Here is a 56,401-nt window from a genome sequence, read left to right as displayed (position 1 = left end):
CGATGGTCCCCACGTTCACGTGCGGCTTGGTCCGCTCGAACTTCTGCTTCGCCATAGCCATCCCTCCAAGGTTTGGAGGATGCCCCTCGGGCGAGACGGCCAATCATCGGGCGGGCGCTGCACGAAAAAATGGCCTCCAGCATGCTGGAGGCCATGGTCCATCGGTTTGGATTGGAGCCCGCAGGCGGACTTGAACCGCCGACCTCCTCCTTACCATGGAGGCGCTCTACCGACTGAGCTATGCGGGCAGGGGCCGGCGTCGCCGGCCGGTTGGTTGCGGGGGCCGGATTCGAACCGGCAACCTCCGGGTTATGAGCCCGACGAGCTACCGTTGCTCCACCCCGCGTCGCGGTGGCACGGACGGTTGCCTGCTTGGTGGAGGGAGGAGGATTCGAACCTCCGAAGGCAACGCCAGCAGATTTACAGTCTGCCCCCTTTGGCCAGCTCGGGAATCCCTCCGCGTCGGCAACCGCCCGAGCCGCAAGGACGATTATAGCAGGGCCGCGACGGAGCGTCAAGGCCGGCTCCCCTGAGACGGTGAAGGGCCGGACCGACCGGTCCGGCCCTGGAGCCGGCGGCGGGACTCGAACCCGCAATTCCCTTTCGGGCCGTCTCCTTACAAGGGAGCCGCTCTACCAGTTGAGCTACGCCGGCCTGAACTCCATGTTGAATCTTAACGGCCTCTGGCCTCGCCGTCAACGGCTCCGGCCCGGCCCAGCCCTCACGAGCGGCTCTCCATCTCCCGCCGCTCCAAGTACCGCTCCAGCTTCCGCTTCACCCGCTGCAGGGCGTTGTCAATGGACTTGACGTGCCGGGAGAGATCGTCCGCGATCTCCTGGTACGACTTCCCTTCCAGGTAGGACATGAGCACCTGCCACTCCAGCGGGCTAAGGAAGCCGTTCATCTTGCTTTCAATGTCGTTGAACTCCTCCTGGCTGATGACCAGCTCCTCAGGATCGCTGATCCGGCTCCCGGCCAGGACGTCCATGAGGGTCCGGTCCGACTCCTCGTCGTACATCGGCTTGTTCAGCGAGACGTACGAGTTGAGCGGGATGTGCTTCTGCCGGGTCGCCGTCTTGATGGCGGTGATCATCTGACGGGTGATGCACAGCTCCGCAAAGGCCCGGAAGGAGGCCAACTTCTCGGCCCGGAAATCCCGGATCGCCTTGTAAAGGCCAATCATACCCTCTTGAATGATGTCCTCGCGATCGGCCCCGATGAGGAAGTAGGAACGGGCTTTGGCCCGCACGAAGTTGCGGTACTTGTCGATCAGGTACTCGAGGGCCGCTTCCTCACCCTCCCGCGCGAACTCGACGACTTCCTCGTCGTCCAGTCGCTCGAATAGCTCGTAGAGTTCTCGGCGAGACGCCTCTTTACGGGCGGGAAGGCTCAAAGCAAAATCGCCCCCATAGGAAGATTCATTCAAGTCCAGATGCGCCGCTCGGGAAATGGAGACGGATTCCCTGCGTTGTGGTGGCTTCTCCGGCCCCTTCCAGGGGCCGACCTGCCGTTACGGCCGGTTCTGGGGAACCGGCCGTGCTGGTCTTGGGGAGCCTCTCAACCGGACAAGTCGTCCACGCGGATTATACACTAGGCTCGCGAGAAGCGTCAAGAAAGGCCCTTTCGGCCCATCGGGCCCGTCCCATCCCGTCTCATCACGGCTGGGCGGGGGGCTGGAGGGGCCCGGGCGGCCGCACAATGCGGGGCTCGGGCAGGTAGCGATCCCTGGAGAGTTTCTCAGTTCGCACCACTTGGCCATCCGTCCCGAAGAAGAGCCGCTCTGTCTCCACCACGTACTCGGGGCGGCCGGGGACGACCACTTCCAGCTCGTGCACCGAGAGGCCCGGCGGCAGGTCCCTCACGTCGGTCCCATCCTCCCATTGGAACGGAGGCGGCACCTCTTGGATCAGGCGGGTCCGGACCTCCACCTGCTGGCGGTCGCCGGGGTGGCCCCAGAGGGTGACGATCAGCCGGTCGCCCTCCACCAGGCTCTGGATCAGGACGGGATGGCTCAAGGTATTGCGAAAGCGCAAGTCGATGAGGCGGTCGAGGACGGTGGCATCCCGCCCCAGGGGGAGGTAGGTCACGGGGATGGAGTGGTGGCGCCGCTCCACCACCTCCAGCCCAGCCAAGAGCGCGGCGTTGTAGGTGGTGGACGACAGCTGGCAAACCCCGCCGCCGATCCCGGCCACCAGCCGCCGGCTGACGATGATGGGCGCCGGCAGGAAGCCCCGGGCTTCAGTGCGCAGGCCGACCACGTCGTTAAAGGAGAAGATCTGGCCCGGCTCCACCAGGGTGCCGTCCAAGAGGGAGGCACTCAGCCGGATGTTGGTCGCCCGGTTGACGTCATCGGGATCGAAGCGGGTGGTGAAGGAGCTGAGGCGAGTCCAGGGCGCCAGGGCCTCCAATCGTTCCGCGGTCACCTCAGCCCGGGTGGCGACCACGGGCAGCTGAATCCGGAGGGGCCCGGGACCGGCCCCCAGGCGGCGGAAGGCCGTCTCGACCCGGCGGACCGCCTCGTCCAGGTCCAGCCGCCGGCCGGGCTGGTCGGGGATCACCCGGCCCTGGGCATCGAGCCTGGCGGGGACGGGATCCACCCGGACGGAGCCGGCCACCCGCTCCCGCAGCCAGCTGCGGATCCGCCACGCCTCCAGCGTGACCACGGGGAGGTCGGGGCTCTCAGGCCGGGGCGGCGCGGCGGCCAGGGCCCGGGTGGCCACCCAGTCCACCCGCAGGGCCACATCGGCCCCGGTGAGGCGCCACGTCTGGTCGCTCCCCTCCACCCAGAGGTGGACCTCTCGCCGGGCCAGGGCCTCGTCCAAGGCCTCCAGGCGCGGGGCGGACCAGGGCTCGGGCGCGGCGGTCAGGAACCCAGGGCTGTAGGAGAGCACGATGAGGGCCGCGACCCAGAGGATCGTCACCAGGCCGGCGACCTGGCGGCCAAGCCTTGCCATGGCCCCATCCCCGCCTTTCGCCCCTAGTCTATGCGCCGCCCCTGGCCGGTGGACTGGTGCCTTCCGCCTCCTCCGCCAGGATCCTGCGGCGGAGGACCTCGAAGAGGCAGAGGGCCCCCGCCACCGAGACGTTGAGGGAGCTGACGTGGCCCCGCATGGGAATCCGGATGAGCTCGTCGCACCGCTGGCGCACCAGGGGCCGCAAGCCCGCCCCTTCCGAGCCCACCACCACCACCAGCCGGGGCGGCAGCTCCACCTCCCAGAGGTTCCGGGCTCCAGCGGGATCAAGCCCCATCACCCAGAAGCCCGCCTCCTGGAGCTGGACCAGGGCCCGGGCTAGGTTGACCACCTCCACCCAGGGGAGGTAGCTGGTGGCGCCAGCGGCCACCCGCTCCACCGCCGGGGTCACGGTCGCGCTCCGCCGGGCGGGGACCACCACCCCGTCGGCGCCGGCGGCGTCGGCGCTCCGGATGAGGGCGCCCAGGTTGTGCGGATCCTGCACCTGGTCGCAGGCCAGGAGGAGGGCCTCCTCCCTGGGGGCGAGGGTCTGGAGGAGCTCCCCCAGGCTCCAGGGGGCGGGGGCGGGTCCTTCCGCGATGACGCCCTGGTGGCGGCCCGTCTGGCTGAGCCGGTTCAGATCGTCCGGCGCCACCCACTCGATGGGGACCTGGCGCGCTTCGGCCGCCTGCAGGAGCTCCTCCCAAGTGCGGCCCCGCCGGCCCTCGGCCACGAGAAGGCGGTCGATGGGCCGGCCCGAACGGAGCATCTCCAGCACCGCCTGGCGCCCCTCCACCCGGCTGAGGCGGGCTCGTTCCCGTCGGGGGTTTCGGCCCTTTACCGGCTTGCGTCGCTGAGGATCCACCGCGCGCCCTCCCGGGTATCCTCCACCTGAATGCCCAGGGCTTTCAGCCGGTCCCGGATCTGGTCGGCCAGATCAAAGCGCCGCTCGCTCCGGACCTGCTGGCGCACCTCCAGGATGAGGTCGACCAAGGGAACCAGGAGCTCCCCGTCGTCCGCCCGCGAGTGCAGCGGTTCGTCCAGCCGCAGGCCCAGGATGCCGCCCAGCCGGATGAGGAGCCGGTACGCCCGGTGGAGGGTGGGCTGGGGGCCCGGCTGGGGCGCGGGCTCCGCCTCCGTCAGGTACCGGTTCACCTCCCGGGCCAGCTCGAAGAGGCGGGCCAGGGCCATGGCGGTGTTGAAGTCGTCCTCCATCGCCTCATGGAAGGCGGCTTCCTTCTCCTGAAGGACCCGCTCCAGCGCCTGTTCAGCCGGCCCGGCGGCCGCCGCCTCAGAGGAGAGCTGGGGGGCGTCGGGGTGGAGGCGACGAGCCAGGTCGCCCACCGTCCGGTAGAGCCGCTCCAAACCCCGGGCTTGGGCCTCCAGCGCCTCCTCGGTGAAGTCAATGGGCGTCCGGTAATGCTTGGAGAGGAGCAGGGCCCGGACCACCGGCGCGCCCCAGCGGTCGGCCACGTCCCGGAAGAGCCAGAAGTTGCCCAGGGACTTGGACATCTTCTCGCCGTCCACGTTGATGTAGCCGTTGTGCACCCAGTAGGTGACCACCGGGTGCCCCACGGCGCCTTCGCTCTGGGCGATCTCGTTCTCGTGGTGGGGGAAGATCAAGTCAGCCCCGCCCGTGTGGATGTCGAAGCGCTCCCCCAGGTAGGCCATGGACATGGCGGAGCACTCCAGGTGCCAGCCAGGCCGCCCCCGGCCCCAGGGCGACTCCCACCAAGGCTCCCCCGGCTTGGCGGCCTTCCAGAGCACGAAGTCGGCCGGATGGCGCTTGTGGGCCGAGGCCTCCACCCGGGCGCCCGCCTCCAGCTGGCTCACCTCCTGGCGGGAGAGCTGGCCGTAGCGGGGAAACCGTTCGACGGAGAAGTAGACGTCGCCGCCGGCAGCGTAGGCCAGGCCGTTGTCGAAGAGGACCCGGATCAGGTCGATCATGGGGCCCACGTGGTCCCGGGCCCGGGGGAGGACCGTGGGCATCTCGCACCCCAGCCGGAGGAGGTCCTCCAGGTAGGCCCGGGTGTAGCGGTCCACCACCTCGTCCACCGAGACCCCCAGACTCTGGGCCCGCTGGATGATCTTATCATCAATATCGGTCACGTTCTGGACGTGGAGGACCTGGTAGCCCCGGTCCCGCAGGTACCGCTTGATCACGTCAGGCACCACGAAGGCCCGGGCGTTCCCCACATGAAAGTAGTCGTAGACCGTCGGCCCGCAGGAGTACATCTTCACCCGGCCCGGTTCAACGGTCTCCAGAGGCTCCTTCTTCCCGGTGAGCGTGTTGTAGATCTGGATGGGCACCGTCCTGACCTCCCTGTGCTCCGCTTCCATTCTGCATCCCTTTCTCCAGGGCGTCCAAGCGAGCCTCCAAGGCTGCGAGCCGAGCCTCCAGGGCCTGGAGGGCGCTGGCCACCGGATCCGGCAGGCGGGCGTGGTCCAGATCGATGCTGTCCACCCGCCGGCCGTCCTGGACCACCACCCGGCCGGGCACCCCCACCACCGTCGAGTTGGGGGGCACCTCCTGGAGGACCACCGCCCCCGCCCCGATCTTGGCCCCGTCCCCCACCTTGAAGGAGCCCAGCACCTTGGCCCCTGCGGCAATGACCACATTGTTGCCGATGGTCGGGTGCCGCTTCCCTTTCTCCTTGCCCGTCCCGCCCAGGACAACGCCCTGGTAGAGGGTGACATTCTCCCCGATCTCAGCGGTCTCGCCGATGACCACGCCCATGCCGTGATCGATGAAGAGGCCGGGGCCCAGCTTCGCCCCCGGGTGGATCTCAATGCCCGTCAGGAACCGGCCGATGTGGGAGACGACCCGGGCCAAAACGTAGCGCCGGCGGCGGTAGAGCCAGTGGGCGATTCGGTGGATCTGGATGGCGTGGAAGCCCGGATAGGCCAAGATGACCTCCCAGACGCTCTTGACGGCCGGGTCCCGCTCGAAGACCACCTGGATGTCCCGCTTGATCCGTTCAAACATGCCCTTCCCCCTCACAACCCCTGCACCTGGCCCCAAGAAAAAAGCCCGCCTCGCAGCCTGCCTGCAGAGACGGGTCTCCCCGCGGTTCCACTCTGCTTGGCCCGCCCCCAGAACGGGCCCCCTCGTTGCGGACGTCCAGCGTCCTCCGCAGTAACGGGCGGAACCGGCACGCCCTACTGGCCGCGGTGGGCGTTCGGACGGGCAGCTCCGGGAGGCACCGGCACCAGGCGGGCCAGGGCGCTCGCAGCCGGGACGCCCCTCTCTGGAGGCCGGACCTTGGGCCCTTCTCCCTTCATCGCCTTCGATGCATCCTCGCCCCGAGGCCGGCTCCCAGCGGGCCTCGAGGTGGATCCCTCAGAGGTGGATCCATTATAGGAACTGGGCCCAGCAAGCGTCAACCGGACCCTCAGGCCCGTGCCTCCCCGGATCCCAACTCCTCCAGGGCCCGGCGGCACCAGCGCCGGACATCCTCCCGGAGGGGGAGGGTGGCCAGGCGGTCGGGCCCATACCAGTCCAGGTGGTCCGACTCGTGATTGGGCCGGAGGGGACCCAGCCGCACCGGGCGCGCCAGGTAGACCAGGTCGATGTGCTCCCGGCCAGGGCCCGCGGGCTCCACCTGGATTCCGGCCGGGACCACCAGCTGACGGGGCTGCTCCAGGCCGGGAAGCCCCCGGGGCCCCACCAGCTCCACCTCCAGCCCCGTCTCCTCCCGGACCTCCCGGCGGGCCGCCTCATCGGGCAGCTCGTCGGGCTCGATGTGGCCTCCCGGGGGCAGCCACGTCTGGTGCTTCCGGTGCCAGAGGAGGAGCACCCGCCCCTGGTGGACAACGAAGACCGCCACCGTCCAGCGCCGCCGCAACCCCTCACCCTCCTTTGCCGCCTTGGAGCAAGGTCGTTGCTTCGCCGGCCGTTCGGTGATATCCTGGAAGTGCAATCGATCAGGACCTTCGGGGCAGGGTGAGCGCCTCTGGCGCAATTCCCGACCGGTGGTGATGCGGCCACACGCCGCGAGCCCACGAGCCCTGGCATCAGGGTTGACCCGGTGCGAATCCGGGGCCGACGGTAAAGTCCGGATGGGAGAAGGTCCCAGGCGACCGCGCGCGGCCGTCTTGTGCCCCGAGGGTGTTTTCGCCCCCGGGGTTTTTTGTTGGGGTGCGGCAAGGGGGACAGGTTGGGTGGAGACTCGGGAGGCCGCTCCGGATCCTTTCAGCGCCGACGACCACCGGTGGATGGGCCAGGCCCTGGCCTTGGCCCGCCAGGGGATCGGGCACAGCCAGCCCAACCCGGCGGTGGGCGCGGTGGTGGTGCGGGACGGCCAGGTGGTGGGGCAGGGGTTCCACCGCCGGGCCGGGGAGCCCCACGCCGAGGTCCTGGCCCTGAGGGAAGCGGGCGAGGGGGCCCGAGGCGCCACCCTCTACGTCACCCTGGAACCCTGCAGCCACCAGGGGCGGACGCCCCCCTGCACCGAGGCCATCCTGGCCGCCGGGATCCAGCGGGTGGTGGTGGCGGCCCGGGACCCCAACCCCCGGGTCGCCGGTGGAGGCATCGAGCGCCTGCGGCAGGCCGGCATCACCGTGGACGTGGGGCTCAGGGCGGCCGAGAGCGAGGCGATCAACCCCTGGTTTCCCACCTACATCCACCTCGGCCGGCCGTGGGTCCACCTGAAGCTGGCCAGCACCCTGGACGGCCGGCTGGCGGCGCGCACCGGCGACGCGCGCTGGATCACCTCGCCCGCAGCCCGCCAGGAGGTCCACTGGCTCCGTCACAGCTCCGGGGCGGTCATGGTCGGAGCCGGGACCGTCCGGATCGATGATCCGGCCCTCACCGTCCGGGATGTGGAGCCCCCCGGGGGCATCCACCAGCCCTGGCGGGTGGTGGTGAGCCGCCGCCTCCAGCTGCCTCTCCATGCCCAGCTGGTCACCTCCGCGGGGGCGATCCCCACCGTGGTCGCCACGGGTCCCGACGCCTCGCCGGCGACGGAGCGGGAGCTGCTGGCCAGGGGAGTCCAGGTCTGGCGGCTTCCGCCCGATCCTGCCAGCCCTGGGACCGGCCTGGATCTGCAGGCCCTCCTCCGCCGGTTGGGTGAGGCGGAGATCGCCTCGGTCCTGGTGGAGGGGGGGTCCCGGCTGGCCGCGGCCCTCCTGGAGCAAGGCCTGGTCGACTGGGTGAGCTGGTATGTGGCTCCCCGCATCCTCGGCGATCCGGGAGGGGTGCCCGCGGTGGCGGGCCACCCCAAGGACCGGCTGGCCGAGGGGTGGCGCCTGGAGCCCGGGCGCGTTCGGCGTGTGGGGAGCGATGTGGTCTTTGAAGGGGTTCCTGTCCGGGCGGCGGAGGCGTCGCCCGCGGCATCGTGAGGGAGGGGGAGACTGATGTTTACTGGCATCGTGGAGGAGATGGGCCAGGTCCAGGCCGTCGAGCGCCGGGAGGGGCTGACCCGTTTGGTCATCCAGGCCGAGAAGGTGATGGACGACCTGGAGATCGGCTCCAGCATCGCCGTCAACGGCACGTGCCTCACGGTGGTGGAGCGGGATGCGGCCACCTTCACCGTCGAGTGTGCGCCTGAAACCCTGGCTCGGACCAACCTGGGGGATTTGGCGCCGGGCCACCCCGTCAACTTGGAGCGGGCCCTGCAGATGAACGGCCGCCTGGACGGGCACATGGTGTTGGGCCACGTGGACGGCACGGCCCAGGTGGTGGAGGTGCTGCCCGAGGGGGAGAGCCACCGGATGTGGCTCCTGCCCGACCAGAGCCTGACCAAGTACATGCCCTACAAGGGCTCCGTCGCCCTGGACGGCGTCAGCATGACCATCGCGGCGCGGCGCCAGGTCGGCGACCAAATCCAGGTGGCCGTCATGATCATCCCCCACACATGGGAGGTGACCACCCTCGGCCGCCGGCAGCCGGGTGACCGGATCAACGTTGAGGTGGATGCGCTCGCCCGGTACATGGAGACCCTGCTCCAAGCCGGCGCGGTGCCGGGTCAGGAGGTGACCCCCTAATGGACCCCAAGACCGCTCTGGAACGGGTGGAGAAGGCCCTGGAGGCCCTTCGGGCGGGCCGGATGATCATCGTCGTGGACGATGAAGACCGGGAGAACGAAGGCGACCTGGTGATGGCCGCGGAGAAGGCGACACCGGAGGCCATCAACTTCATGACCCGGTACGGCCGGGGGTTGGTCTGCGTACCCATGACCGCGGAGCGGGCGGCCGAGCTCCAGCTGCCCTTGATGGTCGACCAGGGGGAGGAATCGATGGGGACCGCCTTCACCGTCTCCGTCGACGCCCGGGGGGTGCGCACCGGCATCTCCGCGGCGGAACGGGCCCGGACCGTCCAGCTCCTGGCCGACCCGGCCACCCGGCCGGAGGATCTCATCCGGCCCGGCCACATCTTCCCCTTGAAGGCGAAGGCGGGCGGGGTCCTGCGCCGGGCGGGGCACACCGAGGCGGCGGTGGACCTCATGCGCTTGGCCGGTCTCCAGCCCGTGGGGGTCATCTGCGAGATCATGAACCCCGACGGCACCATGGCCCGGCGTCCCGAGCTGGAGGTTTTCGCCCAGGAGCACGGGCTGGTCCTGCTCTCGGTCCGGGATGTGATCCGGTACCGGATGCACCATGAGCAGGTGGTCCGGCCGGTGGCCGAGACCCGCCTGCCCACCGAGCACGGCACCTTCCGCCTGGTGGGCTACGAGGCCATCGCTCCCGGGGAACACCACGTCGCCCTGGTCAAGGGTGAGGTGGACGACGGCGAGCCCGTCCTGGTCCGGGTCCACTCCGAGTGCCTCACGGGCGAGGTGTTCGGGAGCTTCCGGTGCGACTGCGGGCCCCAGCTGGAAGCGGCCCTCCAGCACATCGAGTGGGAGGGCCGGGGCGTCCTCATCTACATGCGCCAGGAAGGCCGGGGCATCGGCCTTCTCAACAAGATCCGGGCCTACGCCCTCCAGGATCAGGGGCTGGATACGGTGGAGGCCAACCACGCCCTGGGTTTCCCCGCCGATCTCCGGGAGTACGGCATCAGCGCCCAGATCCTCAAGGACCTGGGTGTCCGGTCGGTCCGCCTCATGACCAACAACCCCGACAAGGTCCGGAGCCTGGAAGGCTACGGGATTGAGGTGGTGGAGCGGGTGCCGCTGGAGATCGGGGCCAACCCCAGCAACCGTCGCTACCTGGAGACCAAACGGACCAAGATGGGCCATTGGCTGGAAGAGGCTCTCGCAGAAAGGGTGACCCAAGGATGAGGCCCGCACCCGTGGAAGCTTCCCTCGACGGACGTCAGCTCCGGATCGGCGTGATCGCCTCCCGGTTCAACAGCCTGGTGACCGACCGGCTCCTGGACGGAGCCCTGGCAGAGCTGAGCCGGCTGGGGGTACCGGCTGAAGGGATCCAGGTAGCCCGGGTGCCGGGCGCCTTTGAGCTGCCGGTCGCCGCCCTGGCCCTCGCCCGCTCGGGCCAGGTGGACGCGGTGGTCTGCCTGGGGGTGGTGATCCGGGGCGAGACCGCGCACTTCGAGTACGTGGCCCAGGAGGCCATTCGGGGCATCCAGGAAGTGGCCCTCACCACGGGGATTCCCTGCACCCTGGGCGTGCTGACCACCGAGAACCTGGAGCAGGCCCTGGACCGGGCCGGCGGCAAGGCGGGCAACAAGGGGGCCGAGGCGGCCCAGGCCGCGGTGGAGATGGCCAACCTCCTCCGCCGGTGGCAGGCACCCCCCGCCTGACGGCCCGGACCCGCCCCTGCTACCCCACCACCCGGGGAGCGCAGATGGCCACACAGAAGGCTGCGATCCCTTCGGCCCGCCCCAGGGCGCCCAGACCCTCGGGGCGGGTCGCTTTCACATTGACCTCCGCCTGGGCCCCCAAGACCTCCCTCAGCTTGGCGACCATGGCGGGCACGTAGGGGGCCAGGCGGGGTTCCTGGGCCAGGATGGTGGCATCCACCGCCACCACCTGAAGCCCCGCCTCGTCCACCGCCTCCACCACCCGCCGGAGGAGGCCCAGGCTGTAGGCCCCGGCAAAGGCCGGATCATCGTCAGGAAAGTGGCCCCCCAAGTCCCCCAGGCCGGCCGCGCCCAGGAGCGCGTCGGCGATGGCATGGGAGAGGGCGTCTCCATCCGAGTGGCCTACCAAGCCCCGCTCCCAGGGGATGGTCACCCCGCCCAGGATCAAGGGCCGCCCGGGCGCCAGCCGGTGGACATCAAAGCCAAAGCCGGCTCGGAGGCCCCAGGCCGGGGGCACGGCCGTCGCCAGCCCTTCCGGGCGCTGGAGCCAAGCCTCGGCCCGGACCAAGTCGTCGGGTGTGGTCACCTTCAGGTTCGCCGGGTGGCCGGGGACCACGCGGACGGGACGGCCTAGGCGCTCCACCAGCGCGGCGTCGTCCGTTCCCGACGCCCCGTCGGCCAGGGCCTGGCGGTGGGCCTGGAGGAGGAGATCTCGCCGGAAGGCCTGAGGCGTCTGAATGGTCCACAGGCCCTCCCGGTCCACCGTCTCCACCACCAGCCCTGTCCCATCGACCCGCTTGACCGTCTCATGGACCGGAAGGCCGCACGCGGCCGCCCCCTCCCGGAGGGCGGCGGCCAGCACCCGCTCCACCAGCTCCGGGGCCACCAGGGGACGGGCGCCGTCGTGGACCACCACCCACTCGACTGATTCAGGCAGGGCCTCCAGCAGGCGCCGAACCGACTCCTGGCGGCTCGCCCCGCCTTCCACCACATGCACCGGGTTCAGGCCCCAGGCGGCCAGGGTGGCCTCCAGGGCCGCCGTCTCCCCTGGCGGCGCCGCCACCCAGAGGGCCTCGACGGCCGGCGAGCGCTGCAGGGCCTCTAATGTCCATTGGAGGACGGGCCGGCCGGCCAGGGGGAGGAAAAGCTTTCTGGGCGCCGGGGCTTCCCCGCCCCGCGCGCGCAGCGCCCGCCGCATCCGCTCCCCGCGGCCTGCGGCGGGCACCAAGGCGACAACCCTCATCGGGGTCCCTCCTCTGGAGCTGGTGCCGCGGCTACAGGGCCTTCTCCAGCGGCTTGGGCCGGGCGAAGATCATCCGCCCCGCCGAGGTCTGGAGCACGCTGGTGACCAGGACCTCGATGGACTGGCCGATGTGCTTGCGGCCGCCATCGACAACGATCATGGTCCCGTCGTCCAAGTACCCCACACCCTGGCCCTGTTCCTTGCCGTCGCGGATGACGTGGACCACCATCTCCTCGCCCGGGAGGACCACCGGCTTGAGGGCATTGGCCAGATCGTTCACGTTCAGGACCGGAACCCCTTGGAGCTCGGCCACCTTGTTGAGGTTGAAATCATTGGTGACGATCTTGGCCTGCATGGTTTTGGCCAGGCGGATCAGTTTGGAGTCGACCTCGGTCAGGTCGGGGAAGTCCCGCTCCACCACCTCGACCATGGCCGGCGCGATCTCCTGCAGCCGCTGGAGCACATCCAGCCCCCGCCGTCCCCGATTCCGCTTGAGGACGTCGGAGCTGTCCGCGATGTGCTGGAGCTCCTCCAGCACGAACCGGGGCACCACCAGCGGGCCCTCGAGGAAGCCGGTGGCGCAGATGTCGGCGATCCGCCCATCGATGATGACGCTGGTGTCCAGGATCTTCCGAGTGCCCGAGCGGAACCGCCGGGCGCGGCCCCGCTCCGTCCCGGCGGGGAGGCGGAAGAACTGGACCAGCTCCTCCCGCTTCTTGACGCCCACCGTCCAACCGGTGTAGCCGAGGATGGCGGTGATGGCCAGGGGCAGGTAGGGCCCCACCAAGGGGATCTGATCGGGGAGGGGCAAGGTGATGAGGAGCGCAAGAATAAGACCAATGAGAAGACCCACCGCGCCCGCCAGGAGGTCAGCGGTGGGAATCCCTTGCACCGTTCCCGAAATCCAGCGGCTCCCCGCCTGGATCCCCCGGACGAGCCAGGGACCCAGGAGGTAGCCCACCATGCCGAGCAAGAGTGATCCGATGAGGAGGAGACGCCATGGTTCGCCGGTCAGGCCGAAGAGGGCCGGGTGGGCGATGATGGCGTTGGTCGCCTGATAACCGGCGATGAGGCCAGTGACCGCCAGAAGGATCCGGGCGACCCTTTCGACGGACACTCCCCCCACCCCCTTCCACGTCCTTGATCGATGGTAGGGTGCACAGTTCTTGGAATCCTATCCAGCCTGAACCCCGAGGCAGGAACAAGCAGCGCGACGTGGCCTGGGCGCTGCGGAAGGACGTTCACGCAAAAAGCTCGGCAAGACGGTGCTCGACCTGGTCGGGGGTGGTGTCCTGGGCCAGGACCAGCTCGCTCACCAAGATCTGCCGGGCCGTATCCAACATCTTCCGCTCACCGGTGGAGAGCCCCTTCTCCCGGTCGCGGATGGCGAGGTTGCGGACCACCTCGGCCACCTCGAAGATGTTTCCCGACTTGATCTTTTCCATGTTGGCACGAAAGCGACGATTCCAATTGCTCGACATCTCGGTCTCTTCGCCCTGGAGGATCTCGAAGACCTTCTTGATGCCCTCTTCGTCGATCACCTCACGCAAGCCAATCTCCTCGGCGTTGGCAATGGGGATCATCACCTTCATATCCCCGATGGGCAGGCGCATCACGTAGTACTTCTGTCGTTCCCCCAGGACCTCCCGTTCCTCGATGGCCTCAATGACCCCAGCACCGTGCATGGGGTAGACCACCTTGGCACCAATCTCAAAAGTCTGTCCCAACGAGCTCCCATCTCCTTATTGGCCCATCCCGAAGAAGGACCGTACAGTGATTATTCTACCCTTCCTGCGTCCCGCTGTCAATTTGGGCGGCCGCCCCTGGGCCGCGCCCGCCCAGCGCGCCCGGCCTCCGCCGCCAGGGGCTCGCTTGACACCCTCGCTGGCCCATCCCTATAATGGGGCCGTACCTCAGCCCCCCAAGGAGCGTGATCTCGTGGCCACCCCCCCGAGCAGCCAGGCCCCCGGCGACGCGCCGTCACGTTCCGTGGACCTCGCCCACTTCCAGCAGTCCGTCAACCGTCAGCTGATCCGCCACCGAAGCGTTCTGGACCTGGCCACCAAGCTGCAGGAGTCCCAGGCCCGCCTCCAACGGGCGGTGGCCAAGGCCATCACCCAGTGCGGCTGCATCGAGGTGCACGCGCGCAAGCAGACCTTCCCCACCGACGGAACCCTGGAGGATGCCTTGAAGGCTGTGGAATCCCACGTGACCGGAGCCTTGTGCGAGCAGTGCCGGGAAATCGTGGAGACCGAGATGGGCCAGCACCTCTTTTACCTGACGGCTTTGGCCCAGATTCTGGGACTCCAGGTTCAGGACGTCATCGACCAGGAACAACGGCACATGGACCTGCTCGGTCCCTACGGGCTCCGCTAGCCTTCTGAGCCCCTACCTCTTCTGCCCCTTCCCCGCCGCGGGCTGGCTCGTGCCGTCCAGCCCGGTCCTGCCAGCGGCCTCCAGGCTCCAACGCTCTTCAGGCTACAGGTGTCGGTCGAGAAGGACCTGCTCCCGGAGGCGGTTCAGGCCTTGCTTGATGGCCCGCGCCCGGACCTCGCCGATCCCTTCCACATCGTCCAGCTCTTCGATGGACGCGTTCAAGATGCTCGGCAGGGTTTGGAAGACGCTGACCAGGTTCTCGATGACGGGCATGGGGACCCGGGGGATCTTCCGGACCACCCGGTAACCCCGGGGGGTGACGGGCTGATCGAGGGAGGCGGCTCCGGAGGTGCCGTAGCCCAGGAGCCGGGCCATCAGGCTGTGGTCCAGCAGCTCATCGGCGTCCAGGTTCAGCATGGCCTCCCAGACCTTGGCCGCCTCTTCCGCATCCCCCGACTTCACCAAGTAGTCCCGCACAATCATGGGCCCTTCGTCTTTGGCATCCACCATCAGCTCTTCCAGCTGCATCTTGACCAGGCGACCTTCGGTCCCCAGCTCGGCCACGTACCGTTCGATCTCCCGGCCGATCCGGGCCACCATCTGGGCCCGCTGGATGCACGTGGTCACGTCGTAGAGGGTGGCCAAGTCCTCGAACTCCACCGCACTCAGGTTGTTGAGGGCTTGATCGAGAACGGAGCGGTACTTGTCGAGGGTGGCGAGGGCTTGGTTGGCCTTGGCCAGCAGGACGCCGATGTCCCGCACCACGTACTTGAGATCGCCTTTGTAGAGGGTGATGACGCTCCGGCGCTGGGAGATGGCGATCACCAAGGCACCGGTCTGGCGGGCGACCCGCTCCGCCGTCCGGTGCCGGGTCCCCGTCTCAAATGAGGGGATCATGGGGTCGGGGACCAGCTGGGTGTTGGCGTACAGGATGCGGCGGGCGTCACCGGAGAGGACGATGGCTCCGTCCATCTTGGCCAGCTCGTACAGGGCCGAAGGATGCAGGGGCGCATCAATGCGGAAGCCCCCGTTGACCAGGGAGAGGACCTCATCGCTGTCCGCCAGGACCAGCAAGGCACCCGTCCGCGCCCGCAGGATGTGTTCCAGCGCCTCGTGCAGTTCGGTGCCCGGAGCCACCATGCGGAGAACCTGGAGCAGCTGGTCGTCCCCCCGGGCCTTTCCATCGGCCGCCGCCAAGAGACTCCCCCCGTTCGTTCCCTCAGTGCGATTATAGCATCGGCCATTTCCGGCGACTAGTGGAGCCCAGGCCCTCCGGAAGCCCAGGCCATCGGGGCCCAGGATGCCCAAAAGGCGGAGCCCGGCGTTCTGGCGCCGGGCTCCCCTCGGTCACGGCTCGACGGGAGCGGCCACCTCCTTCTTCCTGAAGCGCATGCTCCCGTCGACCGCGTCCACCACGATCACATCGCCCTCATGGAAGGCACCCCGGAGCATCTCGTCGGAGAGGGGGTTCTCCACCAGCCGCTGGATGGCCCGCCGCAGCGGCCGGGCGCCGTAATCGGGCTCGAACCCCTCCTTGGTGATGAGCTCCTTGGCCGCCTCGGTGAACTCGATCTCGAAGCCCCGCTCCCGCAGCTGGGCCTTCACGTCCCGGAGCATGATCTCCACGATGGCGTTCAGCTGCTCCTGGTTAAGCGCGTGGAAGACGATCACCTCATCGATCCGGTTGAGGAACTCGGGCCGGAAGGTCCGCTTCAACTCGTCCATGACCGTCTTCCGCATCACCTCGTAGCTCTCCCGCTCATCCTTCTGAACGGTGAAGCCGATGCCGCTCCCCCGCTGGATCTCATGGGCGCCCACGTTGGACGTCATGATGAGCAGGGTGTTGCGGAAGTCGACGGTCCGGCCCTTGCTGTCCGTCAGACGGCCGTCTTCCAGCACCTGGAGCAGGATGTTGAAGACCTCGGGGTGGGCCTTCTCGATCTCATCGAGGAGGACCACCGAGTAGGGCCGCCGGCGCACCCGCTCGGTCAGCTGGCCGCCCTCCTCATAGCCCACATAGCCCGGCGGCGCGCCGATTAGCCGGGAGACGGTGTGCCGCTCCATGTACTCGGACATGTCGATGCGGATCATGGCGTCCTCGTCGCCGAAGAGGGCCTCGGCCAAGGCCCGAGCCAGCTCCGTCTTGCCCACACCCGTCGGCCCCAGGAAGATGAAGGAACCGATGGGCCGGCGGGGGTCCTTCAAGCCGGCAAAGGCCCGCCGGATCGCCCGGGAGACGGCGCCGATGGCCTCCTCCTGGCCGATGACCCGCTGGCGGAGGATCGCCTCCAGGTGGAGGAGCCGCTCCGTCTCCGCCTGCTGGAGCTTGTTGACGGGAATCCCCGTCCAAGCCGAGACCACCTCGGCGATGTCCTCCGCGTCCACCGTGGCCTCGGTGCGGGAGCGGTCGTTCTTCCACTGGGCCCGCTTCCGCTCCAGCTCCTCCCGCATCTTCTGCTCCTTGTCCCGGAGGCTGGCCGCCTTCTCGAACTCCTCGTTCTTGATGGCCGCCTCCTTCTCCACCCGGGTCTCCTCGATCTCTTCCTCCAGCTGCTTCAGCTCGGGCGGCTGGATCAGCCCCTGGAGGCGGACCTTGGACGCGGCCTCGTCGATCAGGTCGATGGCCTTGTCGGGCAGGAACCGGTCGCTCACGTACCGGTCCGAGAGCCTGGCCGCCGCCTGCAGGGCTTCGTCGGTGATCTTCACCCGGTGGTGCGCCTCGTACCGGTCCCGCAAGCCCTCGAGGATGGCGATGGTCTCCTCCACCGTGGGCTCCTCCACCATCACCGGTTGGAACCGGCGCTCCAGCGCCGGGTCCTTCTCCACGTGCTTCCGGTACTCATCCAAGGTGGTGGCGCCGATCGCCTGCAGTTCACCCCGGGCCAGGGCGGGCTTGAGGATGTTGGAAGCGTCGATGGCGCCCTCGGCCGCCCCCGCCCCGATGATGGTGTGCATTTCGTCGATGAAGAGGATGACATCCCCCGAGGTGCGGATCTCGTCCATCACCTTCTTGAGGCGCTCCTCGAACTCACCCCGGAACTTGGACCCGGCCACCAAAGCGCCCAAATCGAGGGTAACGACCCGCTTCCCCAACAGGGTCTCGGGCACATCGCCGTTGACGATCATCTGGGCCAGCCCTTCGGCGATGGCCGTCTTGCCCACGCCCGGCTCGCCAATGAGGACCGGGTTGTTCTTGGTCCGGCGGGAGAGGACCTGGATCACCCGCTGGATCTCCTTCTCCCGGCCGATGACCGGATCCAGCTTCCCTTCCCGGGCCAGCTCGGTCAGATCCCGGCCGTACTGGTCCAAGGTCGGGGTCTTGCGGGAGCGGGCCGACTTGCCCGGGCCGCCGCTGCCCCCGCCGCCCAGGAGCTCCACCACCTGCTTGCGCACACCCTCCAGGTCGGCGCCCATGTTCCGCAGGACCTGGGCAGCCACCCCTTCCCCTTCCCGGATGAGCCCTAGGAGGATGTGCTCGGTGCCGATGTAGGTGTGGCCCAGCTGGCGGGCCTCATCGAAGGCCAGCTCGAGCACCCGCTTGGCCCGGGGGGTGAAGCCGATCTGGCCCGTCGGTGGGCTCTCACCCCGGCCGATCACCTTCTCCACCTCAGCCCGGACCCCGTTGAGGCTGATGCCCAGTTGCTGGAGAGCTCGGGCGGCAACCCCTTCACCTTCGGCGACGAGACCGAGGAGGATGTGCTCCGTGCCGACCACGTTGTGGCCCAGCCGCCGCGCCTCCTCTTGCGAGAGCACGACCACCTTCTGCGCCCGTTCGGTGAACCGTCCAAACATCCTGGAAGCACCTTCCTTCACACGCTCTCCCTTGATATTCTAACGCTGAACCTTGAACCGTTCCCGGATCAAGGTCGCCCGCTGGAGATCCCGTTCCGACGCCGACAGCTCCCGGCCCACCAAGCGCTGCAGGTGCGCCGGACGAATGCGGACCATAAGCTCCTGCAGGATGGTCTCAGGGATGCCGCTGATCAGTCCCAGATCAATCCCCAGCCGCACATCGGACAGGAGGCGGAGGGCCTCCTTGGTCGAAAGGGACCGGGCGTGGGTGACGATGCCGAAGGAGCGGTAGATGGCATCCTCCAGCTCGATGCGCTGGCGGTTAAGAAGCGCCTCCCGAGCCTGCCGCTCCTGCTGGATCACCTGGCGGGCGACGGTGGCCAAGTGGGTGGTGATCTCCTCCTCCGAGCGCCCCAGGCTCACCTGGTTCGAGAGCTGGAAGAGGTTTCCCCAGGCCTCGGTCCCCTCGCCGTAGATCCCCCGCACGGTCAGGCCCAGCTGGGCCACCGCGCTGATCAACGCCCGGATCTGGCCGGCCCGGGCCAGGGCCGGCAGGTGGAGCATCACCGACGCCCGCAGGCCCGTGCCCACATTGGTGGGCCACGCCGTCAAGTACCCGACCGCGTCGGAGAAAGCGTAGACCAGCCGAGCATCCAGGGCATCGTCCACTTGGTTGGCCATCTCCCAGGCCTCCTGGGGTTGGAACCCGGGCAGGAGGACCTGAATCCGGAGATGGTCCTCCTCGTTGACCATGATGCTGACCCGCTCGTCATCCCGCAGGGCCACGCCGTGCCCGGCCCCCGTCTGGGCGTGCTGCGGGCTGATCAGGTGGCGCTCGACCAGCAACTGCTTCGTTAGGGGGGACAGGGCGTCCATGGTGAAGAAGTGGAGCCGGCCCAATCTCGGCGTCCGCCCGTCCCCCTGGGCGGCGTGGGTGATCGCCTCCCGGACTTGGTCCACCACCTGCCCCAGCTGGGTCCGGGTGGCCACCCCCGGGAAGGGAATCTCGTGCAGGTTTCGCGCCAGGCGAACCCGGGTTCCCACCACGATATCGTTGGCCGGGGCGTCGCCCACCATCCACTGGGCCACCGGATGCTTGAGGATCTCATCGAGTGCCATGGCCTCTCCCCCTTGGACGCGGCGGCCGTCACGAGGCGCCCAGCTGCTCCTCCAGGGCCCGGATCCGGTCCCGGAGCACCGCCGCCTCCTCGTACGCCTCCCGCTGGATGGCCGCGTTCAGCTGCTCCCGCAGCTGCTTCAGATCCCGGCGGAGGAGGACCGTCTCGTTCCCCCGGCTCGGCACCTTGCCCCGGTGCCGGGTGGCGCCGTGGATCCGCTGGAGCGCCGGCAGGAGCTGCCGGTGGAACTGCTGGTAGCAGTGGCTGCACCCCAGGTGGCCCAGCCGGCGGAAGTCATCCAGGCTCAGCCCGCAGCGCTGGCACCGTTCCACCCGCTCGACGCCTGCCAACCCTCCCGAGGCGCCGGGCCCGAAGAGGGTCTCGGGGTCGAAGAGCCCCTTGAGGAACGATTGGAGCCCGAAGGGGGCGACCCCCTCACTCTCGCTCCGCTTCTGGGCGCAGCGCTCGCACAGGTGGGCCTCACTCCGCTCCCCGTTGACCACATGGGTGATGTGGACCGTCGCTTCCCGCTCATGGCAGTCTTCACACAGCATGACCCCACCCCCTCCGCCAGAGCTGCCCAGGGCTCCCTGAGCCTGACCCCTACTGGAGCAAGACCATGAGGATGGACCGCAGGACCCGGGCCCGAACCCGGTCCGCCATCCGTCCTTCCAGGTCTCCAGTAGCTTGGTCCAAGGCAGTCCGGACCAGGACCCCTTGCCGGGGCTCCAACCACCCGTCAGCCTCCAGGACCCGGACCAGCTCCTCCGCGTACTCGGCCTCCACCTCGGAGCCGATGGCCCTCCAGGGCGGCCAGGCCTTGATGGGCTCGGATCCCTCCTGCCACGGCCCCAGCCAGGTGATCCGGATGTAGCCCCCGCCGCCCCGGCGGCTCTCCACCCGGTACCCCCGTTCGGGGGTGAACCGGGTCTCCAGGACGTAGTTGATCTGAGAGGGCACACAGGCGAACAGACGGGCCAGTTCACGGCGCTGGATCTCGATGATGCCGTTGGAAGCTGCCAGCAGCCGCTTCAGGTGTGCCTCGATTTGTTCTGCCAGCGTTGCCATCTCCGACCCCCGTACTGACCTTTCCTGACCTTCCATGCCTATTATAGCACGGGCCCGGCCCGGTCAAGCCCCCATATGGAAAAAAGCCCGGGCGGCCACCGCCCGGGCCCATGAAGGCTGGCCTTCAGCGCTTCCGACTGGTGGAGTGCCCCGCAAAGAGACGGGCTTCGGGGTCGACGAAGATCTTGGCGTTGTTGACCGCCGTCGCCGCTTCACCGAACCCGGTGGCAATCAGCTTCACCTTGCCGGGGTACGAGACCAGATCGCCGGCCGCGAAGATCCCCGGGATGGAGGTGGCCATCCGGGTGTCGACGACGATGCCCTGGTCGTCCATCGCCAGGCCCCACGTCCGGATGGGGCCCAGGTCCATCTCGAAGCCGATACTGACCACCACGTGGTCCAGCTCCAGCTCCTCTTCCTCGTCCGTCTGGTTGTGGAAGATGGTGGCCCCGGTCACTCGGCCGTCCCCGTGGAGCGCCCGGAGCTCATAGGGCGTCATCACCCGGACCCGCGACGCCTTCAGGCGCTTCACGCTGCTCTCATGGGCCCGGAAGCCGTGCCGGCGGTGGATCAAGACCACCTCCCGGGCCACGGGCTCCAACATGAGGGCCCAGTCGACGGCCGAATCGCCCCCGCCGACGACCAGAACCCGAGCCCCCTGGTAGCTCTCGAGGGAGTCCACCTGGTAGGCCAGTCCCCGCCCTTCCAGCGCCTCAGCGCCGGGCACCCGGAGCTTCCGCGGGGTCATGGCCCCGACGCCTGCGGCCACCAGCACCGACCGGGAGAAGTGGACCCCCTTGGTGGTCTCCAGGCGGAAGACGCCGTCCGCCTCCTGGGTGATGTGGAGCACCTCTTCCCCCAAGCAGACGGTGGGGTTCCGCTGGAGGGCCTGCTCCACCAGCCGGGCCACCAGGTCCTTGGCGAGCACCTCCGGGAAGCCGGCCACGTCATAGATGGTCTTCTCCGGATAGAGCGCGGCGGGCTGGCCCCCCAACTGGTTCAAACTTTCGATGATCTTGCAGGACATATCCCGCTCGCCCGCGTAGTAGGCCGCGAAGAGCCCGGTGGGGCCGCCGCCGATGATGGTAATGTCGTACACCCGCTCGTCCGTCCCCGATCCCCCATCCCCGAGGGAGCGCTCCAGTCTGTCCAAGACGTTTGTCACCCCGCTGAGGCCATCTGCCCAGCCTGCCGGCTGGACGGCGCGGATTCGACGGGCTCGCCGATGCCACGCGCTCGCTCATTATAACAAAGTCGATTCCGGGTTCCAATCGTCAGCCTTGGGCCACCTCGGCCCGGCGCCGGCGGCGCCAGGCGAGCCGGGCGACCAGGTGGCCCACCTCGTAGAGGACCACCATGGGGATGGCCAGGAGCAGCTGGGAGAAGGGATCGGTTCCCGGTGTCAGGAAGGCGGCCAGGATGAAGACCAGCAGGATAGCGTACCGCCGGTTGTGGGCGAGGAAACCGGGGCTGAGGAGGCCGACCCGGGCCATGAAGTAGACGATCACCGGGAACTGGAAGAGGAACCCGAAGGGCAGGGTCAGGTACAGGACAAAGTTGACGAAGCTGCTGGTGGAGATCATCGCCTCCAGCTCCGGGCTGGCAAAGCTCAAGAAAAAGGCAAGGGTGGTGGGCAGGACCAGGAAGAAGGCGAAGGCCGCCCCACCGGCAAAGAGGAGGCTGGCCAGGGGGACCACCCAGTAGATCATCCGGGAGCCGCCCCGGGCCCGGTCCCGGACCAGCTGCCAGATCTGCCAGAGGAAGACGGGGTAGGTGCCGATGGCGGCCAGCCCCAGGGCCAGCTTGAACTGGCTGACCAGGGCCTCAGCCGGCGAGAGGAAGACCAGCGAGCTGAGGCGGGGCTGGACGGCCAGCAGCTCCTCAAGGAAGCGTTCCCCCGCGAAGAAGGCGACCATGACCAGGGTGAGGAAGGTGCCCACGATGATGAGCAGCCGCCGCCGGGCCCGGGCCATGAACCGCTCCAGGGCGGCCAGGGCCGCCTGAAGCTCCCCACCGCCCCCGCTCCGATCCTGGCTCTCGTGCTGTTCCTGCTCCAGCTCCGTCACCGCTCGCGCCTCCCACCCGCAACCAGTTCATCGATGGCCTCCAAGACCCGCTCCACCTCGTCCTCGGTATTGAAGAGGTGGACGGAGAGCCGGACCGCCTCGGGCCGGGGCACCCACCGCCCCACCACCCGATACCGCTCGGTCAGGAGCCGGGCCGCCTCCGGGGCGGGCACGCCCCGGAGCTTAAAGGTGACCAGCCCCGCGGAGCGGTCGGCCTCCAGGGGCGTGATCAGCTCCACCCCGGGTCGGGCGGCCAACCCCTCCTTCAGCCGGGTCGCCAGGGAGGCGACCCGCTCCCAAACGGCCGTCGCCCCCACCTGGTCCAGGATGGCCACCGACGCCCGCAGCCCCTCGAAGAGGGGCAGGCTCATGGTGGCCAGCTCGTACCGCCGGGCCGACGGCTTGAGCCGGTAGGCCAGGGGATGGGCGGGACCGTCGCCGTGGTCCACCGACGCCCAGGCGAGGCTGGTGGGGGCCACCCATTCCTGGGCCCGGGGGGTGATGGCCAGCACCCCCGTCCCTTCCGGGCCGAGGAGCCACTTCTGGCCGGGCACGGCATAGGCGTCCGCGCCCAGGGCCTCCAGATTGACGGGAAGAACGCCCGCCGACTGGGCGCCGTCCACCAGGAGGAGGGCCCCGTGCTGTTGGACCATCTCGGCCGCGGCCTCCACCGGCAGCCGGGCGCCGGTGCTGTAGGAGACGTGGCTCATGCAGACCAGACGGGTCCGGGGCGTGAGGGCCTCCCGCAGCTCATCGACCGTCAGGCACACCCCGTCCCGGGGCCGGAGCAGCCGGACCCGCACCCCCGCCCGGTCCCGCAGGTAGGCGAAGGGGAGGATCCCCGAGGCGTGCTCCAGCTCGGAGGTGATCACCTCATCGCCCGGTCGCCAGGGCAGGCCGGCCACCACCTTGGCGATCCCGTCGCTGGTGCTCTGGGTCAAGCTGAGCCGCTCCGGGCTGGTGCCCAGGAACCGGGCCAACTCCTGCCGGATCGTCTCCAGCCGGGCTTCGCCAGCCCGCACCGTCGCCTCCCGGCCCGGGCCGGCCTCGCTCATGGCCCGGGCGGCTTGGGCTTCCGCCTCCAAGGCAGGCTCCGGCACCGGGCCTGAGGTGCCCGTGTTCATGTAGATCCACTGCCGGGTGACCGGCAGCTGACGGCGCAGGGCCTCCACCCACTGGGCCATGATCGTCCTCCCCCCTCCAGCCTTCTGGTTCTGGTGGGAGCGGCCGCCGCGTAGGATGACGCACACCGCCCACTCCAGCCCGGGAGGCGAGAACCGGTGCCCAGGCTCCGCCCCATTCTGGTCATCCCCGGATGGACCCTGCTCCTGCTCCTGGGGACCCTCGGGGCGGCCGGACTCTTCCTCATCGACGCCGGCGCCCTTCCCCCGCCGGAGCCCCGCCCGGTCCCCTTCCGGGTCCTCATTGACCCAGGCCACGGCGGCATCGACTCGGGCTGCCACTGGGGCGACCTCCTGGAGAAGGAGATCACCCTGGACCTGGCTTTAGAGCTGAAGAACCGGCTGGAGGCCCAACAGGTCCCCGCCCTCCTGGGCCGGGCCACCGATCGGGACCTGGACCCCCTGGAGCCGACGGTCCGGGGGCGCCACCTGCGGGACCTTCAAGCCCGGGTGAAGCTGGCCCGGGAGGTGGGCGCCGCCATCCTGGTCAGCCTCCACGTCAACGCGGCCAGCTCCGACCACCTGTCGGGCGCTATGGTCTTCTACCAGCCCCACCTGCCCGAGAGCCGCCGCCTGGCCGCCCACATCCAGGCTGAGCTGGAGCGGGTCCTCCCGGGCAACCAGAACGGCATCCTCCCGGGCGACTTCTACCTGCTCCGCCACGTCCCCTACCCGACGGTGCTGGTGGAGGCTGGCTTCCTCACCTCCAGCACGGACCGGGAGCAGCTGGCCAGTCCCGGCGGGCGCCAGGCCATCGCCGAGGCGATTGCGGCCGGCATTGTGGCCTACCACGCCGGCCGCGCCACGCCTCCGGTCCTGGAGCGGCCCACCCTGACCGCCGCCGCCGAATGGCGCCGACCGCCGGACCATGGGGAGGAGGGCCGCTGCAGCCCCTAGCCCGCGAGGAAGAGGCCCTCCCGGGGCGTCACCGGCGGTGTGATCTTCAGCGCCCGGGCCATGAGCTGGAGATGGTCTTCCAGCTCCCGGGTGGACAGGAAGTGCTCCCGCACGTGCTCCCGCCCCCGGGCGCCCATCTGGCTCGCCTCATCGGGGTGCTCCAAGAGCCACCGGGTCCGCTCGGCGCAGGCTTCCACCGAATCGACCAGGAAGCCGTTCTGGCCATCCTGAATCTGCAGGGGGATGCCGCCCGTCTCTCCCCCCACCACCGGCCGGCCCTTCCAGAGCCCCTCGGTCACCGTCAGGCCGAAGCCCTCCCGGAGGGACTTCTGGATGATCACGTCCGAGGCCCGCTGGAAGGCGTTCACCTCCCGGTCGTGGACCCCGTGCAGGTTGGCCAGGACGAAGATATCCCCGTCTTCACCCGCCCGCCGCAGGGTCCGGTCGTAGAAGGTCCAGCCTTCCGGGTCGTCGGTGGCCATGGAACCCACCAGGAGCAACTGGACCCCCGGGATGGCCTCCTTGACCAGCCGGTAGGCGTCGATGACGCCCAGGGGATCCTTCCACGGGTCGAACCGGGAGATCTGGGTGATGAGGGGCCGGTTCCGGTCGATCCCAAAGCGCTCCAGTACCGCCTCCACTTCCGCCGGCTCCAGATCCCGGTTCTTCTCGCTCAAGGGGTTGATGGACGGAGGGATGATGGCGATCAGGGGCAGGGTCAGGTCCCGCTGGACGTACTGGGCCAGGCTGAAAATGGCCCCGTCGTAGGCCGCCACGTACGGCCGGATCCACGCCCACACATCGGGATTGGGCGTGGACAGGTCAATGTGGCACCGCCAGATCCACGGCGCCTTTCGCTCGCCGACGAGGCTGGCCAGGGCCGCCGGCTGGGGGTCGTGGATGATGACCAGATCGTAACGATCCCAATCGAACCGGCTGTTGGCCAGGTTGACCTCCCGGTAGATCGCCTGCATGGCCGGGTCGATGGCCACGTCTGCGCCCTGGAGCCCGTTGTGGGCCGTCTTGGTCACATTGAAGAAGGCATCGGTCCCTTCCAGCACCCACCACTCGGTGGGGATCCCGAGGCCGTTCATCAGGCCCACCAGCGGGTACAACAGCTCCACAACCCCTCCGCCGTAGGCGGTCGCGTTGACGTGCACGACCCGCAGCCCTTCCAGGGGACGGGCTAGAGCGCGAATCCGCTCCACCGCCGCCTCACCGGCGAGGGACGCGTAGGCCTCCACCTGCAAGGTGGGAACCGTCACCTGCTTCATCGCTGTCCTCCTTCGGGCGGTCCGATTGGCGCGCAGCGCCGGGGGGAAACCCTGTGACGATCCCACCGCCCAGACCGCTCTTCGCCGTAGAGGCCCCGCTTCCTCCGCTCCGCCGCTCGAGGCCCGGCCGGGTGCTTCCTCCGGCTCCGGTCAGGCCTCCCCCGGGCCCGGTGGGCGGGAGGCCTCCACCGGCTCCTCGTCGCCGGCCCCGTCGGGCTCCTGGGCAGCGGCCGCCTGGTCGGCCCCTCCCACCACCCCGTCCCAGACCCCGCCGTCCAGGTCCACGGGTCCGTTGGGGTACCAGACGCCGTCGCCTCCCGGGACCCCGGGGAAGATTCCCTTCTCCCGTTCTCGGGCGGGCCGGCGGACCCCCTCCGCGGGGATGACCGTGGGCTGGGCGGCCCACCGCTGGAAGCCCTGGAGGAGGAAGGCGTCCGGTTCCGGCTCGGTCCGGACGGGGAGCTCCAGCGCTTCCGCCAGGACCTGGTCGAACCCGCCCAGACGGGCGCCGCCCCCGACCAGGACCACGCCCCGCTCCACCAGGTCGGCGGCCACCTCCGCGCTGCACCCTTCCACCAGGCGGCCGAAGGCGGCCGCGATCTGGTGGATCTGCTCCATCACCCGAGCCCGGAAGACCTCGGGGTCCACCTGGATCCGGGCGGGAAGGCCCGTCTTCAGATTTTTCCCGGCCACAGGAATGGGATCCACCTCCGACCCCTCGGGCGGGCGGAGGTGGCCCAAGCGGAACTTGGCCTCCTCGGCCATCAAGGGGCTCAGTTCCACGCCCATCTGGGTCAGGGCCCACGCCCGGACCGTCTCGTCCAGGGCCCGGCCGCCCACCGGGATCACCCGGGCGGCCACCACGGCGTCCCGGACCAGGACCGCCAGCTCCGTCGACTCGCCCCCCACGTTGATCACCGCCGCCACCCCACCCGGCTCGTCCAGATCCCCCGCGCCCAAGGCGATGACGAAGGGCTCTGCGGTGAGATAGACCCGGCCCGCCCCCAGGTTCCGCAGGACCTTGACCGCCGCCTGCCGCTCGGCCGGACTGCTGGCCATGGAGAGGGTGACCCACACGTGGCGGCGGCGCCAGCCGCCGTGGAGGCGCTCGCCGATCAAGCTCCGGAGGAGTTGCTCGAGGAGATCCGCGTCCTCCAGCCGGCCGTCCCGGTACGGCCGGGCCAGCCGGAAGCTGGGAGGCAGCCGCCCGATCAGGTGGCGGACGGCGTCCCCGGCCGCGTACGGCGCGGCCAGCCCCCGCCGGAGGATGAGGAGGCTCGCCTCCGACCGGAAGGCGGGATCTCCTGCGGCCGCAAAGAGGGTGGTCGTCGCCCCCAGATCGAGAAAGTAATCCCTACGCCACCAGCGTCGCATCCGTCCCAAGACACCCACCCCTTGCCAACCCGAGCCGCCCTTTGCCCGCGCGCTCCAAAGCTTCACGAACCGACCCGCACGTCCATCTCCACCGGAAGGTCGGGCGTCTGGTGGACCATCCGGCCATTCCACACCGTCCCCCGGACGTGCAGCTCCCCCCACGCCTCCAAGGGCAGCCGGACCAGGTCATGGCTCAAGATGACCAGATCGGCCACCTTCCCCGGCTCCAGGCTCCCTTTCACCCGCTCTTCGCCCGAAGCGTACGCGGCCCCCGTGGTGTACCCTTCCAAGGCCTCGTGCAGGGTGAGCCGTTCCCGGGCCTCGTGCGCCTCCAGGGGCTCGTCCGCCTGGTGGGGCAGCCGCCGGGTGAGGGCCGCATACACGCCCAGGAGCGGATCGGGGCTCTCCACCGGAGCGTCGGAACCGAAGGCGAGCCGGGCTCCCGCGGCCCGCAGCGAGCGCCAGGCATGGGCCCACTGGGCCCGCTCGGGCCCCCAGTGGCGCCGGACCAGCTCCCGATCGTAAGGCCCGTGGATGGGCTGGACGGAGGCGACCACCCCCAACTGCCCAAACCGGACCCGATCCTTGGGATCGACCAGCTGCGCGTGCTCAATCCGGTGGCGCAAGCCCCGGCGCCGGCTCTGAAAGACCCACGGCTCCAGGGCGTCGAGGGCCATCCGGTTGGCCCGGTCGCCGATGGCATGAATGGCTACCGCCAAGCCTGCCTGGGTGGCCTGAGCCACCACCTCGTGCAGCTCCTCGGGCTCGATGGTCACCACGCCCCGGTAGCCGTCGGCCTCCCGGCCCACGTAGGGCTCCAGCATAGCGGCCGTTTGGGCCCCCAGGGTGCCGTCGCTGAAGATCTTCAGCGGCCCAAGGCGGAGGAGGTCGTTGCCGAAGCCATCCTGCAGCCCAAGCTGGACCGCCGCCTCCAGGAGCTGGACGGGGAGCATGAAGGTGACCCGGAGGGCCAACTCCCCGGCCTGGGCCAGGCTCTGGAGGAGCCGGAAAGCCCCAGCGCCCTCGGGCACGTGGACCCCAGTGATGCCCAGGGCATGGAGGCGCTCCTGGGCCCGCAAGACCAGCTCCCGCAGGACGGCCGGCTCCGGCTCCTGGACCGCCGCCCACACCCGTTCCGCGGCCCGTTCCTTGAGGATGCCCGTGGGCCGGCCTGCGGCGTCCCGCTCCACCACCCCGCCCGGCAGGTCCCCCGCCCCATCGCCGAAACCCGCCTGCTGGAGGGCCAGACTGTTCACCCAGACCTGGTGGCCGTCCTTGCTCCCCAAGGCGACGGGGTGCTCGGGGGCCACCTGATCCAAGGCAGCGGCGGTCGGGGCCTCGCCCGTCCACCCATTGAGGTCGAAGCCCCCGCCCAGCACCCACGCGCCCGGGGGCAGCTCAGCCACCTGGGCCCGGACCCGCTCCAAGGCCTCGGTGAGGTGGCGGACCCCCCGGAGATCGACCTGGTGCGCCCGCTGGGCGAACGCGGTGAGGTGGATATGGGCATCGGTGAACCCGGGCAGGACCGAGCCGCCCTGGGCATCGACCCGCAGGACCGACCGCCCCAAGAGACGGCGCATGGCCTCTTCAGGGCCCACACCCACCACCCGGCCCGCCCGCAGGGCCACCGCCGCGCCGGGAAGGGTCCCCAGGGGGCTCATGGTGTGAACCCGGCCGTTGACGATGAGGATCTCCTGCAATCGGTTCGCGCCTCCTGCTGGGAAGAGTTCCCGCCCGTCGCGAGCCCTTCCTCCCAAATGATGGATTCGGCACCATCCCCGCTCCGTTCAGGGGCCAGCTTCGGCGTCCAGGGTTTCCCGCTCGGGATCCCTGGGCAGGCCCGCCGGGAAGGGGCTGGGCAGAGGAAGGGCCCGGGTCCAGGGCGAACCAGGAGCCGGGAAGAGAGCCAACGGGAAAGGCGGTGGGGCGATGGTGAGCCCAGACCGGTGGCAGGCCATCTACCAGGAGGCGCTGGCCGTCATCCCTGAGAAGATTGGAGCCGTCCGAGGTGTGGCCCTGGCCTTCCACACGGTGGTGGACGGCCTCCATCGGGCCCGGCCCCAGGAGCTGGCGCACCTGCTGGCCACGGACCCGACATGGCAGGAGGCGGCCGCCCGCGGCCTTGAGCACGCGCCCGGAGAGCTCCGCTCCCCGGCCGATCTCTTCGCGGCCATCGCCTGGTCCGTCAGCCGGAGCACCGCCCTAGAACGGGTCATCACCGACGAAACCACCTTCCACTGGCTCATGGAGCACTTCCCCGTGGACCAGCCGACGGTGGGAGGGAACTCGGGGAACATGGCCCTCGCCCTGGCCGATTTGGGCCTGCCCCGGGTCTTGGTGTTCACCCCTCCCCTCCACCCCCAACTGGCCCAGCTCCTGGCCCAGGCGCCCCAGATCCTGGTCCTGGCCCCTGAGGGACCCGTTCCCATCTCGGAGGCGCCCACGCCCGCCCGGGAAGGAGCCCTCCACTGGATCTTCGAGTACCCGAAGGGGATGGCCCTCCCCCTGCCCGGCCGCACCCTGACCACCACCCGGGCCAACCGGTTCATCGCCGCCTGGAACCCGGGGAACCACCGCCTGGGCGAGGGGACCCAGTGGCTGCGGGCCTTTGCCCCCTACGCCCGGGAGTTCAGCCACCTGATCCTCTCGGGCTTCCAGCTCCTCTCCGAGACCTATCCCGACGGGAGCCGCTTCGACACCTGGGCCGGTCCCCTCTTGGAAGGGCTGGCCACGGTCCGCGCGGAGGCGCCCGGCCTCCTCATCCACTACGAGTGGGCCTCCATGGCCTCGCCCCAGATCCGGACGTACCTCCTCCAGCACCTCCTGCCCCAGGTGCAGAGCCTCGGCCTCAACGAGGCGGAGCTGGGGCTGATGGCCCACGACCTGGGCCATCCCGACTGGCCGGCACGGCCCGGGCCCCGCTGGATGCTGGAGACCCTCCACCTCCTCCACCAAAGGACAGGCCTTCAGCGGATCCAGCTGCACATGCCCGGCCTCTACCTGACCTCCACCACCCGCCCCGAAAGGGCCCTCCTGGAGCGGCTGGCCCTGGCCTACACGGCCCTGGCCGCCGCCGCCCGCTCCGCCCGGGGGCGGGCCACACCCGCCGCCCTCGCCGACCACCTGGCCACCCCCTTGGCGTCCACCGGGCTGGAGCTGCTGCAGGCGTTGAGTGAGCTTCCCGGGGTGACGGGGAGCCTGGACGGCCCAGGACTCCAGTGGCAGGGGCTGACCTTGGTGGGCATGCCCACCCGCTGGGTGGACCGCCCGCTGTGGACGGTGGGCCTGGGGGATCTCATCTCAGCCATCCCCTTCACCCTCTGGACCCCCGCCTGACGGGGGCAGGGGGGTACCGGGCGGGGGCGTTGCCGCCGACGAGGGAGGGCCAGCCCCCGCCGTCAGCCCGGGGAAGGCGTCGCGGCACGCCGCCTCGAACCGGGCCAGCCGTTCGGGGATGGACCAGCGCCCCTTCTGCCAGAGGATGTTGGGGACCATCTGGTTGAACTGGTCGAGGGCTCGGTTGCGGGCCTCCATCAGCTCCCGGACCTGGGCGACGGCGTGTCCGTGGGCCCGACGGGCCAGCTCCAGGCGGGCCCGGGCCTGCTCCCGGCTTGAGGCCGTCCCTTGGGCCGCCAGGCGCTCCTGGGCCTCCCGCTCCCGGGCTAGCCAGGCCAGGTGTTCTTCCATCACCTGGCCGATCCGCTCCTCCAGCTCGGCCAGGGTCTGGCTCCGTTGGATCCAGGCCGGGGCCAACCCCGCGTCGTGCAGGATCTTGTAAGGAACCCGCAGCCGGGCCGGCACGAAGGGGTACTCTTTCAGCTGGAGGGGCTTTCCCCGGCCTGGAAGGTTGTCAAAACGGCCTTCTTTCATGGCCTCTTCGATCCGGGCTTCGGCCACCAGGGCCACCCAATCGACCTCCGATTCCCCGGGAAAGGGGAAGGGACCCCAACCCACCAGCCATCCCTCCTTTGCCCAGCCCGGACCCAGCCCGGCGGGCGGCGCCCCCTCTCCGAGGATCCTGCGGCCCCCTGGCAGCCATTGCCACCCCGCGGCACCAGGAGGCGGTCCCTTGGAGGCCGAAGGCTCTGGAAACCTTCGAGGAGGCCCGGCCATGAGCCCGCACCCGACCGACAACCTGATGGGCCAGTTTCCCAGAAACCAGTACATCCTCCGGCTGCTCCGCTCCTTTCAGGCCCTGGGGGTCCGCCTGCGGCCGGGCCAGGTCCGGGAGCAGTGGCTCTACCATCCGGAGGAGCGGATTCTCGATGTCTGGACCCCCGATCTGAGCCGCCAATCCCTCTCCTTCCTGGTGGTCATTCTTGCCCACGAGCTGGGCCATGTCCTCGATTTTGACGAAAAGCCCCAGGAGCTGGAGCGGATCCGCCACCACCACTGGTCCCAGGTGCCCTGGGAGATCGAGCGCTCCGCCTTCGTGCGGGGCTTCCGGATCCTCCAGGCCCTCCAGATCCCCGTCTCTCTGGAGGCCTACCTTCAGATGATCGAAGAACCCATGGCCACCCAGGTGGGGGCCGCCCTCCGGGCCGGCGAGGGCGAGGCCTTCCCCCCGGGCCTGGGGCTGCCGGGCCTCGCCCTGCCCCGGACGACCCGCGCCGCCGGATGAGGCCCCGGCCCGTCCCTCTCCCAGCCTTTTGCCACCATCTTCTCTCTTCTCGGACCTGTATGCTATACTGGCGGCGCAAGACGCCCAAGCCCGTGGCGAGGAGGGAAGGCGTGAGGAGGGCCCAACTCCCTCAGACCCGAAGGACGGCCCGGGGCGTTTGGCAAGGCTGGCTGGCCGCCCTCCTGGCCCTGGCTCTGGTCGGGCTGGGCGGGGTGGGCCGGGTGAGCGCCCAAGCCCCCGACCCGTTCACCCTGGACCCAGGCGAGGCCTACCAGATTCTGGAGCAACTCATCGAGCGGCGGCCTCTCGATCAAGGAGGGGTTCGCTTCCAGGTGGATGGGCACGTCTCCCTGGTGGGTCTCCGGGCGCCCTTCGTGGCCACGGTGGAGCAGCAAGGCCCGCGGGCGGTGGTCAGCGTGGAGAAGGCGCCCGCCTTCGTTCCCCGGGAGATTGAGACGGTCCTCCGCGACGCCCGGACCTACCTGGCCGACTTCGATTTCAACTTTGTGGGCGTGGAGCTCCTCGAGGGGGAACCCCAAGCCCTGTTCCAAGGCACCCTGAAAGAAGGAGCCTCCGGCGCCCAGAAGGGCTCCATCTGGATCTCGCTGAAGACAGGGGAGTTGCGGCGCATCGCCCTCACCTACTGGTGGGGGAGCATCGACTCCACCCTGGAGTACGGCTTGGAGCTGGGACACCAGGTGGTCCGCAACCAAGAGATCCGGGTCTCCCCGTGGGGCCTCACCCTCACCCTGCGCTACCACGGCTTCTCCTGGTCGGACGCTCCTTGACCCCGAGGCCTGCGCCCCTCGCCAGCCTTCATCTCCGCCCCGCCCCGACCGATAGCTAAGGCGGCGACCATCGACCGGTGCGCCTGGGCGCGCATCGGGAAGGAGGCATGGATCATGGCGGTCTTGGCAGCATCCACCGCCCGCGGCCGGGGCAAGGCTGCAGCGCTCCTCGCCGCGGCGGGCATGGTCCTCCTGGTCCTGACCGCGGCCGGATCGGTTGGGGCCCAGGGGCTCCTCACCGGTGGGGGCGGGCCCATGGTAGAGCTCCTCCTCATCGACCCGGCGGAATTGGGCCTCCCCGCCCTCCCCGAGATGCTGGTGCTCCAGGGTGGGGGCGGCTTCGGCCGACACCAGGCCTGGCGGGTGGGCGGGTACGGTGCGGCGGGCCAGACGGCCCCGACGGGGGACGGCCCCAGCTTCAGCCTCAGCTACGGCGGCATCCACGCCGCGTACCTGCCCGGGGCCCAGGGGGCCTTCCCGGCGGTCACCCCACGGACCAGCCTCGGCGTCCTCTTCGGTCTCGGGATGGCCTCCCTGCAGCACGGGTCCCAGCCCGAGCGGCTCGCCTTCCTCCTCTTCCGGCCGGAGGCGGCCATCGAGTTCGGGCTGGGCCAGCTGGGGACGGCCCAGGTTGGGGTCACCTACACCTTCCCCATCCCCATGGGGAGCAGCGCCGCGCTGGGTGATCTGAGGGCCATCCAGCGGCCAGGTTTCCGCATCGGCCTCATCTTCGGCGGCTTCTAGGCCCCAACCGTGCTAGCCCCCTGCCCCCGGCGTATGCTGGACCATGGCCGGCAACACCACCAGGGGCAGGGAGATCATGGGGGCCGCCCTCCGGGTAGGGGCCGCCTTCGCCGGCACGGTGGTCGGCGCGGGCTTCGCGTCGGGGCAGGAGATCCTCCAGTTCTTCGGGCTCTACGGGCTGCAGGCCGGCTGGGGGGTGGGTTTGGCCGGGGCCCTTCTCGCGGGCTATGGCTACCTGATCCTGCGGGCGGGCGCCCGCTTCCAGGCCCGCTCCCACCGGGAGCTCCTGACGGGGCTCGCCACCCCCCCGCTGGCCGCCCTCCTCGATGGGCTCCTGCTCCTCTTCCTCTTGGGCGGCCTGGCAGCCATGGCGGCCGGCGCGGGGGCCGTCGCCCGAGAGCAGCTGGGGCTACCCGCCCCGGCGGGCTCTGCCCTCTTGGTGGCCGGGGCGGCGACGGCGGTCCTCTTCGGCCTCGACGGGGTGGTCCGGACCATCGCGGCGGTGGTCCCCTGGTTGCTGGGCGCCGTGCTCCTGGTGGCCCTCGGCAACCTGGCCACCCACCCCCTGGATCCGGGGTGGGCCCCACCCGCCCCCGCGGTGCTCCCGGCTTGGCCTCTCGCCGCCGTGGCGTACGGATCGTACAACCTGATCCTCGCGGTGGGGGTGCTGGGGCCCCTGGGGCGGGCCAGCCCCCGCCAGGCCCTGCTGCCGGGGGCCCTCGTGGGGGCCGCCATCCTGGCCAGCGGGGCCCTGGCCATCCACTTCAGCCTCTTCACCTTGGAACCCCAGGTGCTCCAGGAGACAGAGCTGCCCATGGTCCTCCTGGCCACCCGGCTGGCCCCGGGGCTGGGCCCCGCCTACAGCCTGGTCCTCTTGGCCGAGATCTTCACCACCGCGGTGGCCAATCTCTTTGGGCTGGTGGCCCGGCTGGACCGCTCCCCCTTCCCACGCCCGGCCCCTCCCCGCGGTCCGGCCCGCGGGGCCGTCTCTCGGTGGAGGACCACCACCCTGGCCGTCAGCGTCCTGGCTTGGCTGATGGCCCAGGTGGGCCTGGCGGCCCTGGTCCGGAACCTCTACACCCTGATGGGCGTGGCGGGCGTGACGCTCCTGGCCGCCTTGAGCCGGCAGGCCCTGGGCGAGCTGCGCCGTTAGGTTCCCTCAGCCTGGGCACCGGGCCTTGGTGTGGGGGAAACAAAAGGCGCCTTCCGGCGGGAAGGCGCCCTGCATGGTGGAAACGGAAGCGGCAAGCCCTCCGTTCCCGAGAAGGGTTCCTCACTTGAAGAAGTTGGCGTTCTTCTCGATGAAGTGGGCCCACTCCTCGGGGACCTCGTCCTCGGGGAAGATGGCTTCCACCGGGCACTCGGGCTCGCAGGCGCCGCAGTCGATGCACTCCTCAGGGTCGATGTAGTACTGATCCGGGCCCTCGTGGATGCAGTCGACCGGGCAAACCTCCACACACGCCGCATCCTTCACATCAATGCACGGTTCGGTGATGACAAAGGCCACAGCGAACCCCCCCTTCCAGGAACCAAGCTACCCCTTCCGAACTCCCAGGTTCTGCGACCCTGGTTGCACTCCTTCTTTCTCTCCAGGGCAGCCCGGTTTCATGCCGTCCTCAACCCGGGACGGAACTGGGGTCTTCTTCGCCGGGCCCTCCCCCGCCCCCTGCTCAAGGGCGAGCCTGGGGCGCCGGGCTCTCCGCCCAGCGGCGGGCCAGGGCGAGGAGGACCTCCACCGCCTTCTCCATCCACTGGACTGAAACCCACTCGGTCCGTGAGTGGAAGTTGACCCCCCCGGTGAACAGGTTGGGCGTGGGCAGCCCCATGTGAGTCAGCTGAGCGCCGTCGGTGCCGCCCCGGATGGGGAGCTCCACGGGCTCCACCCCCACATCCCGGTAGGCTTGGCGGGCTCGCTCCACCACCTCCGGGAAGGTCTCCAGCACCTCCCGCATGTTCCGGTACCCGCCCAACGCCTCCACCGTGATCCGGCAGCCCGGGTGGGCCAGGCGGAGCGCCTCCACCGCCCGTTCCAGCCACTGCCGCTTGGCGTCCAGCCCCGAAGCGGTGAAGTCCCGCAAGAGCCAGACCATGGCCACCCGCTCCACCGAACCCTCGATCCGGTCCACGTGGATGAAGCCCTCCCTCCCCAGGGTGGTCTCGGGTCGGGCCGTGGCCGGCACGCTCCCAATGAGCTGGGCTGCCAGGTGGAGGCTGTTGATCATGGTTCCCCGCGCGGTGCCTGTGTGCGCGGCCCGCCCTTCGATCACCACCCGCAGGTTGAGGGCGTTGAAGTTCTCCCACTCCAACTCCCCCAAGGGGCCGCCATCGACGGTGTAGGCCGCCACAGCCCCGAAGCGGGCGGGGTCGAAGAGGGCAATGCCGCTCCCGTTCTCCTCATCCGGGGTGAACGCGATTCGCAAGGTCCCGTGGATGTGGCTGGGATCCCTGAGGAGGCGGGCCAGGGCCTCCATGATCACCGCGATCCCCGCCTTGTTGTCGGCCCCCAAGAGGGTGTCGCCGCTGGACGTGATCAGGTCGTGGCCAATCACCTCCCGGAGGAGGGGCTGCTCCTCCTCCCGGAGGACGGGACCCGCGGGAAGCTGGATCGGCCCGCCGGGGTAGGCCCGGTGCAGGATGGGCTTCACGTTCCTGCCCGGTGCGGCGGGGCTGGTGTCCATGTGGGCGAGAAAACCGATGACGGGCGCATGCTCCGCCCCCCGGGCGGGTAGGGTGGCGGTGACGAAGGCGTGCTCATCCACCTCCACATCGGTCAAGCCCATGGCCTGCAACTCCGCGGCCAGCATCCGGGCCAGCTCCCACTGGCCTGGCGTGCTGGGGATGGTCTGCGGCTCCTCCGCGGAGGTGGTCTCCACCTGGACGTAGCGGAGGAACTTGGCCACCACACCTTCGTGGAGCAACTGATTCCGGTCCATCGCTGCCTCTTCCCCTCCCATCCAGCCGCGGCCGCCATCGTGGCCACTTGCTTGCAGTGTAGCCCATGGCTCCCGGCGCCACAAGGCCGGTCCCCGTACCCCAGGGCCGGGAGCGTTCAGGCCGAAAAGATCATCATGAACCCAAGGAGGTGGTGCCCATGCCGCTGGGCCCTGAGCCCCCCGTGCCCTTGAGCCGCCAGAGCTGCATTGAGCGGGTGCCCGTCTTCGCCCGCCTGCCCGCCTCGGCCCGGGAGCACCTGGCCCGGGAGCTAAGGCACCGGCACTACGCCCCGGGCCAGCTCCTCACCCCGGGCGAGGAGGCGACCCACCTGACCATCCTGGCCGCCGGCCTGGCCCGCCACGCGGTCACCTCCCCCGGGGGCCGGGAGCAGGTCCTCCGCTTCCTGGGCCCCGGGGAGTTCTTCGGTGAGATGGCCCTCTTCACCGGCCGCCCCACGCCCGGCGAGGTCCGGGCGGTGGAGCCGGTGGAGGCCTGCATTCTGGACGGGGCCGCCCTCCGCCGGGCGGTGGAGACCTGGCCCGAGCTGGGCTGGGACCTGCTGCGGGAGCTGGCCCGCCTCCTGGACGAGACCACCCGGATGGCGGGCAGCCTCGCCACCCAAAGCGTGGACGAGCGGGTGGCCAGCCTCTTCCTCCGCCTCTCCGGGGGCGCGGCCACCTTCCAGATCCCCTTCTCCCGGGCGGAGACGGCCCGGCTCTTGGGCTGCGCCCGGGAGAGCCTGAGCCGCTCCCTGCGGCGCCTTCAGGACCTGGGCCTCCTCCAGGTGGACGGGCGACAGGTCCACCTGCGGGACTGGGAGGGCCTCCGGGCCCTCGCCGGCGAGGAGGCCCCTCCCCGCTGGCGGGTGTGACCTAAGTCCTCGCTTATCCCCACCCTTCCCCCGTACCATGGAGGCGCCGGGCGGCCCCAGGGCTTTCCGGGGCGGCCCGCATCTACCGTGAGGAGGTTGGGGACGATGGCTCAGACCCAGGGTGTGGAGCGCCGGGGTGTCATTCAACTGACGGGGTTGACCTGCCCCTCGTGTGTGGCCCGCATCGAGGGGACCGTCCGCCGGATGGCGGGGGTGCGGGCGGCGCGCCTGCAGTTTGGCTCCCAGCGGCTGGTGGTGGACCTGGCCCAGGATGGCCCGGGGGCCGACGAGGTGGCCGAGCGGGTCCGGCAGCTGGGGTACACGGTGGTGGCGGCTCAGGAGGAGCCCCGATGACGGCCCAGCTGCCCCAGATCCGTTCCCGGCCTCCCTGGCTGGGGCCGGCCCTGGCCGGGGCCCTCACCCTGTTGGCGTGGGCGGCGGGCCGGGCAGGCTTCAGCACCTTCTCCCAGGCGGGGATGATCGCCGCCGCCCTCATCGCCGGGACCCCCATCGCGCTCCGGGCGTGGCGGGCCGTGCGCTTCCGCTCCCTGAGCATCGACGGGCTGGTCACCCTGGCCGCGGCGGGCGCCATCCTCCTGGGCGAGGCCTGGGAGGCCGCCGCGGTGACGGTCCTCTACAGTTTGGGGGGCCTCCTGGAGGGAGCCAGCCTGGCCCGCACCCGGCGGGCGCTGGAAGAGCTGATGGCCTGGATGCCCGAGCGGGCCCAGGTCTTGAAGGAAGGCGGCTGGGAGGAGGTACCCGTCGAGGCCATCCGCCCGGGGGATCGGGTCCGGATCCGGTCGGGGGAGAAGGTGGTCGTCGATGGCCGGGTGGTCACGGGCCGGGCCAGCGTGGACACCTCCCGGGTGACGGGCGAGTCCATCCCCCTGGACGTGGAGCCTGGGGACTCGGTCATCGCGGGCAGCCTGGTCCAGGTGGGTTACCTGGAGGTGGAGGCGACCCGGGTGGGGGCGGAGAGCACCTTCCAGCGGGTGCTGGATCTAATCCTGGAGGCCCAGGAGGCCAAGCCCCGGGTGCAGGAGGTGCTGGACCGGGTGGGTCGGGTCTACACGCCCCTGGTGCTGCTCCTGGCCGCGGCCAGCCTGGCGCTCACCCGCGACCTGCACCTCTCCCTCACCCTTCTGGTGGTCGCCTGCCCCGGCGCGCTGGTGATGGCCGCGCCCGTGGCCCTCATGAGCGGGCTGGCCGTGGCCGCCCGGCACGGGGTTCTCCTCCGGCGGGCCTCCGCGGTGGAGTCCCTGGCCCGCCTGGACACCCTCCTCTTCGACAAAACGGGGACCCTGACCGAGGGCCGGCCTCGGGTGAGCCAGGTCCACGGCTTCGGGGGGTGGGCGCCCCAGCAGGTGCTGGAGGTGGCCGCCGCCCTGGAGGCCCGCTCCGAGCACCCCTTGGCCCAGGCGGTCCTGGCCGCCGCCGGTCCCCACCCGCCGTGGGAGGTGGAGGCGCTGGAGGTTCTCCCCGGGCGGGGGCTCCAGGCCCGGGTGCGTCCCCCAGGCCGGGCTTCTGGCCCCGCCCGCCCGGTCCTGGTGGGCAGCCCCCGGCTCATGGCGGAAGCTCAGGTGGCGGTGCCCCCCGAGGCCCAGGCGCTCCTGGCGCGGGAAGAGGAGGCCGGCCGGAGCCCGGTCATGGTGGCGGTCGAGGGCCGGCTCATCGGGCTCCTCGCCTTGGAGGACACCCTCCGCCCCGAGGCGCCCGCCGCGCTCGCCTGGCTCCGCCACCTGGGGGTCGGCCGGCTGGCCATCCTCTCCGGCGACCGGCCCGCGGCGGTGGAGGCGGTGGGGCGGGCCCTGGCCCTGGATGAGGCCCGGGGCGGTATGCTCCCCGCGGAGAAAGACGAGGCAGTGGCCCGCCTGGTCGCCCGGGGGCACCGGGTGGGCATGGTGGGCGACGGGGTGAATGATGGGCCGGCCCTGGCCCGGGCGGAGGTGGCCTTCGCCATGGGCCTGGAGGGGACCGACCTGGCCAAAGGCGTGGCCGACGTGGTGCTGGCCCGGGACGAGATCACCCAGGTTCCCCTGGCCATCGACCTCGCCCGGACCATCCGGCGGATCATCGGGCAGAACCTGGCCCTGGCCATCCTCACCGCGGTCGTGCTGCTGGGGGCCGTCCTCTCGGGCCACGGCCACCTGGGGTGGGCCATGCTCGTCCACCAGGGCAGCGTGCTGGCGGTGATCGCCAACAGCCTCCGCCTCCTGGTCTACCGGCCCACCCCGCCCCCGCTGGGGCGGGTCAATGCCAGTGCGCCAGCGCGGCCAGCCTGGCCGGATCCAGCACCTGGATCCGCCCCCGTTCCAGATCGATGATCCCCTCTTCTTCCAGGCGGCGCAGGATCCGGCCCACCACCTGGCGGGCCGTCCCCGCCAGGGAGGCCATCTCCTGCTGGCTCAAACCCCCGCTGGCGCCAACCAGGCAGTCCTCCCGGGTGAGGAGGAGCCGGGCCACCCGGGCCGTCACGTTGAGTAGCGAGAGCTCCGCCGCCAGGTTGCCCAGCCGGACGGCGTCGGCCGCCAGGGTGGCGGCTAGGGCCTGGGCCACAGGGCCCCCCCTCTCGAGGGCCTGCCGGAAGAAGTCGGCGGGGAGGGCCAGAACCCGGGAGGACCGGAGGGCGATGCCGGCGGCCAGATGGGTCCCGGTGAGGGCATCGGCTTCCCCGAAGCTCTCGCCGGGATCCACCACCCGGAGGGTCTGCTCCCGCCCGTCGGGGGAGTGCTTGGCCAGCTTCAACCGGCCCGAAAGCTGGAGGTAGAAGGCGCGGCAGGGCTCCGTCTCCGCGAAGAGGAGGCCATTCCGGCGAACCCGGACCACCCGGGCGCGCTGGAGGAGGGCCTCCTGCTCATCGTCGCTCAACAGGCCCAGGTAGGGGTGATGCCACAGGAGGCGCCGGATCTCTTCGGGATCCCAGCCCCTGGGGCCAGGTTCGGGCCGGGGCGGGCCGGGAACGGGTGCCAAGGACACGGTGACTGCCCTCCTGCCTCTCACTTTAATCCCCAAGGAGCCGCCCGCCCAGGGGTCAGGCCGCCAGGCCCAGGTAGAGCCCCACCGCGTAGAGGAAGGCCAGGCCCACTTCTGTCAGCCCGATCCGGATCAAGTTGAGGGGGAGCCGGACCCGCACGATGCCCACCAGGTTCTTGGCCAGGGCGGGGAGGTAGGCGAGGAGGGGCCACGGGCCCAACCCCAACGGCCCGCCGGCCCACGCCAAGAGGGCTGCCACCAAGAGGGCGTAGCTCCCCGTCCCCAGGCCCAGGCGGAGGCGCTCCCCAAGCCCCTGGGGCCGCTCCCGCTGCTGGGCCACCTTCATCCGCACGTAGAAGACGGGACCGACAAAATAGGCGGCCAGCAAGACCCAGAGCAAGGCCGCCTCCACCAGCAGCCCCCCAGGCCAGGGCGCGCCCGGCAGCTGGGCCAGGTCCCCCTGCACGGAGGCCGCCAGCAGGTAGGTGACGGGACAGGCGGCCGCCACGCCCGTGAACCCCACCACCTCCGCGCCAAAGGTGTGCTCCTTCCGGCTGTGCCGGAGGGCGACAAAGAGGGCCAAGAAGCCCAGGGCGGCCACCCCGACGCCGGCCAGCCACCACTGACCGGTGGCCAGGATCAAAGCCAGCCCCAGCACCACCAGGAGGAGCAGCTCCCCTCCAGCCCACCGCCGGGCGTGGGCGGCGGCAGCTGCGGCGGCCGCCCGCTGCCGCGGGTTCCGGGCCCGAATGGGCCGGAAACCCTGGTAGAGGGCTTCCCGGAGCATGAAGAGGTCAATGGCGGCCAGACCGGCCCCCAGGGCCAGGAGCAGCGAGCCGCCGCTTTGCAAGGCCAGCGCCCCGCCCAAGGCGAGGCAGGCCACCAAGGTCGCCCAGGCGCCGTGCTCGCCCGGGAGGGGCGGGCCCGCCCGGCGCTCCCGTCCCGGTCCGACCCGCGGGTCCGCTTCCGCCATCACGCCATCCCCCATTCGTCCGGGCCTGTCCCGGCCCAAGCCCTCCTTCCGTCTCATTCCGCGAGGGGGAAGCCCTTCCTCCGCCCTGGACCGTGGCGATCCTTGCCACCGGCAGCCCGAGCGGTTGCACGACGCACCCCGGTGGGCTAGAATTAGGGCGGACTAAATCCTGTTTTAGTACGTCTGAAACCCCTGCAGGAAGAGGCGAAGGCTGTGGTCGAGTTCTTTCTCCGCATCGCCGGGCCCCACCCGGTCTGGCAAGGGCTGGTCGGGGGCCTGGTCATCGCCACCCTGAACCTGGTGGGGGCGCTGGTGGTCCTGCTCGTGCGGAACCCGTCGGAAGCCTTCCTCAACGCCAGCCTGGGCTTCTCCGCCGGGGTGATGCTGGCCGCCAGCTTTACCAGCCTGATCCTTCCCGGCATCGAGCTGGCCGGGGCGATCCCGGTCATCGTGGGGATCATCTTGGGCGCGGTGGTCCTGGGCCAGGCCGACCGCTGGGTCCCCCACCTCCACGTGGCCATCACCGGCCGGACCCTGCCCAGCGAGCACGAGGCCGCGACGGCCGAGGAAGGGGTGGCCGGCAACCGGGTGGCGGCCGTCCTCCTCTTCATCGTGGCCATCACCCTCCACAATATGCCCGAGGGCCTGGCCGTCGGCGTCGGCTTCGGGTCCGGGAACATCAGCGAGGCCCTCACCCTCATGTGGGCCATCGGCCTGCAGAACATCCCCGAAGGCATGGCCGTCGCCTTTACCGCCCTGCAGGCCGGCTTCGGCCGGCGTTTCTATGCCGCCTACACGGGGATCCGAGCCGGCCTGGTGGAGATCCCCCTGGCTGTCCTGGGCGCCTGGGCGGTGACCGTCGCGCGGCCCATCCTTCCCTATGCCATGGGTTTCGCCGCGGGGGCGATGCTCTACGTCATCTGCGACGAGATCATCCCCGAAACCCACGGCGGCGCCCAGAAGCGGGTGGCCACCGTCGGGACCATGCTCGGCCTCATCATCATGCTCTACCTCGACGTCACCTTGGGCTGATCGCCCATCCGGCGCCCCCGGACGATCCGCCGGCTTCCAGGCGGACCGTCCGGGTGTGGAGACCGCACTCGGTCTTCCCCTGCCCCCACCAGCGTCCCGTGCGGTCGTCTCCCCGGTCGCCGGCCAGCGCCATGCGGCGGGTGCACTGGATGCAGCCCAGGCTGGTGTACCCCTGATCGAGGAGGGGGTTGTATGGCAGCTGGTGCGCGTCCAGGTACTGCCAGACCTGCTCCCGGCTCCAGCCGGCCAGGGGGTTGATCTTGGTGATCAGTTGACCCGGCCGGAAGCCATCGGCGGTCGGGAGACGGTGCTCCTCCAGGACCTGGACCTGGGCCCGGGCTGGCGTCTGGCCCCGCCGGATGGCGGTCATCCATGCATCGTACCCCTGAAGGTAGCTGAAGAGAGGCTCCACTTTCCGGAGCTGGCAACAGAGGTCCGGATCACGCGACCAGAGGGCCGGCCCGTACGCCAGAGCCTGCTCCTCGGGCGACAGGCGGGGCATCAACTCCACCACCCGGAGCCCCAAGCGCCGGGTGAGGACCTCCTGAAAGGCCAGGGTCTCCGGGAAGAGAAACCCGGTGTTGACCCAGACCACGGGCACATGGGGTGCCGTCTGGGCGACCATGTGCAGCAGGGCCGTCCCTTCCGGATTCCCAAAGGACGACGAGACGACGAGCCGTTCCCCGAAACGCTGAGCCGCCCAGGCAATGATCGCCTGCGGGGGCCATTCCATGGTTGGCTCTGGCAAGGCACTCCCTCCCCCCGGGCGGCCCACCAGTGGCCGCCTGGACACCGCAGGAATGGTCCTGTCCTCCCCCACCCGTATGCTGCCGAGGCCCTGAGGGATCATCTCGGTTCAGGCCGGCCCACGGCGCCGCCTGGGTGGTCCAAGCCACCTCCGGTATTGACCATCTGGTCAATCTTGGCTATGCTGGAGGTGCTGACCGGATGGTCAATATGGACGCTGGCGGCCGGGGGCGGGCCCCCCGAGGTCTGGAAAGAGGTGGTGGAGATGGCAAGCACCGCGCCCAAGGGGGCAGCGGCCACACCGCTGGTTCGCCTGGCGTGGCGCAACCTCTGGCGTCACCGCCAGCGGACGGTGCTTCTGATCGTCGTGGTGGCCTACGCCACCCTGTCGACGGTGATCTACTGGAGCTTCATCGATGGCTATGAAGGTTCGGTGATGAACGCCTACGCCCGCTACATCGCCGCCCCGGTCCGGATCGCGTCGGCGGCCTGGCACGAGGATCCCGATCCCGAGCATGCCTTGGCCGACTTGAGCGTCATCGAGCCGGTGGCCCAGGTCCGGGGGGTGCGGGCCGTCGCGCCCCGCCTGGTCTTCCCGGGCCTGCTCCAATCGTCCTATGCCGCCGTGGGGGCTGAGATCCGGGGCGTCGACCCCGCGGCCGAGGGGCGGGTGAGCCAGATCCCCAACAAGATCGGGGAAGGGCGCTGGCTGGTAGGGCCCGGCGAGGTGGTCCTGGGGAAGGAGCTGGCCCAGCGGATCGACGTGCGAGTGGGGGAGCGGGTGGTGGTGAGCGCCGGCGCCCTGGCGGGTCCCCAGGCCCTGGGCTTGACGGTGGTGGGCCTGGCCGAGACGGGGGTGGCGGGGCTGGATGAGACCCTGGTCGTGGGCCACCTGGAGGACGCGCGCCTCCTGACGGGGGTGGCCACCGCGACCACCCTGGCCCTTGATGTCCCCCGGGGAAGGGAAGGGGAGGTGGCTCGGCGGGTCCAGGAGGTCCTTCCTCCGGGTCTGGAGGCTCGGGGGGCCTGGGATCTGGTGGGCCCCATCAAGGGCGACATCGAGGCAGGCAAGGCCTTCGCGCTGCCCCTCGGGCTCTTCCTCGGCCTCTTCGCCGCCCTGGCCGTCGCCAGCACCATCTTCGTCAGCGTCTTGGAGCGAACCCGGGAGTTCGGCGTCATCGCCGCGCTGGGGCTGCCGCCCCGGCGGCTGGGCACCCTGGTCACCTACGAGGCGCTCTTGGCCTGCGCCGTCGGCTGGGGGGTCGGGCTGGTCCTGGGCTACGGCGTCGCCTGGCTTCTGGCCAGCTACAACCTCTTGGGCCCCCTGTTCGCCGCCGTCGGCGAGGGATTCCAGGAGACCGGCCTGGCCGACGAGTTCTACGGCGCCGTACGGCCCGCGTACATCCTCTACTCCGCCATCACCGTGGCGGTGGCGGTGGGGCTCAGCGCCCTGTTCCCCGCCCGGCGGGCGGCCCGGCTCCAGCCCGCGGAGGCGATGCGGAGTGCCTAGGCGCGCCCCGGGAAACCGAAGCACCAGGAAAGGAACGATGGGAGGCGGGAAAGCCATGGCTCGAATGGCGAACCGGTTGCTGAGGACTTGGGGGATCCTCCTTCTGGCCCTGCTGGCAGCCACCTGGGCGGTCCTCCTCGCCGGGGCCCAGGAGCTCGATGCGACGGAGATCGTCCGGAGGGTGGTGGACAACCTCCGGGGCGGCACTCTGGAGGGGACCTACACCGTCACCGTGGAGCGCCCCAACCGGACCACCCAGTATGTCATGACCGTCCTCAGCGACGGGGAGGACCGGGGGCTGATCCGGGTGGTCCAACCGCCCCGGGAGGCGGGCCAGGCCTTTCTGATCGACGGAGATGACCTCTGGGTGTACAACCCCCGTCTGGGCCGCTCCCTGAGGCTCCCGCCCAGCGGCCGCAACGGCGCCTTCCTGGGCTCGGACATCAGCTACAACGACCTGGCCGGACGGGACCTGGAAGAGGATTACACGCCTTCCATCCTCGCCTCCAGCGGCCAGACCCTCACCCTGGAACTGGTGCCCAAGCCGGGCGCCCCCACCCCCTACGGCCAGGTACGGCTGGAGGTGGAGGCGGAGCGGCTGGTGCCCCAGCGTATCGACTACTACGACCAGCGGGGGAATGTGGTGAAGCGGGCCGAGCTCTCCGAGTACACCCCCGTGGGGGACCGGTGGGTTCCCCTGCGGATGGCGGTCCAGGACGTCACCCGCCCCGGCCACCGGACCGAGGTGCGCCTGAGCGACGCGCGCTTCGGGATCGAACTGCCGGCCGGAAGCTTCACCCTGCAAGCGCTGGAACGGGGGGGCCGCTGACGTGTGGCGTCTGGCGTGGCGGAACCTGTGGCGTCAGAAGGCCCGCAGCCTGGTCACCGCCAGTGCCGTCGCCCTGGTAGTCCTCTCCACCCTCCTCTTCTTCGGGCTGGCCGAGGCCATGAAGAACGGCATGTTCCAGGTGCTGACCGAACGGGCCGGCCACCTGGTGGTGACCCGGGCAGGGGCCGATGAAGCCAGGGAGTTCGACGCTCACCTGATCCGGGAAGCGGCCCGGGTGGAGGCCGCCTTGCGGGAGGTGGCCGGTGAAGGGGAGCTGGCCGTGCTCCTGGAGGTCCCGGTGCTGGCCAGCGGCGGCTCCCGCTCCCGGGGCATTCAGCTGGTGGGCCTCCGCCAGACCCCGGGCCTTGAACGGCAGTTTGCCCAGGATTACCTGAGCGCCGGCCGGCTGCCGGACCCCGACAGCTTGGACGAGATCGTGCTCGGGGAGGCCTTGGCCCGGGCGCTGCGGGTGGACGTGGGTGAGGTGGTCTACATCTTCGCTCCCGGCACCGAAGGTCTGGGCGCGGGCGCCTACACCCTGGTGGGCCTTCTGGACTTTCCCGAAGCGGCCCTGGAGGGCCGGACCGCGTACGTCTCCCTGGCGGCGGCTCAGGAGCTGGCCGCGCCCGAGGCGGCCACCCGGTTCCAGCTCCACCTCCCAGACCTCCACCGGATCACCGACGAGGACCGGCTCGAGCAGGTTCGGGACCGGCTCGCCCAGCCCCTGGGACCCGAACTGCACGTCAAGACCTGGCGGGAAGCGGAGCCGGGTCTGGCCACCCTCCTGGACCTGGTGGATCCCATCATGCTCGTGTTCAACGGGCTGGGTTTCGTCCTGGCGGGCCTCTTGGTGGTCAACACCGTCTACCTGAGCCTGGCCGAGCGGATCCGGGAGTTCGGGGTGATCATCGCCCTCGGCGCCGACCGCTGGCGGGTGATGCGGATGGTCATCAGCGAGTCCTTGGTGTTGGTCCTGACGGGGACGGCCGTCGGCACCGCCCTGGGGTTGGGCCTTATCGCCCGGCTGGCCCAAGGCTTCCGCTTCCCCAATGCCCTGACGGAGTACACGGTGGAGTTCGGCATTCCGGCGGTCATGTACGCCGGGTTGACCACCGGCCAGCTGGTGATCACCATCCTCTTCGCGGTGGGCACCGCCCTGGCCGCGGCCCTCTGGCCCGCCTGGGTGGCGGGTCGGCTCCAGCCGGTGGAAGCCATGCGGCACGTCACCTGACGTTCCGGGGGCACCGCCCCGGGCGAGCAGGCCTGCACGGTGAGGGAGGAGGTCGGCAAGGTTGGAACCCATTCTGCAAGCCAAAGGAGTCACCAAGATCTACACCACCGGTGGGATCCAGACGCCCGCCTTGCAGGGCGTCGACCTGACCATCCAGAAGGGGGAGTTCACCGCCATCGCGGGCCCAAGCGGTTCGGGCAAGAGCACCCTCCTGCATCTCTTGGGGGGATTGGACCGGCCCACCGCCGGGGAGACCTGGCTGGGGGACCGGCGGACCGACCAGCTGGACGCCGTCGCGCTGGCCCACGTCCGCCTCTGGGAGATCGGCTTCGTCTTCCAGGCGTATAACCTGATCCCCGTCCTAACCGCCCTGGAGAATGCCGCCTTCGTCCTGGAGCTCCAGGGGCGGCCCCGGCGGGAGCGGGAGGCCAAGGCGATGGCCGCCTTGGAGGCTCTGGACATGGCGGCGTATGCCCACCGGCGCCCCAACCAGCTTTCGGGCGGCCAGCAGCAGCGGGTGGCCATCGCCCGGGCCCTGGCCGCGGAGCCCCAGGTGATCTTGGCCGATGAGCCCACGGCCAACCTGGACTCCCAGACGGGCCGGGCCCTCATCGAGCTGATGAAGCGGCTCAACCAGGAGCAAGGCGTCACCTTCGTCTTCTCCACCCACGATCCCCGCCTGCTGGAGCACGTCACCCGCATCGTCCGGCTGGAGGACGGGCGGGTGGTGCGTGATGAGAGGGGGCCGGGGGCATGAGGGCGACGAGGCGGCCCACCGGCCCCGCCGGCCACTGGCGCCGGGCGTTGGGGAAAGCCCTGGCGGTGGCGGTGGGCTTCCTGCTTCTCGCCGCAGGGGTCGCAGCCCAGAGGTCTCTCGGGGGCTCGGTGGATCTCTGGGGGTCCGTCGGTCTGGAGGTCGACCACCGGCGTCTCGACGACGTCTCCTCCCAGACGGCGGCGACCCTGGCCGCCCACCTGGAGGGGCACCTGGCCCGTGGGCCCTGGCAGGTGGCCCTCACCGCCGAGCCGAGGCTCCCCCTGGCGGGCGCCGGAACCCCGGTCGAACCGTTCTCCCTGGGGCTGATTGAGGGGTACCTGGCCTTCCGGGCACCCCTGGGCGACCTCCAGGTGGGACGCATCCTCCTGCCCCTGGAGACGGCCCGCCTCACCCAACCGTACACCATCACCCCCCGAGACGAGCACGGGCGCCGGCCCGGGGTGGACGGGGCCCGGGCCGACCTCTACCTGGCGGACGACCGCCTCCAGCTGGCCCTGGTCCAGAGGGGTGACGGCTGGGCCCCGGTCGCCGGCTGGCGGCGGGCCTTCTCGGGCTGGGAGCTGACGGCCCACGGGGTGCTGGAGGCCGGCCGCCTGGTCGCCGGCTTGGGCGGGAGCGGCTTGGTCGGCTCGGTGGTGGTCTACGGGGAAGGGTGGGTGGTCCCCGGCGAGGCCCGGCCCCGGGCCGCGGTGGGGGCCACGGGCTACGCGGGCGACCTCCTCTGGACGGGAGAGGTGGCCCGGGCGCCCTTCCTGCCTGACCAGCCCCCTGAGCCGCTGGCCGCCCTTCAGCTGGCCTACGCCCCCACCCTCGGCCTCAGCATCAGCCTGGACGGGGCCGCCACGCTGGAGGAGACGCCCCAGACCCAGTGGGGTCTGACCGCCACCTACGAGCTGGTGCCGGGCACCAGCGACGTGGAGGTGAGCCTGGGTCGGCTCTCCCTCGCCCGCGGAGCCACCTGGCTGGTCCGAACGGCCCTGCGGTATTATCTTTAGGCTGAAGGAGGGAGGTGGCGCCTGTGAGCCAGCCTGCGCCCCGCCGGGACCCTGAGGAGCGCCGGCGCCGGGTCTTGGCCGCGGCGGTGGAGGAGTTTGCCCGGTCCAGCTACGCGGGCGCGTCCACCAACCGGATCGCCCAGCGGGCTCGGGTGGCCAAGGGGCTCATCTTCCACCACTTCGGCTCCAAGCAGGCACTCTACGAGGCCGCCTTGGAGGAGGCGTGGGCGCTCATCCTGGCCCCCATCGAGGAGCCCCTCCCGGCCGATCCGTACCAGCGGCTGGAGGCGGCCCTGATGGAGCAGCTCCGCCGCCTCCACGCCTACCCCGAGCACGCCCGCCTCGTGGGCCGCCTCCTGGGCCAGAGCGCCCGGATTCTGGGCGGGCCCTTCCGGGCCCGCCTGGAGGAGCGGCTCCATCACCAGCGGGTGGCCTTCTGCACCGGGATCGCCCCTCAAAGCTTCCGGCCTGGGATCGCGCCCCAACGGGCCATTGACCTGCTCGGCTTGGTGGCCGAAGGGCTGGTGACGACCTGGCTCCAGAGGCTGAATGCGGGCGGCTTGGAAGCGGTGACGCCTGCGGCGGCCCGGGAGCAGGTCCGCTCGCTGATGGAGCTGCTCCGGAAGGGCATCTACCAGCCGGGACGTTCGGCCGTCGCCCAGCCCCTGGGTGAGTGGGATCCCACCGCGTTCCTCAACCTGACCGCCCGACTGGCCCCCTCCCCCAAGGAGCCCGACCAGCGGCGGGACCGCATCCTCCGGGCCGCTCAAAGGCTCTTCGCGGCCCGGGGGTACGACGGGACCTCCGCGGAGGCCATCGCCGAGGAGGCGGGGGTGGCCAAGGGGCTCATCTTCCACCACTTCGGGTCCAAGGCGGGCCTTTACCTGGCGGCGGTGGGCGACGCCGCCACGCAGATGTCCACCGCCTTCCTCCAGGATCTCCCCCCACCCCCCGCCGACCTCTTCCAGCGGATCTGCGCCTGGTCCCAGCGGAAGGTCCAGGTCTTCCGGGCGTTCCCAACCCTCTACCAGCTTTCTCTGGCCGCCTTCGCCAACCCACCAGAGGCCGTCCGGCCGGCCCTGGAGGCGTACGCCGTGGAGGGCTTGGCCGAGGGCTGGACCCTGCTCCTGAAGGGGATCGACACCTCCCCCTTCCGGCCCGACGTGCCCCCGGCCCGGGCCTTGGAGCTGGTGATGCTGGTGGTGGACACCTTCACCAACCGGGAGATGGTCCAGCTCACCAGCGAACCGGACCAGTCGCTGGAGCGGCTGGCCCACCTCCTCCAGGAGGTGGGCCAGTACCTGGAGCTCCTCCGGGACGGGCTCGGCCCGGCCTGACCCCAACCTTGCCCGTCGCGCCCTTGGCCGCTAAAATGTTCTTGCCATGGATGGTCTCAAAGCTCTGAATCGTCAGCAGTTTGGAACCTATGCCGAAGCCTATGTCCAAAGCCCGGACCATGCCTGGAGTGAGAGCCTGGACCGGCTGGTGGAACTGGCGGACCCCCAGCCCCACTGGGAGGTGCTCGATGTGGCCACGGGCGGGGGCCACACGGCCCTGGCCCTCGCGCCGCGGGTACGCCGGGTCATCGCCACCGACTTGGCCCCAGCCATGGTCCAGGCGGCGGCGCGCCATGCAACCGAGCGAGGCGTCACCAACGTGACCTTCGCCGTGGCCGACGCTGAGGCGCTTCCCTTCCCCGACGCCTCCTTCGATCTCGTGACCTGCCGGGTGGCGCCCCACCACTTCCCAGACGTGGCCCGCTTCGTCCGGGAGGCGGTCCGGGTGGTCCGCCCCGGGGGTCTCGTCGCCGTCATCGACAACGTGGTGCCTGAAGATCGCGCGGTAGCCGAATACGTCAACGCCTTTGAGAAAGTGCACGATCCCTCGCACCACTGGGCCTACAGCCTGGATGATTGGACCCGCTTCTTCCAAGACGCGGGCCTGACCGTCGAATGGGTGGAGACTTTCCAGAAGGAGCGGGACCTGGAGACCTGGGCCCGCCGCTCGGGCGCGAGCAACCTGACTCTGGCCACCCTCCGGCAGCTCGTCCTGGAAGCCCCGCCTGCCGTTCAGGCCTGGCTCAAGCCCCGGGCGGAGGCGGGACATATCCGGTTCACCCTGACCGAAGGGCTCCTGATGGGACGCCGGCCAGCGGCCCATGACGACTGAATGAAGGGCGAGGCCCCGGCCTGGCCGCCGGGGCCTCTCAATCCACAGACGCCGAACCTGGTTCAGTACGCCCTCGCATACCAGACGGTGTGCTGGGCTTCCCGCCCGCAGACCAGGCACCGGGCCATCCGCTCGGGAGGATCGAAGGGGATGTTGCGGGCCGTGGCCTTGGTCTCCTCTTTCACTTTGAGCTCGCAGGCGTCGTCACCGCACCAGCCGGCCAGAACGAAGCCGGTCTTCTCCTGGAGGATGCCCGCCAGCTCCGCCAGGGTTTCGGCCTGGTAGCTGTGGGCCTCCCGGAAGGCCAGGGCCTTCTGGAACATGGTGGCCTGAATCTCCTCCAGCAGGGCCTGCACCCGCTCGACCAGCCCATCCTGGCTGATGGGCAGCTTCTCGCCCGTATCCCGCCGGACCGCGAGCACCTGGTTCTGCTCCAGATCCCGGGGACCCAGCTCCAGGCGGAGGGGGATCCCCCGCATCTCGTACTCGGCGAACTTCCACCCCGGCGAGTACTCGTCCCGGTCGTCCAGCCGGGCGCGCACGCCCGCGGCCTGCAGGGCTTGGAGCAGCTCTTTCGCCCGGGCCACCACCTGGTCCCGCACTTTGGCCGGGCCGATGGGGATGAGGATCACCTGGGTGGGGGCCACCTTGGGTGGCAGGGCCAGGCCCCGGTCGTCGCCGTGGACCATGATCAGGCAGCCGATCAGGCGGGTGGACACCCCCCACGAGGTGGTGTGGACGTACTTGAGCTGGTTGTCCCGGTCCAGGAACTGGATGCCGAAGCCCTGGGCGAAGTTGGTCCCCAGGTAGTGGGAGGTGCCCGCCTGGACCGCCTTGCCGTCCTTCATCATGGCCTCGATGGAGTAGGTCTCCACCGCCCCGGCGAACCGCTCCCGGGGGGTCTTCTGCCCCTTGATCACGGGGATGGCCAGGTCCGTCTCCACAAAGTCCCGGTAGACCTCGAGCATCCGCAAGGTCTCCTCCCGGGCCTCCTCCTCGGTGGCGTGGGCCGTGTGGCCCTCCTGCCAGAGGAACTCGGTGGTCCGCAAGAAGGGCAGGGTCCGCTTCTCCCAGCGAAAGACGTTGGCCCACTGGTTGATAAGGACGGGCAGGTCCCGGTAGGACTTGATCCAGCGGGCGTACATGTGGCCGATGATGGTCTCCGAGGTTGGGCGGAGGGCGAGCCGCTCCTCCAGCTCCTCGTCGCCCACCTCGGTCACCCAGGGCAGCTCAGGCGCAAAGCCCTCCACGTGCTCCTTCTCTTTCTCGAAGAAGCTCTCGGGGACCAAGGTGGGGAAGTAGGCATTCCGGTGCCCCGTCGCCTTGAACCGGCGGTTGAGGCCCTCCTGGCAGGCCTCCCACAGCTCGTACCCGTCGGGCTTGAAGACGATGCAGCCCCGCACCGGCGCGTAGTCCATCAGGTCGGCCTTGCGGATGACACTGATGTACCAGGCCGAGAAATCCTCCGACTGGGGTACGATCTCCTTGACCAGCGGCTCTTCCTTCGCCACCCCTCAGCCCCTCCTCCGATGTCGCCCAACGGCGCCAAAGACCGTGGCACGTGCTCCCAGCGTAACAAAAGGTCCCAGAGACTGTCAATCGGCGGGGGTCGGCCCCGGGGCACAGGCCGGCGCGGGGGAGCGTAGCCTGCACCGGACGGGGTGACCGCAGCCCACGGGAGAGGGGTGACACCGGTGAGCGGCATCGTGGGATGGATCAGCTGGGAGGCGGACCTGACCCGGGAGGGAGCCCGGTTGGAGGCCATGGGCGCCACGCTCAAGAACCGGGGCCCGGACGGCCAGGGGATTTGGCTCTCGCCCCACGCGGCCCTGGGCCACCGTCGGCTGGGCGGCGACGGGACCGGTCCCACCCAGCCTCTGGTCCGCCACTGGAGCGGGGAGACGTTGGCCCTGGTGTGGGACGGCCAGCTGTACAATGGGGCCGAGCTCCGGTCCGAGCTGGCGGCCCGGGGTCATCCCCTCCCGGATCCTTCGGACGGGGAGCTGATTCTGGCCGCCTACGCCCAGTGGGGTGCCCAGGGCCTCAGCCGCCTCAACGGGGTCTTCGCCTGCGCCATCTGGAGCACGCGCCGGGAGCGCCTCTTCCTCGCCCGGGACCCGCTGGGGGTGAAGCCCCTCTTCTACGCCGCCCGCCCGGGGGCGTTCCTCTTCGCCTCGGAGCTGAAGGCCCTGCTGGCCCACCCGGCCGTGGAGCCGGCGCTGGACCGGGAGGGGCTGGCGGAGGTGCTGGTGCTGGGGCCGGCCCGGACCCCTGGACACGGCATCTTCCGCGGCGTGGCCGAGCTGCGGCCCGGAGCTTGGCTGGAGGCCGGTCGCGACGGGCTCAAGAGCGGAACCTACTGGCGGCTGGAGAGCCGCCCCCACCCCCACGACCTGGCCACCACCCTGGACCACGTCCGGGCCCTTCTGGAGGACGCCGTCGCGCGCCAGGTCCCCCGGGAGGCCCCCATCGCTTCCCTACTGTCGGGAGGGCTGGACTCGAGCGCGGTCTCCGCCCTGGCGGCCCGGCACCGCCAGCGGCGGGGCGGTCCGCTCCTCACCTTCTCCCTGGAGCACGCGGGGAACGAGACCCACTTCCAGCCCGACGAGTTCCAACCGGCGGCCGACGGGCCCTGGGCCCGGCGGGTGGCCGCCTTCCTGGGGGGCGAGCACCGGGAGGTGCACCTGGAGCCAGCGGACCTGGTGGCCGCCTTGCCTGCCGCGGCGGAGGCCCGGGATCTGCCGGGCATGGCCGACGTGGACGCGTCCCTCTACCTCTTCGCCCAGCGGATCCGGACCGCGGCGCCCGTCGCCCTCTCGGGGGAGGGGGCCGATGAGGTCTTCGGGGGCTACCCGTGGTTCTGGCGGCCCCAGGACCTGGAAGCCTCCACCTTTCCCTGGGTGCGGCGGCTTCCTGCCCGCCTTGCCCTCCTGGCCCCCGAGGTGGTGGCGGAGCTCCAGCCCCACGCCTACCTGGAGCGGCGGTACCGGGAAGCCCTGGAGGAGGTGCCTCGCCTGGCCGGCGAGACGCCCGACGAGGCCCGGGCCCGGGAGCGGCTCTACCTCACCCTGACCCGGTGGCTCCCCGTCCTCCTGGACCGGGCCGATCGAATGAGCGCCGCGGCGGGGCTGGAGCTCCGCCTTCCCTTCCTGGACCCCCGCCTGGTCGGGTACGTCTGGAACGTTCCCTGGGCCCTCAAGGCGCTGGACGGCGTGCCGAAGGGGCTCCTCCGCCGGGCGCTGGCCGGGCTTCTCCCGCCGGAAGTCCTCGAGCGGCGGAAGAGCCCCTTCCCCAAGACCCATCACCCCGCCTACCTGGCGGCGGTCCGCGGGTGGCTCTTGGAGATCCTGGCCGACCGGTCCTCACCCCTTTTGGGCCTGGTGGACCGGAGGCACCTGGTCCGGCTGCTCCAGAAGGAGGCCCCCGATCTGGACGTGCCCTTCTTCGGCCAGCTCATGCGCCTGCCCCAGCTCCTGGCGTACCTCATCCAGCTGGATCACTGGCTCCGGCGCTACCGGGTCCAGCTCCCCTAAGGGCCCCGCCCCCTGGGGCCTCCCCGTCGGGGAGAGGGTCGGTCACGGGGCCGACGATCCGCCACTCCAGACGGGTGAGCAGGTCCACCTCCGTCCCCCGGGCCTCCCCGTTCCAGACCCGGACCACAGGCCGGGCCGGGGCGATGGGGTTGAGGCGGACCACCAGGGCTTCCTCGCCGGTGTTGAGGCGGACCAGGGTGCCCACGGGGTAAGGGGCGACCCGGGCGAGGAACGTGCGGACGACCGCTGGGTCCAGGCTGCGCCCCCCCTCATCGGCGATGAAGGTCAAGGCCTGGTGGACGGGCCAGGCGGGCCGGTAGGGGCGGGGGCTGGTGAGGGCGTCGAAGACATCGGCCACGGCCGTTAGGCGGGCGAACCGGTGGATCTCCGTCCCCTGGAGGCCCCGGGGATACCCCGAGCCGTCCCAGCGCTCGTGGTGCTGGTAGGCCACGTGGACCGCCCGCCGGTCCAGCTCCCGGTGGCGCCGGAGGATCTCGAAGCCGTGGACGGGGTGGAGCTGGATCTGAGCCCGTTCCTCCTGGGTCAGGGGCCCCTCCTTGGTCAAGATGGAGAGGGGCACCCGGACCTTCCCCACATCGTGGAGGAGGGCGCCCATGCCCAGAACGGTCAGCTCTCTGGGATCAAGCCCGCTGTGGAGGCCGAGGAGGAGGGTCAAGGCGGCCACCCGGACCGAGTGGGCGAAGAGATACTCCTGCTCGTCCAACAGGCCCCGGATGGCGGTGAGCTCCACCAAGACCGACGAGTTGGCCAGGATCTCATCGAGGATCTGGGAGACGACCGCGGCGATGGGCCGGAGATCGCCCGCATACCCCTTGCGCAGGCGATGCACGTACCGCTTCAAAGCTCGCATGGAGGCTTGCCGGGTCTCTTCGGTCAGCAACTCGCCGGTGGAGCCGGCGGGGATCTCCCCCGGCTCGCAGATCCAGACCGCCTCAAAGCCCAGTTGGGCCAAACGACGGAGCATGTGGGGGCTGAGCCGGACGCCCGCCCGCAAGAGAGTCCGTTCATCCAACATGAGGTCGCGCCCCAGCATGGTCCCTGGGGACACGGCCTCCAGTGGAACCAAACGCACCAAGAGCCCCTCCCCTTCGGCCCCACCCTTTTGTGTCGGAGGCGGGGCCGAAGCCCTTGAGGGAGGGGCTCCTTTCACTATCTTCCGCGAGTTCGGCCTTCAGCCCGTCAGGCTTCCTTCACCACCCAACGGCGGATGGCCTTGTACAGCTCCACCACCACCCACGGCGTGACCGTGGCCACCAGGAGGAGCTCCAGGTCCAGGATGGACAGCGGCACCACATCGAAGAAGGGCGCCAGGAAGGGAACGGCCAGCACCGTAACCTGGAGCAAGGCCGAGGCGGCCACCGCCAGGAGGAGCGCCCGGTTGGAGAACCAGCCGATCTGGAAGAGGCTGGCGTGGGTGGAGCGCACATTGAAGCTGTGGGCCAGCTGGGTAAAAGCCAGGGTGGCGAAGGCGAGGGTCCGGGCCTCACCCGGCGTCAGGTACATGAGACCCCACCAGTAGAGGCCCAGGGTGAGGAACCCGATCATGGCCCCCTGCCAGAGCATCTGCCAGCCCAGGCCGCCGCTGAAGATGCTCTCCTTCGGGCTGCGGGGCCGACGCTCCATGACACCCGGCTCGGCCGGCTCCACCCCCAGGGCGAGCGCGGGGAGCCCGTCGGTCACCAGGTTGACCCAGAGGATCTGGATGGGCGTCAGAGGCGAGCCCAGGCCCAGCGCGATACCGAAGAAGATGGCCACGATCTCGCCGATGTTGCACGAGAGCAGGTAGTGGATGGCCTTCCGGATGTTGGCGTAGATGACCCGCCCTTCCCGGACGGCCGAGACGATGGTGGCGTAGTTGTCGTCGGCCAGCACCATGTCGGCCGCACTCCGGGAGACGTCGGTGCCGGTGATGCCCATGGCGCAGCCGATGTCCGCCCCCTTGAGGGCCGGCGCATCGTTGACGCCGTCGCCCGTCACCGCCACCACCGCCCCGTTGGCCTTGAGGGCCCGGACGATCCGGAGCTTGTGCTCGGGGCTCACCCGGGCGAAGACCGAGACGGTCCGGACCTTCTCCTTCAGGGTCTCGTCGTCGATGGTCTCCAGCTCCCGGCCCGAGATGATCTCCGGCTCCTGGCCCGGATCGACCAGCTCCAAGCGCTTGGCGATGGCGGCCGCGGTGATGGCATGGTCGCCCGTCACCATGATGGTGCGAATGCCTGCGCCCTTCGCCTCCCGGATGGCCTGGGCCACCTCGGGACGGGGCGGATCGAGCATCCCCATCAACCCCAGGAAGATCAGCTCGTCTTCCGCCGTCTCCGGCTCCAGGGGATCGGGCACCGCCGGCCAGGCCCGGCAGGCGACGGCCAAGACCCGGAGGGCCTGGCCGGCCAGGCGCTCGTTGGCGGCCAGGAGCTTCTGCCGGTCCTCATCCTTGAGCGGCCGGACGCCGTCGGGACCCAGGATGGACTGGCAGCGCTCGATCACCACGTCAGGGGCGCCCTTGGTGAAGGCGACCAGCTCGCCCAGCTGGGTGATCCCGGGCACCAGGTCCTCCGCCCCGGCCTCCGGGCGGTGGAAGGTGGTCATCCGCTTCCGGTCCGAGTCGAAGGGGAG

General features: G+C 70.4%; 52 protein-coding genes, 4 tRNA genes and 1 riboswitch. Of the genes, 23 read left to right on the top strand and 33 right to left on the bottom strand.

Features of this window, described 5'->3' with window-relative positions; translation table 11 throughout:
- Positions 1-172: 172 nt before the first annotated feature.
- The 10 genes from FWJ67_RS06970 to FWJ67_RS06925 all read right to left on the bottom strand — a co-directional run bounded on the left by FWJ67_RS06970 (position 173) and on the right by FWJ67_RS06925 (position 6,796).
- Positions 173-248 (bottom strand) — tRNA-Thr (locus tag FWJ67_RS06970).
- A gap of 23 nt (positions 249-271) precedes the next feature.
- Positions 272-346, bottom strand: a tRNA-Met gene (locus tag FWJ67_RS06965).
- 27 nt (positions 347-373) lie between these two features.
- A tRNA-Tyr gene (locus FWJ67_RS06960) sits at positions 374-459 on the bottom strand.
- A gap of 107 nt (positions 460-566) precedes the next feature.
- A tRNA-Thr gene (locus FWJ67_RS06955) sits at positions 567-654 on the bottom strand.
- Positions 655-721: 67 nt separating this feature from the next.
- The gene (gene sigH / locus FWJ67_RS06950; protein WP_304173631.1) at positions 722-1,393 is read right to left on the bottom strand and encodes an RNA polymerase sporulation sigma factor SigH; all 672 of its coding nucleotides are present in this window, start codon (positions 1,391-1,393) and stop codon (positions 722-724) included.
- A gap of 262 nt (positions 1,394-1,655) precedes the next feature.
- A complete protein-coding gene (locus FWJ67_RS06945; protein WP_304173633.1) occupies positions 1,656-2,954 on the bottom strand; it encodes a VanW family protein in 1,299 nt (432 codons plus the stop codon).
- A gap of 28 nt (positions 2,955-2,982) precedes the next feature.
- Complete coding sequence (rlmB, locus tag FWJ67_RS06940) at positions 2,983-3,816, bottom strand: 23S rRNA (guanosine(2251)-2'-O)-methyltransferase RlmB (RefSeq protein WP_304173635.1); 834 nt, start codon at positions 3,814-3,816, stop codon at positions 2,983-2,985.
- Positions 3,789-5,261, bottom strand: a complete 1,473-nt coding sequence (cysS, locus tag FWJ67_RS06935; RefSeq protein ID WP_304173637.1) for a cysteine--tRNA ligase — start codon at positions 5,259-5,261, stop codon at positions 3,789-3,791. Before cysS ends, rlmB begins: the two co-directional genes overlap by 28 nt.
- Positions 5,203-5,937, bottom strand: coding sequence for a serine O-acetyltransferase (gene cysE, locus FWJ67_RS06930; protein WP_369686572.1), 735 nt, complete (start codon positions 5,935-5,937; stop codon positions 5,203-5,205). The genes cysS and cysE overlap by 59 nt, the downstream gene beginning before the upstream one ends.
- Before the next feature lie 406 nt (positions 5,938-6,343).
- Positions 6,344-6,796, bottom strand: a complete 453-nt coding sequence (locus FWJ67_RS06925) for an NUDIX hydrolase (protein ID WP_304173639.1) — start codon at positions 6,794-6,796, stop codon at positions 6,344-6,346.
- 80 nt (positions 6,797-6,876) lie between these two features.
- A riboswitch (FMN riboswitch) is annotated at positions 6,877-7,026 on the top strand.
- Positions 7,027-7,112: 86 nt separating this feature from the next.
- On the opposite strand from FWJ67_RS06925, the gene ribD reads away from it, so the two are divergent.
- The 4 genes from ribD to ribH are packed head-to-tail and all read left to right on the top strand — an operon-like array spanning position 7,113 to position 10,650.
- Complete coding sequence (gene ribD, locus FWJ67_RS06920; protein ID WP_304173641.1) at positions 7,113-8,291, top strand: bifunctional diaminohydroxyphosphoribosylaminopyrimidine deaminase/5-amino-6-(5-phosphoribosylamino)uracil reductase RibD; 1,179 nt, start codon at positions 7,113-7,115, stop codon at positions 8,289-8,291.
- A 15-nt stretch (positions 8,292-8,306) separates the two neighbouring features.
- Positions 8,307-8,936, top strand: a complete 630-nt coding sequence (locus tag FWJ67_RS06915) for a riboflavin synthase (RefSeq protein WP_304173643.1) — start codon at positions 8,307-8,309, stop codon at positions 8,934-8,936.
- A complete protein-coding gene (locus FWJ67_RS06910; protein ID WP_414481701.1) occupies positions 8,936-10,171 on the top strand; it encodes a bifunctional 3,4-dihydroxy-2-butanone-4-phosphate synthase/GTP cyclohydrolase II in 1,236 nt (411 codons plus the stop codon). Before FWJ67_RS06915 ends, FWJ67_RS06910 begins: the two co-directional genes overlap by 1 nt.
- On the top strand, positions 10,168-10,650 hold the full coding sequence (gene ribH, locus FWJ67_RS06905) for a 6,7-dimethyl-8-ribityllumazine synthase (protein WP_369686573.1): 483 nt from the start codon (positions 10,168-10,170) through the stop codon (positions 10,648-10,650). Before FWJ67_RS06910 ends, ribH begins: the two co-directional genes overlap by 4 nt.
- Positions 10,651-10,669: 19 nt before the next feature.
- On the opposite strand, the gene ispD is transcribed toward ribH, so the two are convergent.
- The 3 genes from ispD to FWJ67_RS06890 all read right to left on the bottom strand — a co-directional run bounded on the left by ispD (position 10,670) and on the right by FWJ67_RS06890 (position 13,620).
- Positions 10,670-11,893: a 2-C-methyl-D-erythritol 4-phosphate cytidylyltransferase gene (gene ispD / locus FWJ67_RS06900; protein WP_304173650.1), complete on the bottom strand. Its 1,224-nt coding sequence runs from the start codon at positions 11,891-11,893 to the stop codon at positions 10,670-10,672.
- Positions 11,894-11,924: 31 nt separating this feature from the next.
- Entirely contained in the window at positions 11,925-13,010 is a 1,086-nt protein-coding gene (locus FWJ67_RS06895; protein WP_304173651.1) for a PIN/TRAM domain-containing protein, read from the bottom strand.
- 124 nt (positions 13,011-13,134) lie between these two features.
- The gene (locus FWJ67_RS06890) at positions 13,135-13,620 is read right to left on the bottom strand and encodes a CarD family transcriptional regulator (protein ID WP_414481702.1); all 486 of its coding nucleotides are present in this window, start codon (positions 13,618-13,620) and stop codon (positions 13,135-13,137) included.
- Positions 13,621-13,831: 211 nt separating this feature from the next.
- Between FWJ67_RS06890 and FWJ67_RS06885 the strand changes: the two genes are divergently transcribed.
- Positions 13,832-14,269 (top strand): hypothetical protein, encoded by a 438-nt coding sequence (locus FWJ67_RS06885; protein ID WP_304173656.1) that lies wholly within the window; start codon positions 13,832-13,834, stop codon positions 14,267-14,269.
- A gap of 102 nt (positions 14,270-14,371) precedes the next feature.
- Here FWJ67_RS06885 and disA read toward each other — a convergent pair whose 3' ends face one another.
- The 8 genes from disA to FWJ67_RS06845 form a co-directional block, all read right to left on the bottom strand.
- Entirely contained in the window at positions 14,372-15,466 is a 1,095-nt protein-coding gene (gene disA, locus FWJ67_RS06880; protein ID WP_304173658.1) for a DNA integrity scanning diadenylate cyclase DisA, read from the bottom strand.
- A 150-nt stretch (positions 15,467-15,616) separates the two neighbouring features.
- Positions 15,617-18,061: an ATP-dependent Clp protease ATP-binding subunit gene (locus tag FWJ67_RS06875; RefSeq protein WP_304173660.1), complete on the bottom strand. Its 2,445-nt coding sequence runs from the start codon at positions 18,059-18,061 to the stop codon at positions 15,617-15,619.
- Positions 18,062-18,100: 39 nt separating this feature from the next.
- Entirely contained in the window at positions 18,101-19,180 is a 1,080-nt protein-coding gene (locus FWJ67_RS06870; RefSeq protein WP_304173661.1) for a protein arginine kinase, read from the bottom strand.
- Between the two features lie 28 nt (positions 19,181-19,208).
- Positions 19,209-19,733: a UvrB/UvrC motif-containing protein gene (locus FWJ67_RS06865; protein ID WP_304173663.1), complete on the bottom strand. Its 525-nt coding sequence runs from the start codon at positions 19,731-19,733 to the stop codon at positions 19,209-19,211.
- Between the two features lie 49 nt (positions 19,734-19,782).
- Positions 19,783-20,247 carry a CtsR family transcriptional regulator gene (locus FWJ67_RS06860; protein ID WP_304173665.1) on the bottom strand — a complete coding sequence of 155 codons (465 nt, stop codon included), beginning with the start codon at positions 20,245-20,247 and terminating at the stop codon, positions 19,783-19,785.
- A gap of 124 nt (positions 20,248-20,371) precedes the next feature.
- The gene (locus FWJ67_RS06855) at positions 20,372-21,400 is read right to left on the bottom strand and encodes an NAD(P)/FAD-dependent oxidoreductase (protein ID WP_304173667.1); all 1,029 of its coding nucleotides are present in this window, start codon (positions 21,398-21,400) and stop codon (positions 20,372-20,374) included.
- 121 nt (positions 21,401-21,521) lie between these two features.
- A complete protein-coding gene (tatC, locus tag FWJ67_RS06850) occupies positions 21,522-22,313 on the bottom strand; it encodes a twin-arginine translocase subunit TatC (RefSeq protein WP_304173669.1) in 792 nt (263 codons plus the stop codon).
- On the bottom strand, positions 22,310-23,497 hold the full coding sequence (locus FWJ67_RS06845) for an aminotransferase class V-fold PLP-dependent enzyme (protein WP_304173671.1): 1,188 nt from the start codon (positions 23,495-23,497) through the stop codon (positions 22,310-22,312). The genes tatC and FWJ67_RS06845 overlap by 4 nt, the downstream gene beginning before the upstream one ends.
- A 96-nt stretch (positions 23,498-23,593) precedes the next feature.
- Here FWJ67_RS06845 and FWJ67_RS06840 point away from each other — a divergent pair, with 96 nt between their 5' ends.
- Complete coding sequence (locus FWJ67_RS06840) at positions 23,594-24,391, top strand: N-acetylmuramoyl-L-alanine amidase (RefSeq protein WP_304173674.1); 798 nt, start codon at positions 23,594-23,596, stop codon at positions 24,389-24,391.
- Here the strand turns inward: FWJ67_RS06840 and FWJ67_RS06835 are convergent.
- The 3 genes from FWJ67_RS06835 to FWJ67_RS06825 all read right to left on the bottom strand — a co-directional run bounded on the left by FWJ67_RS06835 (position 24,388) and on the right by FWJ67_RS06825 (position 28,739).
- Entirely contained in the window at positions 24,388-25,665 is a 1,278-nt protein-coding gene (locus FWJ67_RS06835; protein ID WP_414481704.1) for a glycosyltransferase, read from the bottom strand. The two genes, FWJ67_RS06840 and FWJ67_RS06835, sit on opposite strands and share 4 nt — an antisense overlap.
- A 150-nt stretch (positions 25,666-25,815) precedes the next feature.
- Complete coding sequence (locus FWJ67_RS06830) at positions 25,816-27,039, bottom strand: rod shape-determining protein (RefSeq protein ID WP_304173743.1); 1,224 nt, start codon at positions 27,037-27,039, stop codon at positions 25,816-25,818.
- A 62-nt stretch (positions 27,040-27,101) separates the two neighbouring features.
- Positions 27,102-28,739: an amidohydrolase gene (locus FWJ67_RS06825; RefSeq protein WP_304173678.1), complete on the bottom strand. Its 1,638-nt coding sequence runs from the start codon at positions 28,737-28,739 to the stop codon at positions 27,102-27,104.
- 229 nt (positions 28,740-28,968) lie between these two features.
- On the opposite strand from FWJ67_RS06825, the gene FWJ67_RS06820 reads away from it, so the two are divergent.
- Positions 28,969-30,375, top strand: coding sequence for an ADP-dependent glucokinase/phosphofructokinase (locus FWJ67_RS06820; RefSeq protein WP_304173680.1), 1,407 nt, complete (start codon positions 28,969-28,971; stop codon positions 30,373-30,375).
- Here FWJ67_RS06820 and FWJ67_RS06815 read toward each other — a convergent pair.
- Positions 30,340-30,993 carry a DUF1992 domain-containing protein gene (locus FWJ67_RS06815; protein WP_304173682.1) on the bottom strand — a complete coding sequence of 218 codons (654 nt, stop codon included), beginning with the start codon at positions 30,991-30,993 and terminating at the stop codon, positions 30,340-30,342. The two genes, FWJ67_RS06820 and FWJ67_RS06815, sit on opposite strands and share 36 nt — an antisense overlap.
- Positions 30,994-31,150: 157 nt before the next feature.
- Here FWJ67_RS06815 and FWJ67_RS06810 point away from each other — a divergent pair, with 157 nt between their 5' ends.
- From FWJ67_RS06810 to FWJ67_RS06795, 4 genes are all read left to right on the top strand, one after another.
- Positions 31,151-31,660, top strand: a complete 510-nt coding sequence (locus FWJ67_RS06810) for a hypothetical protein (RefSeq protein WP_304173684.1) — start codon at positions 31,151-31,153, stop codon at positions 31,658-31,660.
- A gap of 110 nt (positions 31,661-31,770) precedes the next feature.
- Entirely contained in the window at positions 31,771-32,448 is a 678-nt protein-coding gene (locus FWJ67_RS06805; protein WP_304173686.1) for a hypothetical protein, read from the top strand.
- Positions 32,449-32,562: 114 nt separating this feature from the next.
- A complete protein-coding gene (locus FWJ67_RS06800) occupies positions 32,563-33,192 on the top strand; it encodes a hypothetical protein (RefSeq protein ID WP_414481705.1) in 630 nt (209 codons plus the stop codon).
- Between the two features lie 76 nt (positions 33,193-33,268).
- Entirely contained in the window at positions 33,269-34,345 is a 1,077-nt protein-coding gene (locus FWJ67_RS06795; protein WP_414481706.1) for a hypothetical protein, read from the top strand.
- Between the two features lie 120 nt (positions 34,346-34,465).
- Here FWJ67_RS06795 and FWJ67_RS06790 read toward each other — a convergent pair whose 3' ends face one another.
- Together FWJ67_RS06790 and pepT are read right to left on the bottom strand one after the other, a co-directional pair.
- Positions 34,466-34,699 carry an indolepyruvate ferredoxin oxidoreductase subunit alpha gene (locus FWJ67_RS06790; RefSeq protein ID WP_304173692.1) on the bottom strand — a complete coding sequence of 78 codons (234 nt, stop codon included), beginning with the start codon at positions 34,697-34,699 and terminating at the stop codon, positions 34,466-34,468.
- Positions 34,700-34,862: 163 nt separating this feature from the next.
- A complete protein-coding gene (gene pepT, locus FWJ67_RS06785; protein ID WP_414481707.1) occupies positions 34,863-36,125 on the bottom strand; it encodes a peptidase T in 1,263 nt (420 codons plus the stop codon).
- Positions 36,126-36,283: 158 nt separating this feature from the next.
- On the opposite strand from pepT, the gene FWJ67_RS06780 reads away from it, so the two are divergent.
- From FWJ67_RS06780 to FWJ67_RS06770, 3 genes are all read left to right on the top strand, one after another.
- A complete protein-coding gene (locus tag FWJ67_RS06780) occupies positions 36,284-36,997 on the top strand; it encodes a Crp/Fnr family transcriptional regulator (protein ID WP_304173695.1) in 714 nt (237 codons plus the stop codon).
- Positions 36,998-37,102: 105 nt separating this feature from the next.
- The gene (locus tag FWJ67_RS06775) at positions 37,103-37,351 is read left to right on the top strand and encodes a heavy-metal-associated domain-containing protein (protein WP_304173697.1); all 249 of its coding nucleotides are present in this window, start codon (positions 37,103-37,105) and stop codon (positions 37,349-37,351) included.
- The gene (locus FWJ67_RS06770) at positions 37,348-39,321 is read left to right on the top strand and encodes a heavy metal translocating P-type ATPase (protein ID WP_304173699.1); all 1,974 of its coding nucleotides are present in this window, start codon (positions 37,348-37,350) and stop codon (positions 39,319-39,321) included. Before FWJ67_RS06775 ends, FWJ67_RS06770 begins: the two co-directional genes overlap by 4 nt.
- Here the strand turns inward: FWJ67_RS06770 and FWJ67_RS06765 are convergent.
- Together FWJ67_RS06765 and FWJ67_RS06760 are read right to left on the bottom strand one after the other, a co-directional pair.
- Positions 39,248-39,973 carry a Crp/Fnr family transcriptional regulator gene (locus tag FWJ67_RS06765; protein ID WP_414482656.1) on the bottom strand — a complete coding sequence of 242 codons (726 nt, stop codon included), beginning with the start codon at positions 39,971-39,973 and terminating at the stop codon, positions 39,248-39,250. The genes FWJ67_RS06770 and FWJ67_RS06765 overlap by 74 nt on opposite strands.
- Before the next feature lie 55 nt (positions 39,974-40,028).
- A complete protein-coding gene (locus FWJ67_RS06760) occupies positions 40,029-40,943 on the bottom strand; it encodes a YwiC-like family protein (protein WP_304173702.1) in 915 nt (304 codons plus the stop codon).
- A 213-nt stretch (positions 40,944-41,156) separates the two neighbouring features.
- Here FWJ67_RS06760 and FWJ67_RS06755 point away from each other — a divergent pair, with 213 nt between their 5' ends.
- Positions 41,157-41,975: a ZIP family metal transporter gene (locus tag FWJ67_RS06755; protein ID WP_414481709.1), complete on the top strand. Its 819-nt coding sequence runs from the start codon at positions 41,157-41,159 to the stop codon at positions 41,973-41,975.
- On the opposite strand, the gene FWJ67_RS06750 is transcribed toward FWJ67_RS06755, so the two are convergent.
- A complete protein-coding gene (locus FWJ67_RS06750; RefSeq protein WP_304173707.1) occupies positions 41,962-42,723 on the bottom strand; it encodes a phosphoadenylyl-sulfate reductase in 762 nt (253 codons plus the stop codon). The genes FWJ67_RS06755 and FWJ67_RS06750 overlap by 14 nt on opposite strands.
- 264 nt (positions 42,724-42,987) lie before the next feature.
- On the opposite strand from FWJ67_RS06750, the gene FWJ67_RS06745 reads away from it, so the two are divergent.
- From FWJ67_RS06745 to FWJ67_RS06715, 7 genes are all read left to right on the top strand, one after another.
- Positions 42,988-44,232, top strand: a complete 1,245-nt coding sequence (locus FWJ67_RS06745) for an ABC transporter permease (RefSeq protein ID WP_304173709.1) — start codon at positions 42,988-42,990, stop codon at positions 44,230-44,232.
- A 55-nt stretch (positions 44,233-44,287) separates the two neighbouring features.
- Positions 44,288-45,061, top strand: a complete 774-nt coding sequence (locus FWJ67_RS06740) for an outer membrane lipoprotein-sorting protein (protein ID WP_304173711.1) — start codon at positions 44,288-44,290, stop codon at positions 45,059-45,061.
- Between the two features lies 1 nt (position 45,062).
- The gene (locus FWJ67_RS06735) at positions 45,063-46,292 is read left to right on the top strand and encodes an ABC transporter permease (protein WP_304173713.1); all 1,230 of its coding nucleotides are present in this window, start codon (positions 45,063-45,065) and stop codon (positions 46,290-46,292) included.
- Positions 46,293-46,353: 61 nt separating this feature from the next.
- Entirely contained in the window at positions 46,354-47,049 is a 696-nt protein-coding gene (locus FWJ67_RS06730; RefSeq protein WP_304173715.1) for an ABC transporter ATP-binding protein, read from the top strand.
- Complete coding sequence (locus FWJ67_RS06725; protein ID WP_304173717.1) at positions 47,046-48,065, top strand: hypothetical protein; 1,020 nt, start codon at positions 47,046-47,048, stop codon at positions 48,063-48,065. Before FWJ67_RS06730 ends, FWJ67_RS06725 begins: the two co-directional genes overlap by 4 nt.
- A gap of 23 nt (positions 48,066-48,088) precedes the next feature.
- On the top strand, positions 48,089-49,402 hold the full coding sequence (locus tag FWJ67_RS06720; RefSeq protein ID WP_304173719.1) for a TetR/AcrR family transcriptional regulator: 1,314 nt from the start codon (positions 48,089-48,091) through the stop codon (positions 49,400-49,402).
- 46 nt (positions 49,403-49,448) lie between these two features.
- On the top strand, positions 49,449-50,234 hold the full coding sequence (locus tag FWJ67_RS06715; protein ID WP_304173721.1) for a class I SAM-dependent methyltransferase: 786 nt from the start codon (positions 49,449-49,451) through the stop codon (positions 50,232-50,234).
- 62 nt (positions 50,235-50,296) lie between these two features.
- Here FWJ67_RS06715 and proS read toward each other — a convergent pair whose 3' ends face one another.
- The gene (proS, locus tag FWJ67_RS06710; protein ID WP_414481711.1) at positions 50,297-51,745 is read right to left on the bottom strand and encodes a proline--tRNA ligase; all 1,449 of its coding nucleotides are present in this window, start codon (positions 51,743-51,745) and stop codon (positions 50,297-50,299) included.
- Between the two features lie 183 nt (positions 51,746-51,928).
- Here proS and asnB point away from each other — a divergent pair, with 183 nt between their 5' ends.
- Positions 51,929-53,767 (top strand): asparagine synthase (glutamine-hydrolyzing), encoded by a 1,839-nt coding sequence (gene asnB / locus FWJ67_RS06705; RefSeq protein ID WP_414482655.1) that lies wholly within the window; start codon positions 51,929-51,931, stop codon positions 53,765-53,767.
- On the opposite strand, the gene FWJ67_RS06700 is transcribed toward asnB, so the two are convergent.
- Both FWJ67_RS06700 and FWJ67_RS06695 read right to left on the bottom strand, forming a co-directional pair.
- Entirely contained in the window at positions 53,718-54,860 is a 1,143-nt protein-coding gene (locus tag FWJ67_RS06700) for an HD-GYP domain-containing protein (RefSeq protein ID WP_304173727.1), read from the bottom strand. The genes asnB and FWJ67_RS06700 overlap by 50 nt on opposite strands.
- A gap of 107 nt (positions 54,861-54,967) precedes the next feature.
- Positions 54,968-56,401, bottom strand: a 1,434-nt coding sequence (locus tag FWJ67_RS06695) for a cation-translocating P-type ATPase (protein ID WP_414482654.1), incomplete at its 5' end; no start/stop codon positions are given.

This window comes from Limnochorda sp. (assembly GCF_047459355.1).
GTDB lineage: Bacteria > Bacillota > Limnochordia > Limnochordales > Limnochordaceae > Limnochorda.
Note: the sequence above shows the minus strand (reverse complement) of the source record. Positions and strands in the feature narration are given on the sequence as shown.

What these genes read in the sequence shown, in the direction of transcription:
- FWJ67_RS06945 (WP_304173633.1), bottom strand. Translation starts at nt 2,954, where the DNA reads ATGGCAAGGCTTGGCCGCCAGGTCGCCGGCCTGGTGACGATCCTCTGG.
- cysE (WP_369686572.1), bottom strand. Translation starts at nt 5,937, where the DNA reads ATGTTTGAACGGATCAAGCGGGACATCCAGGTGGTCTTCGAGCGGGAC.
- FWJ67_RS06915 (WP_304173643.1), top strand. Translation starts at nt 8,307, where the DNA reads ATGTTTACTGGCATCGTGGAGGAGATGGGCCAGGTCCAGGCCGTCGAG.
- FWJ67_RS06910 (WP_414481701.1), top strand. Translation starts at nt 8,936, where the DNA reads ATGGACCCCAAGACCGCTCTGGAACGGGTGGAGAAGGCCCTGGAGGCC.
- ribH (WP_369686573.1), top strand. Translation starts at nt 10,168, where the DNA reads ATGAGGCCCGCACCCGTGGAAGCTTCCCTCGACGGACGTCAGCTCCGG.
- ispD (WP_304173650.1), bottom strand. Translation starts at nt 11,893, where the DNA reads ATGAGGGTTGTCGCCTTGGTGCCCGCCGCAGGCCGCGGGGAGCGGATG.
- FWJ67_RS06875 (WP_304173660.1), bottom strand. Translation starts at nt 18,061, where the DNA reads ATGTTTGGACGGTTCACCGAACGGGCGCAGAAGGTGGTCGTGCTCTCG.
- FWJ67_RS06870 (WP_304173661.1), bottom strand. Translation starts at nt 19,180, where the DNA reads ATGGCACTCGATGAGATCCTCAAGCATCCGGTGGCCCAGTGGATGGTG.
- FWJ67_RS06865 (WP_304173663.1), bottom strand. Translation starts at nt 19,733, where the DNA reads ATGCTGTGTGAAGACTGCCATGAGCGGGAAGCGACGGTCCACATCACC.
- FWJ67_RS06860 (WP_304173665.1), bottom strand. Translation starts at nt 20,247, where the DNA reads ATGGCAACGCTGGCAGAACAAATCGAGGCACACCTGAAGCGGCTGCTG.
- FWJ67_RS06845 (WP_304173671.1), bottom strand. Translation starts at nt 23,497, where the DNA reads ATGGCCCAGTGGGTGGAGGCCCTGCGCCGTCAGCTGCCGGTCACCCGG.
- FWJ67_RS06835 (WP_414481704.1), bottom strand. Translation starts at nt 25,665, where the DNA reads ATGAAGCAGGTGACGGTTCCCACCTTGCAGGTGGAGGCCTACGCGTCC.
- FWJ67_RS06830 (WP_304173743.1), bottom strand. Translation starts at nt 27,039, where the DNA reads ATGCGACGCTGGTGGCGTAGGGATTACTTTCTCGATCTGGGGGCGACG.
- FWJ67_RS06820 (WP_304173680.1), top strand. Translation starts at nt 28,969, where the DNA reads ATGGTGAGCCCAGACCGGTGGCAGGCCATCTACCAGGAGGCGCTGGCC.
- FWJ67_RS06810 (WP_304173684.1), top strand. Translation starts at nt 31,151, where the DNA reads ATGAGCCCGCACCCGACCGACAACCTGATGGGCCAGTTTCCCAGAAAC.
- FWJ67_RS06800 (WP_414481705.1), top strand. Translation starts at nt 32,563, where the DNA reads ATGGCGGTCTTGGCAGCATCCACCGCCCGCGGCCGGGGCAAGGCTGCA.
- FWJ67_RS06795 (WP_414481706.1), top strand. Translation starts at nt 33,269, where the DNA reads ATGGGGGCCGCCCTCCGGGTAGGGGCCGCCTTCGCCGGCACGGTGGTC.
- pepT (WP_414481707.1), bottom strand. Translation starts at nt 36,125, where the DNA reads ATGGACCGGAATCAGTTGCTCCACGAAGGTGTGGTGGCCAAGTTCCTC.
- FWJ67_RS06780 (WP_304173695.1), top strand. Translation starts at nt 36,284, where the DNA reads ATGCCGCTGGGCCCTGAGCCCCCCGTGCCCTTGAGCCGCCAGAGCTGC.
- FWJ67_RS06775 (WP_304173697.1), top strand. Translation starts at nt 37,103, where the DNA reads ATGGCTCAGACCCAGGGTGTGGAGCGCCGGGGTGTCATTCAACTGACG.
- FWJ67_RS06770 (WP_304173699.1), top strand. Translation starts at nt 37,348, where the DNA reads ATGACGGCCCAGCTGCCCCAGATCCGTTCCCGGCCTCCCTGGCTGGGG.
- FWJ67_RS06760 (WP_304173702.1), bottom strand. Translation starts at nt 40,943, where the DNA reads ATGGCGGAAGCGGACCCGCGGGTCGGACCGGGACGGGAGCGCCGGGCG.
- FWJ67_RS06745 (WP_304173709.1), top strand. Translation starts at nt 42,988, where the DNA reads ATGGCAAGCACCGCGCCCAAGGGGGCAGCGGCCACACCGCTGGTTCGC.
- FWJ67_RS06740 (WP_304173711.1), top strand. Translation starts at nt 44,288, where the DNA reads ATGGCTCGAATGGCGAACCGGTTGCTGAGGACTTGGGGGATCCTCCTT.
- FWJ67_RS06725 (WP_304173717.1), top strand. Translation starts at nt 47,046, where the DNA reads ATGAGGGCGACGAGGCGGCCCACCGGCCCCGCCGGCCACTGGCGCCGG.
- FWJ67_RS06715 (WP_304173721.1), top strand. Translation starts at nt 49,449, where the DNA reads ATGGATGGTCTCAAAGCTCTGAATCGTCAGCAGTTTGGAACCTATGCC.